General features: G+C 54.8%; 56 protein-coding genes (1 of these 56 only partly in view). 26 read left to right on the top strand and 30 right to left on the bottom strand.

Translation table 11 applies throughout. From position 1 onward, the window contains the following. The 6 genes from wecC to trxA form a co-directional block, all read right to left on the bottom strand. Positions 1-362, bottom strand: partial view of a UDP-N-acetyl-D-mannosamine dehydrogenase gene (gene wecC, locus ACOTX4_RS16335; protein ID WP_022650164.1) — the 5' portion only. It extends 901 nt beyond the left edge of the window; only the first 362 of its 1,263 coding nucleotides appear in the window; its start codon is at positions 360-362; the stop codon falls past the left edge of the window. Then, on the bottom strand, positions 359-1,489 hold the full coding sequence (wecB, locus tag ACOTX4_RS16330) for a non-hydrolyzing UDP-N-acetylglucosamine 2-epimerase (RefSeq protein ID WP_006812390.1): 1,131 nt from the start codon (positions 1,487-1,489) through the stop codon (positions 359-361). Before wecB ends, wecC begins: the two co-directional genes overlap by 4 nt. A gap of 56 nt (positions 1,490-1,545) precedes the next feature. Next, a complete protein-coding gene (gene wzzE / locus ACOTX4_RS16325) occupies positions 1,546-2,592 on the bottom strand; it encodes an ECA polysaccharide chain length modulation protein (protein ID WP_017383601.1) in 1,047 nt (348 codons plus the stop codon). 13 nt (positions 2,593-2,605) lie between these two features. Next, on the bottom strand, positions 2,606-3,709 hold the full coding sequence (gene wecA / locus ACOTX4_RS16320; RefSeq protein WP_001050933.1) for a UDP-N-acetylglucosamine--undecaprenyl-phosphate N-acetylglucosaminephosphotransferase: 1,104 nt from the start codon (positions 3,707-3,709) through the stop codon (positions 2,606-2,608). A 242-nt stretch (positions 3,710-3,951) separates the two neighbouring features. Then, a complete protein-coding gene (gene rho, locus ACOTX4_RS16315) occupies positions 3,952-5,211 on the bottom strand; it encodes a transcription termination factor Rho (protein ID WP_001054528.1) in 1,260 nt (419 codons plus the stop codon). Positions 5,212-5,552: 341 nt separating this feature from the next. Continuing rightward, positions 5,553-5,882: a thioredoxin TrxA gene (trxA, locus tag ACOTX4_RS16310; RefSeq protein ID WP_006812392.1), complete on the bottom strand. Its 330-nt coding sequence runs from the start codon at positions 5,880-5,882 to the stop codon at positions 5,553-5,555. Between the two features lie 144 nt (positions 5,883-6,026). On the opposite strand from trxA, the gene rhlB reads away from it, so the two are divergent. After that, positions 6,027-7,295 carry an ATP-dependent RNA helicase RhlB gene (gene rhlB / locus ACOTX4_RS16305; RefSeq protein ID WP_003860827.1) on the top strand — a complete coding sequence of 423 codons (1,269 nt, stop codon included), beginning with the start codon at positions 6,027-6,029 and terminating at the stop codon, positions 7,293-7,295. Between the two features lie 6 nt (positions 7,296-7,301). Beyond that, on the top strand, positions 7,302-8,786 hold the full coding sequence (gene gppA, locus ACOTX4_RS16300) for a guanosine-5'-triphosphate,3'-diphosphate diphosphatase (RefSeq protein WP_032661064.1): 1,485 nt from the start codon (positions 7,302-7,304) through the stop codon (positions 8,784-8,786). Positions 8,787-8,836: 50 nt separating this feature from the next. On the opposite strand, the gene rep is transcribed toward gppA, so the two are convergent. Continuing rightward, positions 8,837-10,861: a DNA helicase Rep gene (gene rep / locus ACOTX4_RS16295; protein ID WP_003860830.1), complete on the bottom strand. Its 2,025-nt coding sequence runs from the start codon at positions 10,859-10,861 to the stop codon at positions 8,837-8,839. 85 nt (positions 10,862-10,946) lie between these two features. Here rep and ppiC point away from each other — a divergent pair, with 85 nt between their 5' ends. Beyond that, positions 10,947-11,228, top strand: a complete 282-nt coding sequence (ppiC, locus tag ACOTX4_RS16290; RefSeq protein WP_006812396.1) for a peptidylprolyl isomerase PpiC — start codon at positions 10,947-10,949, stop codon at positions 11,226-11,228. A 54-nt stretch (positions 11,229-11,282) separates the two neighbouring features. Here the strand turns inward: ppiC and cysE are convergent, their stop codons facing one another. The 5 genes from cysE to ACOTX4_RS16265 all read right to left on the bottom strand — a co-directional run bounded on the left by cysE (position 11,283) and on the right by ACOTX4_RS16265 (position 14,392). Continuing rightward, positions 11,283-12,104: a serine O-acetyltransferase gene (gene cysE / locus ACOTX4_RS16285; RefSeq protein WP_022646641.1), complete on the bottom strand. Its 822-nt coding sequence runs from the start codon at positions 12,102-12,104 to the stop codon at positions 11,283-11,285. Between the two features lie 75 nt (positions 12,105-12,179). After that, on the bottom strand, positions 12,180-13,199 hold the full coding sequence (gene gpsA / locus ACOTX4_RS16280; protein WP_006812398.1) for an NAD(P)H-dependent glycerol-3-phosphate dehydrogenase: 1,020 nt from the start codon (positions 13,197-13,199) through the stop codon (positions 12,180-12,182). After that, positions 13,199-13,666 (bottom strand): protein-export chaperone SecB, encoded by a 468-nt coding sequence (gene secB / locus ACOTX4_RS16275; protein ID WP_003860835.1) that lies wholly within the window; start codon positions 13,664-13,666, stop codon positions 13,199-13,201. Before secB ends, gpsA begins: the two co-directional genes overlap by 1 nt. Before the next feature lie 31 nt (positions 13,667-13,697). Further along, positions 13,698-13,949, bottom strand: coding sequence for a glutaredoxin 3 (grxC, locus tag ACOTX4_RS16270; protein ID WP_045332955.1), 252 nt, complete (start codon positions 13,947-13,949; stop codon positions 13,698-13,700). An 11-nt stretch (positions 13,950-13,960) separates the two neighbouring features. Beyond that, positions 13,961-14,392 carry a rhodanese-like domain-containing protein gene (locus ACOTX4_RS16265; RefSeq protein WP_003860840.1) on the bottom strand — a complete coding sequence of 144 codons (432 nt, stop codon included), beginning with the start codon at positions 14,390-14,392 and terminating at the stop codon, positions 13,961-13,963. A gap of 248 nt (positions 14,393-14,640) precedes the next feature. Between ACOTX4_RS16265 and gpmM the strand changes: the two genes are divergently transcribed. The 3 genes from gpmM to ACOTX4_RS16250 are packed head-to-tail and all read left to right on the top strand — an operon-like array spanning position 14,641 to position 18,414. Continuing rightward, the gene (gene gpmM / locus ACOTX4_RS16260; protein WP_022650159.1) at positions 14,641-16,185 is read left to right on the top strand and encodes a 2,3-bisphosphoglycerate-independent phosphoglycerate mutase; all 1,545 of its coding nucleotides are present in this window, start codon (positions 14,641-14,643) and stop codon (positions 16,183-16,185) included. Between the two features lie 33 nt (positions 16,186-16,218). Further along, positions 16,219-17,478, top strand: coding sequence for a murein hydrolase activator EnvC (gene envC / locus ACOTX4_RS16255; RefSeq protein WP_026094345.1), 1,260 nt, complete (start codon positions 16,219-16,221; stop codon positions 17,476-17,478). 3 nt (positions 17,479-17,481) lie between these two features. Beyond that, the gene (locus ACOTX4_RS16250; protein WP_032634365.1) at positions 17,482-18,414 is read left to right on the top strand and encodes a divergent polysaccharide deacetylase family protein; all 933 of its coding nucleotides are present in this window, start codon (positions 17,482-17,484) and stop codon (positions 18,412-18,414) included. 11 nt (positions 18,415-18,425) lie between these two features. Here ACOTX4_RS16250 and ACOTX4_RS16245 read toward each other — a convergent pair whose 3' ends face one another. Then, positions 18,426-19,226 (bottom strand): glycosyltransferase family 2 protein, encoded by an 801-nt coding sequence (locus tag ACOTX4_RS16245; RefSeq protein WP_045332956.1) that lies wholly within the window; start codon positions 19,224-19,226, stop codon positions 18,426-18,428. Positions 19,227-19,431: 205 nt separating this feature from the next. Between ACOTX4_RS16245 and ACOTX4_RS16240 the strand changes: the two genes are divergently transcribed. Together ACOTX4_RS16240 and ACOTX4_RS16235 are read left to right on the top strand one after the other, a co-directional pair. After that, positions 19,432-20,637, top strand: a complete 1,206-nt coding sequence (locus ACOTX4_RS16240) for a glycosyltransferase (protein ID WP_045332957.1) — start codon at positions 19,432-19,434, stop codon at positions 20,635-20,637. 15 nt (positions 20,638-20,652) lie between these two features. Continuing rightward, on the top strand, positions 20,653-21,567 hold the full coding sequence (locus ACOTX4_RS16235; protein ID WP_045332958.1) for a hypothetical protein: 915 nt from the start codon (positions 20,653-20,655) through the stop codon (positions 21,565-21,567). 27 nt (positions 21,568-21,594) lie between these two features. Here ACOTX4_RS16235 and tdh read toward each other — a convergent pair whose 3' ends face one another. Both tdh and kbl read right to left on the bottom strand, forming a co-directional pair. Beyond that, positions 21,595-22,623, bottom strand: coding sequence for an L-threonine 3-dehydrogenase (gene tdh, locus ACOTX4_RS16230; protein WP_017383610.1), 1,029 nt, complete (start codon positions 22,621-22,623; stop codon positions 21,595-21,597). A gap of 9 nt (positions 22,624-22,632) precedes the next feature. Next, on the bottom strand, positions 22,633-23,829 hold the full coding sequence (gene kbl / locus ACOTX4_RS16225) for a glycine C-acetyltransferase (protein ID WP_045332959.1): 1,197 nt from the start codon (positions 23,827-23,829) through the stop codon (positions 22,633-22,635). 213 nt (positions 23,830-24,042) lie between these two features. On the opposite strand from kbl, the gene rfaD reads away from it, so the two are divergent. Genes rfaD through ACOTX4_RS16195 form a run of 6 tightly spaced genes read left to right on the top strand, consistent with a single transcriptional unit; the run spans position 24,043 to position 30,228 of the window. Continuing rightward, positions 24,043-24,975, top strand: coding sequence for an ADP-glyceromanno-heptose 6-epimerase (rfaD, locus tag ACOTX4_RS16220; RefSeq protein WP_045332960.1), 933 nt, complete (start codon positions 24,043-24,045; stop codon positions 24,973-24,975). A gap of 2 nt (positions 24,976-24,977) precedes the next feature. Then, positions 24,978-26,024: an ADP-heptose--LPS heptosyltransferase RfaF gene (rfaF, locus tag ACOTX4_RS16215; protein ID WP_003860863.1), complete on the top strand. Its 1,047-nt coding sequence runs from the start codon at positions 24,978-24,980 to the stop codon at positions 26,022-26,024. Between the two features lie 3 nt (positions 26,025-26,027). Then, a complete protein-coding gene (rfaC, locus tag ACOTX4_RS16210; protein ID WP_032608202.1) occupies positions 26,028-27,011 on the top strand; it encodes a lipopolysaccharide heptosyltransferase RfaC in 984 nt (327 codons plus the stop codon). Positions 27,012-27,014: 3 nt separating this feature from the next. Continuing rightward, on the top strand, positions 27,015-28,124 hold the full coding sequence (locus ACOTX4_RS16205; protein ID WP_032608201.1) for a glycosyltransferase family 9 protein: 1,110 nt from the start codon (positions 27,015-27,017) through the stop codon (positions 28,122-28,124). A gap of 5 nt (positions 28,125-28,129) precedes the next feature. Beyond that, positions 28,130-29,029: a glycosyltransferase family 2 protein gene (locus tag ACOTX4_RS16200; RefSeq protein WP_045332961.1), complete on the top strand. Its 900-nt coding sequence runs from the start codon at positions 28,130-28,132 to the stop codon at positions 29,027-29,029. Beyond that, on the top strand, positions 29,017-30,228 hold the full coding sequence (locus ACOTX4_RS16195; RefSeq protein WP_023315170.1) for an O-antigen ligase family protein: 1,212 nt from the start codon (positions 29,017-29,019) through the stop codon (positions 30,226-30,228). The genes ACOTX4_RS16200 and ACOTX4_RS16195 overlap by 13 nt, the downstream gene beginning before the upstream one ends. Before the next feature lie 26 nt (positions 30,229-30,254). On the opposite strand, the gene ACOTX4_RS16190 is transcribed toward ACOTX4_RS16195, so the two are convergent. Continuing rightward, a complete protein-coding gene (locus ACOTX4_RS16190; protein ID WP_022650150.1) occupies positions 30,255-31,208 on the bottom strand; it encodes a polysaccharide deacetylase family protein in 954 nt (317 codons plus the stop codon). 150 nt (positions 31,209-31,358) lie between these two features. Between ACOTX4_RS16190 and rfaQ the strand changes: the two genes are divergently transcribed. The 7 genes from rfaQ (at position 31,359) to coaD (ending at position 38,251) form a co-directional block, all read left to right on the top strand. Continuing rightward, positions 31,359-32,429 carry a putative lipopolysaccharide heptosyltransferase III gene (gene rfaQ / locus ACOTX4_RS16185; protein ID WP_072163321.1) on the top strand — a complete coding sequence of 357 codons (1,071 nt, stop codon included), beginning with the start codon at positions 31,359-31,361 and terminating at the stop codon, positions 32,427-32,429. Continuing rightward, positions 32,426-33,553, top strand: coding sequence for a glycosyltransferase family 4 protein (locus ACOTX4_RS16180; RefSeq protein ID WP_045332962.1), 1,128 nt, complete (start codon positions 32,426-32,428; stop codon positions 33,551-33,553). Before rfaQ ends, ACOTX4_RS16180 begins: the two co-directional genes overlap by 4 nt. A gap of 2 nt (positions 33,554-33,555) precedes the next feature. Continuing rightward, positions 33,556-34,656 (top strand): glycosyltransferase, encoded by a 1,101-nt coding sequence (locus ACOTX4_RS16175; protein ID WP_022650148.1) that lies wholly within the window; start codon positions 33,556-33,558, stop codon positions 34,654-34,656. A gap of 11 nt (positions 34,657-34,667) precedes the next feature. Beyond that, entirely contained in the window at positions 34,668-35,657 is a 990-nt protein-coding gene (locus tag ACOTX4_RS16170; protein WP_045332963.1) for a glycosyltransferase, read from the top strand. Positions 35,658-35,723: 66 nt separating this feature from the next. Continuing rightward, the gene (waaA, locus tag ACOTX4_RS16165) at positions 35,724-36,998 is read left to right on the top strand and encodes a lipid IV(A) 3-deoxy-D-manno-octulosonic acid transferase (protein ID WP_003860874.1); all 1,275 of its coding nucleotides are present in this window, start codon (positions 35,724-35,726) and stop codon (positions 36,996-36,998) included. Further along, complete coding sequence (locus tag ACOTX4_RS16160) at positions 36,998-37,768, top strand: glycosyltransferase family 2 protein (RefSeq protein ID WP_003860875.1); 771 nt, start codon at positions 36,998-37,000, stop codon at positions 37,766-37,768. Before waaA ends, ACOTX4_RS16160 begins: the two co-directional genes overlap by 1 nt. 3 nt (positions 37,769-37,771) lie before the next feature. Next, positions 37,772-38,251, top strand: a complete 480-nt coding sequence (gene coaD, locus ACOTX4_RS16155; protein ID WP_015570040.1) for a pantetheine-phosphate adenylyltransferase — start codon at positions 37,772-37,774, stop codon at positions 38,249-38,251. Between the two features lie 2 nt (positions 38,252-38,253). Here coaD and mutM read toward each other — a convergent pair whose 3' ends face one another. The 4 genes from mutM to radC form a co-directional block, all read right to left on the bottom strand. Next, positions 38,254-39,063 (bottom strand): bifunctional DNA-formamidopyrimidine glycosylase/DNA-(apurinic or apyrimidinic site) lyase, encoded by an 810-nt coding sequence (gene mutM, locus ACOTX4_RS16150; protein ID WP_003860879.1) that lies wholly within the window; start codon positions 39,061-39,063, stop codon positions 38,254-38,256. A 72-nt stretch (positions 39,064-39,135) separates the two neighbouring features. Next, positions 39,136-39,303: a 50S ribosomal protein L33 gene (gene rpmG, locus ACOTX4_RS16145; RefSeq protein ID WP_003024094.1), complete on the bottom strand. Its 168-nt coding sequence runs from the start codon at positions 39,301-39,303 to the stop codon at positions 39,136-39,138. Between the two features lie 22 nt (positions 39,304-39,325). Further along, positions 39,326-39,562, bottom strand: a complete 237-nt coding sequence (gene rpmB, locus ACOTX4_RS16140) for a 50S ribosomal protein L28 (RefSeq protein WP_002436699.1) — start codon at positions 39,560-39,562, stop codon at positions 39,326-39,328. 217 nt (positions 39,563-39,779) lie between these two features. Continuing rightward, a complete protein-coding gene (radC, locus tag ACOTX4_RS16135) occupies positions 39,780-40,445 on the bottom strand; it encodes a RadC family protein (protein WP_006812419.1) in 666 nt (221 codons plus the stop codon). A 173-nt stretch (positions 40,446-40,618) separates the two neighbouring features. Between radC and coaBC the strand changes: the two genes are divergently transcribed. The 3 genes from coaBC (at position 40,619) to slmA (ending at position 42,984) form a co-directional block, all read left to right on the top strand. Beyond that, positions 40,619-41,830 carry a bifunctional phosphopantothenoylcysteine decarboxylase/phosphopantothenate--cysteine ligase CoaBC gene (gene coaBC, locus ACOTX4_RS16130; RefSeq protein WP_168714451.1) on the top strand — a complete coding sequence of 404 codons (1,212 nt, stop codon included), beginning with the start codon at positions 40,619-40,621 and terminating at the stop codon, positions 41,828-41,830. Continuing rightward, complete coding sequence (gene dut, locus ACOTX4_RS16125) at positions 41,808-42,266, top strand: dUTP diphosphatase (protein ID WP_015570042.1); 459 nt, start codon at positions 41,808-41,810, stop codon at positions 42,264-42,266. Before coaBC ends, dut begins: the two co-directional genes overlap by 23 nt. A 121-nt stretch (positions 42,267-42,387) precedes the next feature. After that, positions 42,388-42,984: a nucleoid occlusion factor SlmA gene (gene slmA, locus ACOTX4_RS16120; protein ID WP_003860901.1), complete on the top strand. Its 597-nt coding sequence runs from the start codon at positions 42,388-42,390 to the stop codon at positions 42,982-42,984. A gap of 82 nt (positions 42,985-43,066) precedes the next feature. Here slmA and pyrE read toward each other — a convergent pair whose 3' ends face one another. Then, complete coding sequence (gene pyrE, locus ACOTX4_RS16115; RefSeq protein ID WP_003860903.1) at positions 43,067-43,708, bottom strand: orotate phosphoribosyltransferase; 642 nt, start codon at positions 43,706-43,708, stop codon at positions 43,067-43,069. Between the two features lie 66 nt (positions 43,709-43,774). Next, positions 43,775-44,491 carry a ribonuclease PH gene (gene rph / locus ACOTX4_RS16110; protein ID WP_015570044.1) on the bottom strand — a complete coding sequence of 239 codons (717 nt, stop codon included), beginning with the start codon at positions 44,489-44,491 and terminating at the stop codon, positions 43,775-43,777. 125 nt (positions 44,492-44,616) lie between these two features. Between rph and ACOTX4_RS16105 the strand changes: the two genes are divergently transcribed. Next, a complete protein-coding gene (locus ACOTX4_RS16105; protein WP_003860907.1) occupies positions 44,617-45,480 on the top strand; it encodes a YicC/YloC family endoribonuclease in 864 nt (287 codons plus the stop codon). A gap of 208 nt (positions 45,481-45,688) precedes the next feature. Beyond that, complete coding sequence (locus ACOTX4_RS16100) at positions 45,689-46,306, top strand: trimeric intracellular cation channel family protein (RefSeq protein ID WP_015570045.1); 618 nt, start codon at positions 45,689-45,691, stop codon at positions 46,304-46,306. Between the two features lie 26 nt (positions 46,307-46,332). On the opposite strand, the gene etk is transcribed toward ACOTX4_RS16100, so the two are convergent. The 8 genes from etk to ligB form a co-directional block, all read right to left on the bottom strand. Next, positions 46,333-48,510 (bottom strand): tyrosine-protein kinase, encoded by a 2,178-nt coding sequence (etk, locus tag ACOTX4_RS16095; protein WP_045332964.1) that lies wholly within the window; start codon positions 48,508-48,510, stop codon positions 46,333-46,335. 22 nt (positions 48,511-48,532) lie between these two features. Beyond that, on the bottom strand, positions 48,533-48,976 hold the full coding sequence (locus tag ACOTX4_RS16090; protein ID WP_015570047.1) for a protein-tyrosine-phosphatase: 444 nt from the start codon (positions 48,974-48,976) through the stop codon (positions 48,533-48,535). After that, on the bottom strand, positions 48,964-50,097 hold the full coding sequence (locus tag ACOTX4_RS16085; RefSeq protein WP_003860914.1) for a polysaccharide export protein: 1,134 nt from the start codon (positions 50,095-50,097) through the stop codon (positions 48,964-48,966). The genes ACOTX4_RS16090 and ACOTX4_RS16085 overlap by 13 nt, the downstream gene beginning before the upstream one ends. Positions 50,098-50,140: 43 nt before the next feature. Continuing rightward, a complete protein-coding gene (locus ACOTX4_RS16080) occupies positions 50,141-52,234 on the bottom strand; it encodes a YjbH domain-containing protein (protein ID WP_074167781.1) in 2,094 nt (697 codons plus the stop codon). After that, positions 52,234-52,971, bottom strand: coding sequence for a capsule biosynthesis GfcC family protein (locus ACOTX4_RS16075; RefSeq protein ID WP_045332966.1), 738 nt, complete (start codon positions 52,969-52,971; stop codon positions 52,234-52,236). The genes ACOTX4_RS16080 and ACOTX4_RS16075 overlap by 1 nt, the downstream gene beginning before the upstream one ends. Next, positions 52,968-53,612: a YjbF family lipoprotein gene (locus ACOTX4_RS16070; protein ID WP_023323966.1), complete on the bottom strand. Its 645-nt coding sequence runs from the start codon at positions 53,610-53,612 to the stop codon at positions 52,968-52,970. The genes ACOTX4_RS16075 and ACOTX4_RS16070 overlap by 4 nt, the downstream gene beginning before the upstream one ends. Positions 53,613-53,727: 115 nt before the next feature. Beyond that, positions 53,728-54,024: a hypothetical protein gene (locus ACOTX4_RS16065; RefSeq protein ID WP_022650140.1), complete on the bottom strand. Its 297-nt coding sequence runs from the start codon at positions 54,022-54,024 to the stop codon at positions 53,728-53,730. Between the two features lie 708 nt (positions 54,025-54,732). Next, positions 54,733-56,403 (bottom strand): NAD-dependent DNA ligase LigB, encoded by a 1,671-nt coding sequence (gene ligB, locus ACOTX4_RS16060; protein ID WP_045332967.1) that lies wholly within the window; start codon positions 56,401-56,403, stop codon positions 54,733-54,735. Positions 56,404-56,580: the final 177 nt, after the last annotated feature.

Raw genomic sequence — 56,580 nt, 5'->3', positions numbered from 1 at the left:
GAAGTGGACTCAAGGATAACCAGCGCCCCTTTCTTCAGCACAGGCGCAATGGATTTTGCCGCCGCCTCGACGTAAACCATGTCAGGCTCATGATCGCCTTTAAAGGGCGTTGGAACCGCAATCAGGTACGCATCGGCTTCTACCGGCGTGGTGCTGGCGCGCAGGAAGCCACCGTCCACCGCCTTTTTCACCACGCGATCGAGATCGGGCTCCACGATATGAATTTCGCCACGGTTGATGGTTTCCACCGCGTGCGCGTTGATATCTACGCCAACGACCTGCTTTTGACGAGAGGCAAAGGCCGCCGCAGTAGGCAGCCCGATATAGCCAAGACCAACAACAGAGATGGTAGTAAAACTCATAGCGTTACCCGATTGTGTTTAAGTGCGTGCAAAATACGACCACAAGCCTGCCCGTCACCGTACGGATTGTGGGCCCGGCTCATCGCCTGATACTCTTCATCGTCATGCAGTAAGCGCGTGACCTCTTCGACAATACGACGCGGATCCGTTCCCACCAGACGCACGGTACCGGCAGTAACCGCTTCCGGGCGTTCGGTGGTTTCACGCATCACCAGTACCGGCTTACCGAGGGAGGGCGCCTCTTCCTGAATGCCGCCAGAATCGGTCAGGATCAGCCAGGCGTGGTTCATCAGCCAGACAAATGGCAGATAGTCCTGCGGCTCGATCAGGAGCACGTTTTCCACGTGACCCAGGATACGGTTGACCGGTTCGCTGACGTTCGGGTTGAGGTGCACCGGATAGACAATCTGCACATCCTCGTTCTGCGCGGCGATTTCAGCCAGCGCGTGGCAGATTTGCTCAAAGCCACGGCCAAAGCTTTCGCGGCGGTGGCCCGTCACCAGAATCGTTTTCTTGCCGTTGTTCAGGAACGGATAGCGCGCAGCAAGTTCTGCCTGAAGCTCGCTGTTAGCCAGCACGCGGTCACGCACCCAAATCAGCGCATCAATGACCGTATTGCCGGTGACGAAGATCTTGCTGTCGCTGATATTTTCGCGCAGCAGGTTTTGGCGTGAGTTCTCGGTTGGCGCAAAATGGTACATCGCCAGGTGACCGGTGAGCGTACGGTTGGCCTCTTCCGGCCACGGGGAATAGAGATTGCCGGTACGCAGACCCGCTTCAATATGACCAACGGGGATACGCTGATAGAACGCGGCCAGGCTGGTTGCCACGGTAGTAGTGGTGTCGCCGTGCACCAGCACTACATCCGGCTTGAACGACTCCAGAATAGGCTTTAATTCTTGCAGAATACGGCAGGTTATTTCCGTCAGTCCCTGTCCCGGTTTCATTATATTGAGATCGTAATCCGGGACGATAGAAAAGAGGGTTAAGACCTGATCGAGCATCTCACGGTGCTGGGCAGTCACGCACACTTTCGCTTCAATATCAGGATCTCTGGCCAGCGCATGAACCAGAGGCGCCATCTTGATGGCCTCCGGCCTGGTGCCAAATACGGTTAGTACTTTCACATCGATTCTCTTCGATTAGACGATGAAGGTCACAGCCTTCATCGTAGACGGCGTTCTTAGTTTGTGCGGCGACGCAATAACGCTACGCCAGCGCCAGTCAGTGCGCCCACAATCCCCCACATGATCATCAGGAATGCGCGACGCGGACTATCGCGTTTTACAGGCTCTTCAGGCGTTCTTAAATAACGATAGGTCTGAAAACGCGGGTCCAGCGTTGGACCGACGTTGAGCGTATTGAGCATGGCGCGGTTTTGGTCGTAATCAAGGTCAAAGTCAGGGCCAACGGCCTGGATATTTTCCAGACGAGCCTGAAGCATTGGGCGACCAAGAAGGAACATTTCTGAATCCGGGAGTTCGTCCGCCGGAACATCCGTTTCGCTACGGGAAATATTGTGCTGTTCCGCAATCTTCAGCGCCTGCTCAAGATTATGCACGCGACGGGCGAAGATGGCCTTAGCGACCTCTTCCTGGCGTTTGACCTGCGCTTTCATCTGGATAGTGCGCGCAGCCCAGGCGCCTTTCAGCTCGTCATTCAAATGGCTGGCCGCGCGCTGGCTGGCAAAAGCAACGTACTGACGCAACAGGTTATTGGCGTCCGGCGCCGTTTCCGCAATCAGCTTCACGCTGTCGCTAACGTTACGAAGCACATCGCCAGGCATAAACTGAATGTTATTAATCAGATCATCCAGCAGCGCGGCATCCGCTTTGCTGTTACCGACCATGCGCTGCTTGTAGTAGTCCGTCTGGGACCAGAAATCGCGACGTGTATCCCACGACGCCAGCTGCATCACAAACTCTTTGTAGGATTCATCCATCACCGAGGCCTGATCCGGGGTCGCCAGATTGGCCTTGATATCAAGATTACGCAGGAATTGCTGCTGGGAGTAGTAGCCTCCAAGCATATTCACCGTTGGTCGGTCTGTGATCGCCGTGGCGCTCCACTCTTGTTTTGCAAAGAAGGTGTAAGCAAGCGCTAACAGCGCGAACCCCAGGGCAATCCCTACAATCCACAGTTTGCCCTGCCATAACACGCGAAACAAACCACGAATATCCAGCTCGTTCTCAGTGCCCACTGATTTCGCTCCCGCCAACGGTTGAGTCATCATAGTCCCGGTTTTACTTAGTTAATGTTGTGTTTTTGCCACTGTTCCGACGCATCCTGCGTTTTAAACGTTTAATAAAACGCGCGACTTTCCATGCACGCTTGATGCAGTAACCGTACATGAAAAATGCTAGCAAGAATAATACCAACATTACCCATTCAGGAATGAAATGTGCGTATTCTGCGGCAACGCCAATCGCAGCCAGAATAGCAGCCGCAAGCGTAATCAACACAAATGCCTGACGAGACGTGAAGCCGGCGCGCATAATCAGGTGGTGAATATGCTGCCGATCGGGAGAAAACGGGCTCATTCCTTTACGCAGACGGCGGTACATAATAGCGACCATGTCCATCAGCGGGATGGCGATAATCCAGAGAGCCGTTACCGGGCTGATAGGGTGCGTTTTACCCTGCGTGGTTTCCAGCAGGACCCAGATAACCGTAAAGCCAATCAGGGTACTGCCCGCATCGCCCATAAAGACTTTATAGCGACGCCCTAACACACCCAGGTTCAGGCAGATGTATGGCAGGATGGCGGCAATCATAGCAAAGCACCACATTGACAGGCTGTACTGGCCGTCAAACCATAAGATGATGCCGATCGCGCCAAACGAAACAGAGGACAGCCCACCAAGCAGACCGTCTATACCGTCAACCATGTTAAAGGCGTTGATAGCCGCCCACACGGCAAACAGCGTCAGGAAGAAGCCGAATGGCCCAAGCACCAGCTCCCAGGGACCAAACACGTAGCCCAGGCTTCTGAGATAGAGGCCGCCTACCACCATCATAATGATGCCAATGGCCGCCTGTACCGTCGCGCGGAACTTCACGCTGATATCAAAACGATCATCAAGGGCGCCGACCAGTACCAGCACACCGGCACATGCCAGATAGAGTGCGGCATGGGGGATATAATAATCCGCGATCCCGAATGTGAAACAGATGCCTGCGTATACCGAAATGCCGCCCACCAGCGGAATAAGCCCCTGATGACGTTTACGGAAGTTCGGTTTGTCCACTAACCCAATTCTTTTTGCTACCTTGCGCGCAATGAACAAAAAACAGGTTGTGAATAAAAAAATACTGATCAGCTCAGTTACTGCAGTGAGTAGATTCACAATGGATTGCTCTCAACAAATGTTAGTCCCGGAAGTATAACCATGAAGCCACTGCCTCAGAAGGATTAAAGATGGCTTCTCACAACTCCCTTTGTATGTTTTTCAATCAATTATTTCTTTGACTGTGCAAACATTCTTATTGTCGCACCGACAGGTCAAAATTGGGAGTGTGTGGTAATAGCGTATAGTCCATAAATAAAAAACGCCACGTAAAAACGTGGCGTTTACTGGGATTATTTGCGTTACGAGCGTTTCATCATGTCGAAGAAATCGTCGTTCGTTTTGGTCATCGCCAGTTTGTTGATGAGGAATTCCATTGCGTCGATTTCGCCCATTGGATGGATGATTTTGCGCAGGATCCACATTTTCTGAAGCTCTTCCTGAGTGGTAAGCAGCTCTTCTTTACGGGTACCGGAACGGTTGTAGTCGATCGCCGGGAAGACGCGTTTTTCTGCGATTTTACGAGAAAGGTGCAGTTCCATGTTGCCTGTACCTTTGAACTCTTCGTAGATAACTTCGTCCATTTTGGAGCCGGTATCGATCAGCGCCGTCGCGATAATGGTCAGGCTACCGCCCTCTTCCACGTTACGCGCCGCACCGAAGAAACGCTTCGGACGATGCAGGGCGTTGGCATCCACACCACCGGTCAGTACTTTACCGGAAGCCGGCACCACGGTGTTGTAGGCACGCGCCAGACGGGTGATGGAGTCGAGCAGGATGATCACATCTTTCTTGTGCTCAACCAGGCGTTTCGCCTTCTCGATAACCATTTCCGCAACCTGAACGTGGCGGGAAGCAGGCTCGTCGAAGGTAGACGCAACCACTTCCCCTTTCACCAGACGCTGCATCTCGGTCACTTCTTCCGGACGTTCGTCAATCAGCAGCACCATCAGCACACAGTCTGGGTGATTGTAAGCAATGCTCTGCGCGATGTTTTGCAGCAGCATGGTTTTACCGGCTTTTGGCGGCGCTACAATCAGACCACGCTGGCCACGACCAATTGGCGATGCCAGATCCAGCACACGCGCGGTTAAGTCTTCAGTAGACCCGTTACCACGCTCCATGCGCAGGCGAGAGTTCGCGTGCAGCGGCGTTAAGTTCTCGAACAGGATCTTATTGCGGGAGTTTTCCGGTTTGTCGTAGTTGACTTCGTTAACCTTCAACAGCGCAAAGTAGCGTTCACCCTCTTTTGGAGGACGAATCTTACCTGAAATGGTGTCACCAGTGCGGAGGTTGAAACGGCGGATTTGGCTAGGGGATACGTAGATGTCGTCAGGGCCGGCGAGGTAGGAGCTGTCTGCGGAGCGGAGGAAACCAAATCCGTCTTGCAGTATCTCCAGCACACCGTCGCCAAAGATATCTTCGCCACTCTTAGCGTGCTGCTTCAGGATGGCGAAAATGATGTCCTGCTTGCGCATACGAGCCTGGTTTTCCAGTCCCATATTTTCGCCGAGAGTGATCAGCTCAGAAACCGGCGTATTCTTTAATTCGGTAAGATTCATAATGGTGTGGGTTCTTAAACTCGGGGTGATTCTCGAACTTAATGTTGTGAATGGTATGGCAGGGTCATCCATGCCTGTTTAGCGGCCATCACCTCATGTCTGTTCGCTGTCTGGTCACAGGGAAAGAACGCAGAACTGAAACGACAAGACGGATTGAGTGACAAGCCCGGAATCTAGCAACTTCACGCACTGTTTATGTTAACAACGGGAAGTATCGGGTAAAACAAGATTCAAACAACAAGATATGTTTAAAACGTAGTCATAGCTAACTTAGCACGACTAAAGCCGGGCGTCCAGATCTCGCCGTTAATTAGGCGCTCTGGACGCTCAGCTGAGAAACCTTACGCCAGGTTAGCGTCCAGGAACTCTTTCAGTTGACCTTTGGACAGTGCGCCCACTTTGGTCGCTGCCACGTCACCGTTCTTGAACAGCAGCAGGGTCGGGATGCCACGGATACCGTATTTTGGCGCGGTGCCCGGGTTCTGGTCGATGTTCAGCTTGGCAACGGTCAGTTTGCCCTGATATTCGTCAGCGATTTCATCCAGAATCGGAGCGATCATTTTGCAAGGACCACACCATTCAGCCCAGAAATCAACGAGGATCAGCCCGTCAGCTTTAAGTACGTCCGTGTCAAAACTGTCGTCAGTCAGGTGAATAATTTTATCGCTCATATATAACTCCACAGGAATAAGCCTGGTACGTTGGTTTTGTCTCCACCAACGACGTGTTGATGTCGCATTAACCAACTAAAGGTTGACTTTATTTCACCGGATACGCTTTCGTAAAGCAATAGTAAGCTGATATTCTACCACACTATGAGCAAAACACATTTAACAGAACAGAAGTTTTCCGACTTCGCCCTGCACCCAAAGGTGATCGAAGCCCTTGAAACTAAAGGGTTTCATAACTGCACGCCCATTCAGGCTCTCGCCCTGCCGCTGACGCTGGCCGGTCGCGATGTTGCAGGGCAGGCGCAAACCGGTACTGGCAAAACGATGGCGTTTTTAACGTCAACGTTTCATTATTTACTTTCTCACCCAGCGATTGCAGACCGCAAAGTTAACCAGCCGCGCGCGCTAATTATGGCCCCGACGCGAGAACTGGCGGTACAGATCCACGCAGACGCTGAGCCCCTGGCGCAAGCCACCGGCCTGAAACTTGGCCTGGCCTACGGCGGCGACGGCTACGATAAACAGCTGAAAGTGCTGGAAAGCGGCGTCGATATCCTGATTGGGACCACCGGCCGTCTTATCGACTACGCCAAACAGAACCATATCAACCTCGGCGCAATCCAGGTCGTGGTGCTGGATGAAGCAGACCGCATGTACGATCTGGGCTTCATTAAAGACATCCGCTGGCTGTTCCGCCGTATGCCTGCGGCAAACCAGCGTCTGAACATGCTGTTTTCCGCAACCCTGTCATACCGCGTACGTGAACTCGCATTCGAGCAGATGAACAATGCGGAATATGTGGAAGTAGAACCGGAGCAGAAAACCGGGCACCGCATTAAAGAAGAGCTTTTTTATCCTTCTAATGAAGAGAAAATGCGCCTGTTGCAAACCCTGATCGAAGAAGAGTGGCCGGATCGCGCGATTATCTTCGCGAACACCAAACACCGCTGTGAAGATATCTGGGGACACCTGGCGGCAGATGGTCACCGTGTGGGTCTGCTGACCGGCGACGTGGCGCAGAAAAAACGCCTGCGCATTCTCGACGAATTTACTCGTGGCGACCTTGATATTCTGGTCGCGACCGACGTGGCGGCCCGTGGCCTGCACATTCCAGCCGTGACGCACGTCTTTAACTATGACCTGCCAGATGACTGTGAAGACTATGTACACCGTATCGGTCGTACTGGTCGTGCAGGCGCAAGCGGTCACTCCATCAGCCTTGCGTGTGAAGAGTATGCGCTGAACCTTCCGGCCATTGAGACCTACATCGGTCACTCTATTCCACAGAGCAAATACAATCCGGAAGCGCTGTTAAGCGAGTTGCCGCCACCTAAGCGCCTTACACGTCCACGCTCCGGCAATGGCCCGCGTCGTTCCGGCGGTGCACCGCGTAATCGTCGTCGTTCAGGTTAAGAAAATATGCTCAGCTCCACCTCGCTTTATGCGGCAATTGATCTCGGTTCGAATAGTTTTCATATGCTGGTTGTGCGCGAGGTGGCGGGAAGCATACAAACGCTGACGCGCATTAAGCGCAAGGTCCGCCTCGCGGCGGGCCTGAGCAGCGATAATCATCTCTCCCCGGAAGCCATGGAACGTGGCTGGCAGTGTCTGCGTCTGTTTGCAGAACGTTTACAGGATATCCCGCTCAGTCAAATTCGCGTTGTTGCCACGGCGACCCTTCGTCTGGCGGTTAACGCTGGCGATTTCATTGCCAGAGCACAGGAAATTCTGGGCTGTCCGGTGCAGGTCATCAGCGGTGAAGAAGAAGCGCGTCTGATTTATCAGGGTGTGGCGCATACGACCGGCGGCGACGATCGTCGTCTGGTGGTCGATATCGGTGGCGCCAGTACCGAACTGGTCACGGGCACAGGCGCGCAGGCGACGTCGCTCTTCAGCCTGTCAATGGGCTGTGTGACCTGGCTGGAACGCTACTTTACCGATCGAAACCTTGCCAAAGAGAATTTTGACGAGGCGGAAAACGCGGCGCGTGCGGTCCTGCGCCCGGTCATGGACGAACTGCGCTATCACGGCTGGAAAGTGTGTGTCGGCGCGTCCGGAACCGTGCAGGCGTTGCAGGAAATCATGATGGCACAGGGGATGGACGAGCGGATCACGCTTGCCAAACTCCAGCAGCTTAAACAGCGCGCCATCCAGTGTGGTCGTCTGGAAGAGCTTGAAATAGAAGGGCTGACGCTTGAACGCGCGCTGGTTTTCCCCAGTGGGCTCGCCATACTGATTGCCATTTTCACCGAGCTTAATATCCAGTGTATGACCCTGGCAGGCGGTGCGCTGCGTGAAGGTCTGGTCTACGGAATGCTGCACCAGTCGGTCGATCAGGACATCCGTAGCCGTACGCTGCGTAACGTTCAACGCCGCTTTATTGTGGATACCGACCAGGCGCAGAGAGTGAGTCAACTGGCGTCACAGTTTGCCGATCAGGTGAAAAAAAGCTGGGATATTGAACCGTTAAGCCGCGATCTGTTGCTAAGCGCCTGTGCGCTACATGAAATTGGTCTCAGCGTGGAGTACAAGCAGGCACCGCTGCACGCGGCCTGGCTGGTGCGTAATCTCGATTTGCCGGGTTATACGCCCGCCCAGAAGAAGCTGCTGGCCACCCTGCTGCTGAATCAGACTAACGCCGTCGATCTCTCTTCCCTTCACCAGCAGAACGCTGTGCCGCCGCGCGTGGCGGAGCATCTGTGTCGTCTGCTTCGGCTGGCGATCCTGTTTGCCAGTCGGCGTCGAGATGATTTGCTGCCAGCCATTACGCTGGCGGCAGACGAGGAGAAACTGACGCTGACGCTACCGGAAAACTGGCTTGAGGATCATCCCCTTGGGGCGGAACTGATTGAGCAGGAGTACCAGTGGCAGAGCTATGTGCACTGGGCGCTTGATGTGAAGTGACCCTTGAAGCGTGCCGGGTGGCGGCTTCGCCTTACCCGGCCTACAAATAGTTATCCCTTCTCTTTGGCTTTTGCCAGCATCGCGCGAATGTTTGCCACGTTTGCCTGCCCTTTATGCATACGCTCTTCAGCGGTAATGACTTTACGCTCCTGCTCCCAGATAAGATCGTCCTGAGGCAACTCCAGCAGAAAACGGCTCGGCTCCGGGCGCACCAGCTCACCATACTGACGGCGCTCTTTGCACAGCGTAAACGTCAGCTCTTTCTGCGCACGGGTGATCCCAACGTAGGCCAGACGGCGCTCTTCGTCGACGTTATCTTCATCAATGCTGCTCTGGTGCGGCAATAGGCCCTCTTCCATCCCCACCAGATAGACATAAGGGAACTCCAGCCCTTTCGAGGCATGTAACGTCATCAGCTGAACCTGATCGGCCTCTTCTTCGCTTTCCCCGCGCTCCATCATATCGCGCAGCGTGAAGCGGGTGACCACCTGCGTCAGGGTCATGGGCTCGTCAATCTCAGATCCTTCAAGCATTTCGGTCATCCAGCTGAAGAGCTGGTTAACGTTTTTCATGCGCATCTCTGCCGCTTTCGGGCTGGCGGAGGTTTCATACAACCAGGATTCGTAATCAATGCCGTGGATCAGATCGCGTACTGCCGCCACAGGCTCGCGCTCAGCCAGACGCTGCACCTCACCCAGCCAGTGGGTAAAGCGGGTTAAGGCCTCATAGCCGCGCCCGGTCAGGGTCTGGCTCAGCCCCATATCGAAGCTGGCGGTGAACAGGCTTTTGTTGCGGGTCATCGCCCATTCACCCAGCTTTTGCAGCGTCGCAGAGCCAATCTCGCGCTTCGGCGTATTTACAATGCGCAGGAAAGCGCTGTCGTCATCCGGGTTGGTCAGCACGCGCAGATAGGCCAGCAGATCCTTGATTTCCGGACGCGAAAAGAACGACGTACCGCCGGAGATTTTGTAGGGGATGCGGTTCTGCATCAGCATCTTTTCAAAGACGCGCGACTGGTGGTTACCGCGATAGAGGATCGCGTAATCCTTGTATTCAGTTTTGTTGACGAAGTGATGGGCAATCAGCTCGCCGGTTACGCGCTCCGCTTCGTGCTCTTCGTTATTGGCGCTAAGGACTTTCAGCTCGGTGCCGTAACCCAGTTCGGAGAACAGGCGCTTCTCAAAGACGTGCGGGTTATTGGCAATCAGGATGTTCGCCGCCTTCAGGATACGCCCGGAGGAACGGTAGTTCTGCTCCAGTTTAATCACCTGCAACGCCGGGAAGTCTTTGCTCAGCAGCACCAGGTTCTGCGGACGTGCGCCACGCCAGGAGTAAATCGACTGATCGTCATCGCCTACGACGGTAAAGCGCGCACGCTGCCCTACCAGCAGCTTTACCAGCTCGTACTGGCTGGTGTTGGTATCCTGGTATTCATCCACCAGCAGGTAACGAATTTTGTTCTGCCAGCGCTCGCGCACCTCTTCATTCCGCTGAAGCAGCAGCGTCGGCAGCAGGATCAGATCGTCGAAATCCAGGACGTTACAGGCTTTCATATGCGCGTCGTACAGACCGTAGCAGTGGGCAAAGATGCGGTCGCGCTCGCCTTTGGCACTTGCCGCTGCCTGGGCCGGCGTCATCAGATCGTTTTTCCAGTTCGAGATCGTCGAGATCAGCTGTTGCAACAGCACTTTGTCATCTTCGATCAGCCCTTCCGTTAGCTCTTTAAGCAGCGCCACCTGGTCGGTGTCATCAAAGAGAGAAAAGTTGGACTTCATGCCCAGCGCCGCGTATTCGCGCTTGATAATATCCAGACCCAGCGTGTGGAAGGTGGAGATCATCAGCCCGCGCGCCTCTTTACGGCCCAGCGTCTGGCCGACGCGCTCTTTCATCTCACGCGCCGCTTTGTTGGTAAAGGTGACCGCCGCGATATGGCGCGCCTGGTATCCACAACCCCGAATTAAGTGGGCGATTTTGTTGGTGATCACGCGTGTTTTACCGGATCCCGCTCCCGCCAGCACCAGGCAGGGTCCGGTGACGAATTCGACAGCTTGTTGTTGTCCGGGGTTTAAACGCATAAATGATCACTCAATGAAAGTCGGGAGAGGAGGAAAAACGCGTGGTAGTATACCGACCGTAAACTAGTCGACTCAAGGCACGATCATGGCAAAAACAGCAGCAGCACTGCATATCCTTGTTAAAGAAGAGAAACTGGCACAGGATCTGCTCGAACAGATTAAAAACGGCGCCGACTTCGGCAAACTGGCGAAGAAACACTCGATTTGCCCGTCAGGCAAACGCGGTGGTGACTTAGGCGAGTTCCGCCAGGGCCAGATGGTCCCGGCATTTGATAAAGTGGTTTTCTCCTGCCCGGTGCTGGAGCCAACCGGCCCACTGCATACGCAGTTCGGCTATCACATTATCAAAGTGTTATACCGCAACTAATCAAAAGCCCGGTGCATTGACTCACCGGGCTTTTTTATTTGGCTGTTCCGGCGTTCAGATGCCGTCGCCGTATTCGAAGGTGTGGTGAATACCGTTGAAGTGCTGATCCATATCCATCGACGGCTTATCGCTGTCTGGCTTACCGACGATGCGCGCCGGGACGCCAGCGGCGGTGGTGTGCGGCGGTACAGGCTGGAGCACAACCGACCCCGCGCCAATCTTCGCGCCGCGTCCGACTTCAATATTGCCGAGGATTTTAGCACCCGCGCCAATCATCACCCCTTCACGAATTTTCGGATGGCGATCGCCGCTGGTTTTACCGGTACCGCCCAGCGTAACGGATTGCAGGATCGACACGTCATCTTCGATCACCGCCGTTTCACCGACAACAATGCCGGTGGCGTGGTCGAGCATGATCCCGCGGCCAATTTTCGCCGCCGGATGAATATCGACCTGGAAGGTCACGGAAACCTGGTTTTGAAGAAAGATGGCCAGCGCGCGGCGTCCCTCATTCCATAACCAGTGGCCGATGCGGTACGCCTGTAAGGCGTGGAATCCTTTGAGATACAGTAGCGGCGTGGAGTATTTATCCACCGCCGGGTCACGCGTACGCACGGCCTGAATGTCGCAGGCGGCAGAAGCAATCATCTCCGGATCTGCGGCGTAGGCCTCTTCCACCACCTCGCGAATGGCAATAGCAGGCATGATAGGGGAAGCCAGTTTATTGGCGAGCATATAGCTCAGGGCGCTGCCGAGATTTTCGTGCTTAAGTAGCGTCGCGTGATAGAAACTGGCCAGCATGGGCTCACAGTCGGCCAAAGCTCGGGCTTCGGCTTTAATATTATTCCAGACGATATCCAGTTCTTCACACGGCATTGCTTGCTCCAGACGATAGTTAATGACCAGCCAGTTCTGCGCTGGCTGGGTCATTCAGGTGACGATACTTCCCGGCTAATTGCTGCTGCGCTCGTCCTTGCGCGCACGACCTAATAAGGTCAATGCTGCCTCGCGCGCATTTTTTCCGCAATACAATACCTGATAAATTTCCTCGGTTATTGGCATTTCGACACCGAAACGGTGCGCCAATTCGCGAACTTCTTTGGTATTGCGATAGCCTTCAACCACCTGACCAATCTTCTCCTGCGCGCTTTTTACATCGCTGCCCTGTCCGAGCATCATGCCAAAGCGGCGGTTACGCGACTGGTTATCGGTGCAGGTCAGCACCAGGTCGCCTAGCCCTGCCATTCCCATAAAGGTGGCCGGATCGGCACCCAGCGCTTCGCCCAGGCGGGACATTTCGGTCAGACCACGGGTGATCAGCGCCGTACGCGCATTCGCGCCGAAACCGATGCCGTCAGACATCCCGGCCCCGATGGCAATGACGTTCTTCACCGCACCGCCCAGCTGTACGCCGATAAAATCAGGGTTGCTGTACACGCGGAAGCTTTTGCCGCAGTGCAGCAGTTGCTGAAGATCGTCTGAAAATGCCTGGTCGGTGGACGCCAGCGAGATCGCCGTCGGCAAGCCCGCAGCCAGCTCTTTGGCAAAGGTCGGCCCCGAGATCACCGCCAGCGGGATCGCTGTTCCCAGCGCTTCGCGGGCAACGTCCTGCAACAGACGTCCGGTTTCCGCTTCCAGCCCCTTCGTCGCCCACACAATACGCGCATCCGCACGCATCAGCGGCTTAATCTGACGCAGGACTTCGCCAAACACGTGGCTTGGCACCACAATCAGAATATTGCGGCTGGCCGCCAGCGCGGTCGCGAGGTCGCTTTCCAGATAGAGAGAGTCAGGGAACGGAACGTCCGGGAGAAACGCCACGTTGCAGCGGTCGTGTTGCAACGTCGCGATATGTTTTGGATCGTGGCCCCACAGGACCACGTCGTGACCATTTCTTGCCAGCGTGATGGCAAGAGCGGTGCCGTAAGAGCCGGCACCGATCACAGTCATTGACGCATTAACAGTGCTCATCAGGCATCCTGATGTTGTTCGGCACCTTCGCCAGCCTGCTGCTGTAGATAGTTCATGAACAGCGCATCAAAGTTTACTGGCGCGAGGTTCAGTTGCGGGAATGTACCGCGAGAAACCAGGCTGGTGATGCATTCACGCGCATACGGGAACAGGATGTTCGGGCAGTATGCACCCAGGCAATGCGCCATCTGGTTGCCTTCGATGCCGCCGATGGAGAAGATACCGCCCTGCTGAACTTCGCACAGGAACGCAGTTTCTTCGCCCAGAGAGGCGGTCACGGTGACACGCAGTACGACTTCATACACATCATCCGCCAGCTGGGTGGATGCGGTATCCAGATCAAGTTTAACCTCTGGCTGCCAGTCTTTCTGGAAAACGTGCGGCGCATTTGGCGCTTCGAAAGAGACATCCTTGGTGTAGATGCGCTGGATCTGGAAAGTCATCTCGGTGTTATTTTGTTCTGACATGGAAAAACCCTTTTTAATTGTCCTAAAGTCTCTAGCTCAGCAGCGGATCGAGTCCACCACGGGCGTCGAGCGCATACAAGTCATCACAGCCGCCAATGTGCTGCGCATCAATAAAAATCTGTGGAACCGTTGTGCGACCACTGCGTTGGATCATCTCTTCGCGTTTAATCGCGTCACCATCGATCGGCAGTTCCTTGAACTTTACGCCTTTGCTGGACAGCAGCGCTTTCGCTCGGTGGCAGAACGGGCACGTTGCTTTGGTGTAGATCTCAATATTGGCCATCACTTAACTCCTTATTTACCGCGCACTAAAGGAAGATTCTCCCCGCTCCAGCCGGAGATGCCTTCTTTCAGCACCGTTACGTTTTCAAAGCCTGCTTTATGCAGTGCGTTGGCAGATTCCTGCGCCTGCATGCCAGTGCCGTCAACAACAATAATCGGCTGAGCTTTATGCTTCTCCAGCTCACCAATGTTGTTCGCTTTAATTTCCGCTGGCAGCAGGTTGATAGCACCTGCAATATGGCCCTTGCGGAAATCGTCGCGCTGACGCAGATCGACAACCACGGCGTCCTCTTTGTTGATCAGACGTGTCGCTTCACCGCGGGTGATCACCTTAATTTTAGACGTCAGTCCTTTAAATGTGGTGAACAGTACAGCGACCAGCAGGCCAATCCACGCGATGCTCAGAACCGGGTGGCGGCTAACGAATTGCATAATTTCTTGCATGGGGGGTAACAACTCCCGACTAAGTGATTAAAAAAACCAGGACAGGAGTATACCTGTGCGCTGTGGCAAATACAGCCAGCGACATAAAGCTAATCTATTTTCTGCGGCATGCCACGTAAAAAAAGCCTCAAAATGGCCTGAGAACAGCCTTGCCCCCGCGCTTTCTTTGATCTTCTGCGGCTATTTTATCGATTCAGCTGTAGTAAAATTACGCAAATTTTTTGTCTCTTGAGCATGAGGTTGTCGCAATGTCGGTTTCTAAAAAACCTATGGTACTGGTGATTCTGGATGGCTATGGCTACCGTGAAGATCAACAGGATAACGCCATTTTCAACGCCAAAACCCCGGTTATGGATGCGCTATGGGCAAAACGTCCCCACACCCTGATTGATGCGTCTGGCCTGGAAGTGGGTCTGCCGGATCGTCAGATGGGCAACTCAGAAGTGGGTCACGTTAACCTGGGTGCGGGCCGTATCGTTTATCAGGACCTGACACGCCTGGACGTTGAAATCAAAGAACGTACATTCTTTGCCAACCCAACGCTCACCGGAGCGGTTGATAAAGCCGTTGCCGCAGGCAAGGCCGTTCACATTATGGGTCTGCTCTCTGCGGGCGGTGTTCACAGCCACGAAGATCACATCATGGCGATGGTAGAACTGGCCGCTGAGCGCGGTGCGGAAAAAATCTATCTGCACGCCTTCCTGGATGGTCGCGATACGCCACCACGCAGCGCAAAAGGTTCTCTTGAAGCGTTTGAAGACAAATTTGCCGCACTGGGCAAAGGCCGCGTGGCGTCCATCATTGGTCGTTACTATGCCATGGACCGCGACAACCGCTGGGACCGCGTTGAGCAAGCCTATGATCTGCTGACCCTGGCAAAAGGCGAGTTCCAGTTCCCGACCGCCGTTGAAGGCCTGGAAGCGGCTTACGCGCGTGATGAAAACGACGAATTTGTGAAGGCAACCGTGATCCGCGCTGAAGGCCAGGCCGATGCCGCCATGGAAGATGGCGATGCGCTGATCTTCATGAACTTCCGTGCCGATCGCGCGCGCGAAATCACCCGCGCCTTCGTCAACAGCGATTTTGACGGTTTCGCCCGTAAGAAAGTGGCGAAAATTGATTTCATCCAGTTGACCGAATATGCAGCGGATATCAAAGCCCCATGCGCGTATCCGCCCGCCTCGCTGGCAAACACCTTCGGCGAGTGGATGGCGAAAAATGACAAAACGCAGCTGCGCATCTCCGAAACTGAGAAGTATGCGCACGTGACATTCTTCTTTAACGGCGGCGTAGAAGAGCCGTTTAAAGGCGAAGACCGCATCCTGATTAACTCACCGAAAGTCGCCACTTACGATCTCCAGCCAGAAATGAGCTCTGCGGAGCTGACCGAAAAACTGGTGGCCGCGATCCAAAGCGGTAAATACGACACCATCATCTGTAACTATCCGAATGGCGATATGGTGGGCCACACCGGCGTGATGGAAGCAGCCGTTAAAGCGGTTGAAGCGCTGGACCACTGCGTTGAGCAGGTTGCGAAAGCGGTTGAATCCGTAGGCGGCCAACTGCTGATTACCGCTGACCACGGTAACGCAGAACAGATGCGTGACCCGGCAACCGGTCAGGCACATACCGCCCATACCAACCTGCCTGTTCCACTGATTTATGTGGGTGATAAATCAGTGAAAGCAGTGGAAGGCGGCAAGCTTTCCGACATCGCGCCAACCATGTTGTCGCTGATGGGTATGGAAATCCCTGAAGAGATGACTGGCAAGCCGCTGTTCATCGTGGAATAATCGCTCCCCATGAGGGGAAAGGCGATTTTTTCAATCACATGGGTCGTGAAGCCGCTTCGGTTATCAGTCAGACCTCTGCTTTGCGCCAGCGCACTCAGCGCTGGCGTATTGCTGTGCGCCGCATCCGCCCACGCGGATGACCGCGATCAGCTTAAATCCATTCAGGCCGATATCGCCGCCAAAGAGCGTGCGGTACGTCAGCAGCAACAGCAGCGCGCCACCCTGCTCGCCCAGCTTAAAAAGCAGGAAGAGGCCATTTCCGCCGCCGCGCGTAAGCTGCGTGAAACACAAAACACCCTTGCCCAGCTCAATAAGCAAATCGATGAAATGAACGCGTCGATTGCGAAACTGGAGCGTCAGCGCGATGCCCAGGAGCGGAACCTTGCTGCACAGCTTGATGCTGCTTTCCGTCAGGGTGAACACACAGGTCTTCAGCTGATCCTCAGCGGTGAAGAGAGCCAGCGAGGCCAGCGTTTACAGGCCTATTTCGGCTATCTTAACCAGGCGCGTCAGGAGACCATTGCGCAGCTGAAACAGACGCGCGAAGAAGTCACCACGCAAAAAGCCGAGCTGGAAGAGAAGCAGAGCCAGCAGCAAACGCTGCTCTACGATCAGCAGGCGCAGCAGGAGAAGCTTGAGCAGGCGCGCAATGAGCGTAAGAAGACGCTCGCCGGGCTGGAGTCCTCTATCCAGGCAGGACAAAGCCAGCTGAGCGAAATGCGCGCCAACGAATCGAGACTGCGTAACAGCATTGCCCGGGCAGAAGCCGCGGCCAAAGCGCGCGCCGAAAAAGAAGCGCGCGAAGCGCAGGCGGTGCGTAACAAGCAGCAGGAAGCCTCCCGGAAAGGCACCACCTACAAACCGACTGAAAATGAACGTTCCCTGATGTCCCGTACCGGCGGCCTCGGCTCCCCGCGTGGTCAGGCTTACTGGCCCGTTCGCGGTACGATCCTGCATCGCTATGGCGAACAGTTGCAGGGTGAGCTACGTTGGAAGGGGATCGTTATCGGTGCGTCTGAAGGTAGCGAAGTGAAAGCCATCGCCGATGGCCGCGTGATCCTGGCCGACTGGCTACAGGGTTATGGGCTCGTGGTGGTGGTTGAACACGGTAAAGGCGACATGAGTCTTTACGGCTACAACCAGAGTGCGCTGGTCAGCGTTGGCACTCAGGTGCGCGCGGGTCAACCCATTGCCCTTGTGGGCAGCAGTGGCGGTCAGGGCCGCCCGTCACTCTATTTCGAAATTCGTCGTCAGGGTCAGGCGGTCAATCCACAGCCGTGGTTGGGAAGATAAGTTTTGCTTCAATTTCGTCGAATTGTTTTTTCCGTAGTCAGCGCACTGGCGCTGGCTGCACCGGTTTATGCAGGCAAACTCGCGATTGTGATTGATGACTTCGGTTATCGACCACACTATGAAAATCAGGTGCTGGCGATGCCGTCAGCCATCTCTGTCGCCGTCCTGCCTAATGCGCCTCACGCGCATGAAATGGCGACCAAAGCGCACAATGGCGGCCATCAGGTCCTTATCCATCTGCCGATGGCCCCCCTCAGCAAGCAGCCGCTGGAAAAAGATACCCTGCGCCCGGACATGAGCAGCGACGAGATCGATCGCATCATCCGCGATGCGTACAATAAAGTGCCGTATGCCGTGGGTCTGAATAACCATATGGGCAGCGCGATGACCTCCAGCCTGTACGGTATGCTGAAAGTGATGCAGGCGCTGGAGCGTTACAACCTCTATTTCCTCGACAGCATGACCATCGGCAACAGCCAGGCGATGCGTGCCGCTCAGGGAACGGGCGTGAAAGTCATCAAGCGCAAAGTATTCCTGGATGACTCCCAGAACGAAGCGGATATCCGCGTCCAGTTCAACCGCGCGGTACAGCTGGCGCGCCGTAACGGTTCGGCGATTGCCATTGGGCATCCGCATCCATCTACCGTTCGCGTTTTGCAGCAAATGTTGCCGGGCTTACCCGCCGATATCACGCTGGTGCGTCCGAGCGATCTGCTCAATGAACCTCAGGTGGATACTTCTCGTCCGGGTAGCGCGCAACCACCCGCAACGCGGCCACGTAATCCATTCCGCGGCGTGAAGAACTGCACGCTGAAACAGCCGCCTGAACCGGTCTATGCAACCCGCTTCTTCACGGTGATTGGCGAAAGCATCAGCAGCAGTACGCTGGTTAAATACGTCCAGCAACAGTGGCAGGGTTGGGGAAAAAAAGCCTGATCGGCTAACGCCTATTCTGCCAGATAAGAGTCCGACTGCTCTTTTGCAACGGACTCTTTCTTTTCCCGATTCTGATACCAGGCCTTGAAATACTTCAAAAAACTGTACGCCGTGGCATAAAACCCTGTCACCACACCCACTTTGCCCTGACGCCAGGCACCACTAAACAGATACCATTTGAAAAATGCGCCGATAGCGCTGATCGCGCCGCGACCAAGAGAGGGACGTATCGTCTGATATTGAACCAGGCGAGTGGTATATCCGTTTAATTTATTGAAAAGTTCATGCAGTGAATAAAACGTATCATGTCTGACATAGCCAGGAATACGTTCAGAACGGAGAAAACCTTCGACCTGATCGTCTACTGGCCGGTTATTAAATCGCGACTGCGTACGGTTAAAAAGACGCACCGGATAATCCGGTGATGAGACGGGATAAATCGTTCGGACATTTTCTCCCAGAACAAACCAGTGACGACATATCCGCCACGCCATATCCGATTCGGGTTCATCGCCCATTTTTAATTTTAAAATAGCATCAACGGTTTCTTGATCGAGTATTTCGTCGCTGTCCATGCACAGCACCCAGTCGTTGTGTGCATGGGATACGGCATGGTTCATCTGCTCGCCGTGCCAGCTATATTTTTTGAATATGGCCGACAATCCATAACTCTGGCAAATATATATCGTTGCGTCTGTACTTCCGGAATCAACTACAACGAATTCATCCGCTATTTTTAAAAGAGGAGGAATAACATCGTGCAACGTTCTTTCGGAGTTAAACGTTAATAAGCAGACCGTTATTTTAAACATTTTCTCACTCTCTCAATAACAACATAAATACTTTCGCTAATAGTATCTAATTGAGAAGAGGCGATTAAAGTCTTAAATCACACTTTTAAAATAAGCGCGTTTAAAACGTTTTCTTATAAAAAGACAAAGAAATACAAAAAATCTATTTTATTTCAACAAATTCTTTATAATGCGGTCAGATGAAGGGTAGCATACGGATTCAGACATGCCGCAAAAACGTAAAATCCTCCTCCTGGACACGGGCAAAGAATGGGGGGGAGGTACCAACAGTATGCTTGAGCTTCTGAAGCGAATCAACCGCGAAAAATTCGACATTACTTGTTGTTTTTACAGTGATTATAGTCGTGCTGAAGGTGAAACGATAGGCCAGGTGCTCAATAGCATTGGGATACCTCTACTCGTTATCCCTCAACGTAAGCAACCGGCATGGGCAAAACTCCTGAAAGAAGCGGGACGTGGTCTGCTGTTTTTCTCGCGTTCGGCGCGCAAAGCATTTACGCGACATATCGATACCCTGTGGCGCATTCGCCCCAACGTCAGCAAGATCGAGACCATTTTCAGGGAAGGTGGTTTCGATACGCTGTATATGAACAACCAGCCAGGCTCTAACGAAGAAGGGTATCTGGCGGGCGCAAACCTGCATGCGCGGATAATCCAGCACTGCCGGATTGAACCGGTGCTGACCCCGCCGCTGGTGAAGCTGGTGAATGCCCATGCCACAAAAATCATCGCCGTCTCGCACGGCGTTGAACGTGTGCTACTTCAGCATGGCGTCCGGCCAGCGCTGTGTACCACGGTCAACAATGCTATCGACATCCACCAGCCTTTGCCCGACCGACGCGCGATGCGCCAGCGCCTGAACATTGATGACGACACGTTTGTGTTCGGCAGCATTGGCTCGCTAATCCCTCGCAAAGCCAACCACCATACGCTGGAGGCGCTGGCACAGTTCAGCCAGAGGCACCCGCAGGCAAAATGGAAGATGGTGCTGGTCGGTGAAGGGGCGGAGCGCGGCGCGCTGACGGCACAGGCTGACGCGCTGGGTATTGCTGAGCACGTCATTTTTACCGGTTTCCAGAACACGCCTTTTGACTATCTCGCCACCTTTGACGCATTTATTCTGGCCTCGAAGAGCGAAGGCCTGCCGCGCGTCGTGCTGGAGGCAATGCTGCTGAATATTCCCGTGATTGGTTCAAAGGTGACCGGCACGGCAGAATTGATCGATCATGAGTCGACCGGCCTGCTGTTTCCCTGGAGCGACGTGTCGCAACTTGCTCAACATCTGGATAATATCTGGCAGGATCCTGCTCTGCGCGCCCGGCTCGCCGCTGCCGCACACCAGAATGTCTGCAACATGTATGCCATTGAAAGCTATGTTAACGGTGTCGAGGCCGTTCTTGGCGCGCAATAACCAAACGAGAAGAACATGTTTAAATTCCTGAATGCTCGCTACCGCCACATTACCGGGCGTCATAACATTCCCTACGCTTCCCTTCCGGTCACGCGCGATCTCGTTGCGGTTGATTCCATCGTGATCCCGTGTACGGGCGCGGATTTCGTCGAAGAGGCGTTATTATCAGCGACCTTTGCAGAGCGTTACGCCACCGACGTCAGCGAGATTGTTATCGTCAGCGATCAGCCTGAATCCGCTTTCGGCGAGCTGCCGCTAAAAACCCGCGTTGTGACCCTCACGCTTCCAAAACGTGAAGAAGACTACCGCTATAAGCAAATCTACCTCAGTCGTCTGGTGAAGCTTAATGCTCCGTTGCAGGCGCGCGGTGAAGGGGTGCTGATGATCGACTCCGATCTCAACCTGCTTAAAATGCCAGAGATCAACATGGCGGATATGCACATCTACTCCAGCTTCCGTCAGGGCAAAATGATTGCCAAGCTGGACGGTGCGCCAGCGGAGAAAGTGCCGGCATATTACAAAGAAACGGTGCGCCCGTATCTGGTCGATCACGTTAACGGCGCGTTTCTTGCGGCCACCAAAAAGACCTGGCGCCGTATCTGCCCGCTGTGGCTGACGCTGTTCCAGGATACCTGGGAGCTGATGGACGATACGCAGCCGCCGACCGATCAGCTGCCGCTCGCTGCGCTGCTGGACATGCTGGATGTAAAAACGGTTAACCTGGGCGACTGGATGAACTGGCCGGTCTCCAAGAAGATCGGCGGTCAGGAAGCCGTTGTGCCGAAAGAAGTGATTGGCGCGCACGGTGGTTTCCCGCTTTCCGAGTGGCAGAATTATCTGGAATCGCCGGATAACAAACTGCTGTTCAAAGGTCAGGACTACACCCGCAAGGTGCGTTACCTGACGGACGAAGAGAAAAAGAATCAGTAAAAAAAGGGGCCGCTGGCCCCTTTTTCATTATTTATCCCAGCTCAGGATCACTTTCCCTGACTGGCCGGAACGCATCGCGTCAAAGCCCTGCTGGAACTCATCGATGGAGAAACGGTGAGTGATAATCGGGGACAGATCCAGACCAGACTGGATCAGCGCGGCCATCTTGTACCAGGTCTCAAACATCTCGCGGCCATAGATGCCCTTAATGAATAGCCCCTTGAAGATGACTTTGTTCCAGTCGATGGACATATCTGACGGCGGAATACCCAGCATCGCGATACGACCACCGTGGTTCATGGTGTCGAGCATGGTGCGGAACGCGGGTGGCGCGCCGGACATCTCCAGACCCACGTCAAAGCCTTCGGTCATGCCCAGCTCTTCCATCACGTCGGTCAGGCTCTCTTTCGAGACATCCACCGCGCGGGTGACGCCCATTTTGCGCGCCAGCGACAGGCGGTATTCGTTCACGTCGGTGATCACCACGTTGCGCGCACCCACATGCTTCGCCACGGCTGCCGCCATAATACCGATGGGGCCTGCGCCGGAGACCAGCACGTCTTCCCCCACCAGGTCGAAGGAGAGCGCCGTATGTACCGCGTTGCCGAACGGGTCGAAGATGGAGGCCAGATCGTCAGAGATATTGTCCGGGATTTTGAACGCGTTAAACGCCGGGATCACCAGGTATTCCGCGAAGCAGCCCGGACGGTTCACGCCCACGCCGACGGTGTTGCGGCACAGGTGGGTACGCCCACCGCGACAGTTGCGGCAGTGACCACAGGTAATGTGGCCTTCACCGGAGACGCGGTCGCCAATGTTGAAGCCTTTCACTTCCTGGCCGATGCCGACTACTTCGCCGACATATTCGTGGCCGACTACCATTGGCACGGGAATAGTTTTTTGCGACCACTGGTCCCAGTTGTAGATGTGAACGTCAGTACCGCAGATGGCGGTTTTACGAATTTTGATCAGCAGATCGTTATGACCGACTTCCGGCTCCGGTACGTCGGTCATCCAAATCCCTTCTTCCGCTTTCAGTTTGGATAACGCTTTCATCACACGTCCTCAGGCAATTACGCCCAGCTGTTTGCCGATGCGGGTAAAGGCTTCCACCGCACGTTCAATTTGTTCAGGCGAGTGCGCCGCAGACATCTGGGTGCGGATACGCGCCTGACCTTTTGGTACCACCGGGAAGAAGAACCCGGTCACGTAAATCCCTTCTTTCTGAAGCTCACGAGCAAATTGCTGCGCGACAACCGCGTCGCCCAGCATCACCGGAATGATCGCGTGGTCAGCACCGGCCAGGGTGAATCCTGCGGCACTCATTTTTTCACGGAACAGGCGGGCGTTAGCCCACAGGCGGTCGCGCAGCTCAGCGCCGGATTCCACCATCTCCAGCACTTTAATAGAGGCAGCCACAATCGCCGGCGCCAGGGAGTTGGAGAACAGGTACGGGCGGGAGCGCTGACGCAGCCACTCAACCACCTCTTTACGCGCAGCGGTATAACCGCCAGACGCGCCGCCGAGCGCTTTGCCCAGCGTACCGGTGATGATGTCCACGCGGCCCATTACGTCACAGTATTCGTGGGAGCCGCGACCGTTTTCGCCGACAAAGCCAACCGCGTGAGAGTCATCCACCATCACCAGCGCGTCGTATTTATCCGCCAGATCGCACACGCCCTTCAGGTTGGCGATCACGCCATCCATGGAGAACACGCCGTCGGTGGCGATCAGCACGTGGCGGGCACCGGCTTCACGGGCCTCTTTCAGGCGGGCTTCCAGCTCAACCATGTCGTTGTTGGCGTAGCGGAAACGCTTCGCTTTACACAGGCGAACACCGTCGATGATGGAGGCGTGGTTCAGGGCGTCGGAGATAATCGCATCTTCTGCGCCGAGCAGGGTTTCAAACAGACCGCCGTTGGCGTCGAAGCAGGATGAGTACAGAATCGCGTCTTCCATTCCGAGGAAGTTCGCCAGCTTTTGCTCAAGCTGCTTGTGGCTGTCCTGGGTACCGCAGATAAAGCGAACGGAGGCCATACCGAAACCGTGGGTGTCCATGCCGCTTTTCGCCGCGGCAATCAGCTCAGGGTGATTCGCAAGACCTAAGTAGTTGTTCGCGCAAAAGTTGATCACATGGCTGCCGTCGGCAACGGTGATGTCCGCCTGCTGGGCAGACGTGATAATACGCTCTTCTTTGAACAACCCTTCCGCACGTGCGGTCTCGAGGTCGCTGTTTAACTGTTTGTAAAAATCACCACGCATTGCAATTCTCCAGACTCGGCAAATTTTGGCACATATTACCCAAACCAATAGTTCATGACGAGATGACGCAGTATCTCTTCTCGTTTTTGCAGCATAAATCACGCGTACCCCTGCTGCATATCGGTGAATGGCTGAAGCCTGAGCATTGTGATGATATGATAAAGAGATTAGCGTTCGGGATACTCCCCGACTCATACTTCAAAGGTTACAGTTATGATCATCGTTACTGGCGGCGCGGGCTTTATCGGCAGCAATATTGTTAAGGCCCTCAATGACAAAGGCATCACCGACATTCTGGTGGTGGACAACCTGAAAGACGGCACCAAGTTCGTGAACCTGGTGGATCTGAACATCGCTGACTACATGGATAAAGAAGACTTCCTTATCCAGATTATGGCGGGTGAAGAGTTCGGCGAGATCGAAGCCATCTTCCACGAAGGTGCGTGCTCCTCCACCACCGAGTGGGACGGCAAGTACATGATGGATAACAACTATCAGTACTCCAAAGAGCTCCTGCACTACTGCCTGGAGCGTGAAATTCCGTTCCTGTATGCCTCTTCCGCGGCAACCTACGGTGGGCGCACTTCAGATTTCATCGAATCCCGCGAATATGAGCAGCCGCTGAACGTCTACGGTTACTCCAAATTCCTGTTTGATGAGTACGTGCGTCAGATCCTGCCAGAAGCGAACTCGCAAATTGTCGGCTTCCGCTACTTCAACGTCTACGGGCCGCGCGAAGGCCACAAAGGCAGCATGGCGAGCGTGGCGTTCCACCTGAACACCCAGTTAAATAACGGCGAAAGCCCGAAACTGTTCGAAGGCAGCGACGGCTTCAAGCGTGACTTCGTCTACGTGGGCGACGTGGCGGCAGTGAACCTGTGGTTCCTGGAAAATGGCGTGTCCGGCATTTTCAACCTGGGCACCGGCCGCGCGGAATCCTTCCAGGCGGTGGCAGACGCGACGCTGGCGTACCATAGGAAAGGCAGCATCGAGTACATTCCGTTCCCGGATAAGCTGAAAGGCCGCTACCAGGCATTCACTCAGGCGGACCTGACTAACCTGCGCGCCGCAGGCTACGACAAGCCGTTCAAGACCGTTGCCGAAGGCGTAACGGAATATATGGCCTGGCTGAACCGCGACGCATAAGTATGAAAATTCTGGTGATCGGCCCGTCATGGGTGGGCGACATGATGATGTCGCAAAGTCTCTATCGCACGCTCAAGGCGCGTTATCCCCAGGCGATAATCGACGTGATGGCACCCGCATGGTGCCGTCCGCTGTTATCGCGTATGCCGGAAGTGAACGAGGCGATCCCGATGCCGCTCGGCCACGGGGCGCTGGAAATCGGTGAACGCCGCAAACTCGGCCACAGCCTGCGCGAGAAACGCTATGACCGCGCCTACGTGCTACCTAACTCCTTCAAATCTGCCCTTGTGCCCTTCTTTGCGGGCATCCCGCATCGTACCGGCTGGCGCGGTGAAATGCGCTACGGCCTGCTGAACGATGCTCGTGTGCTGGATAAAGAGGCCTGGCCACTGATGGTCGAGCGCTACGTGGCGCTGGCCTACGACAAAGGCGTGATGCGCAGCGCGAAAGATCTGCCGCAGCCGCTGCTGTGGCCGCAGCTCCAGGTAAGCGATGGGGAGAAATCCCACACCTGCAACGCATTTGGCATTTCGTCCGAACGCCCGATGATTGGGTTCTGCCCTGGCGCGGAGTTTGGTCCGGCAAAACGCTGGCCGCACTATCACTATGCAGAGCTGGCGAAACAGCTTATCGATGAAGGCTATCAGATTGTGCTGTTTGGCTCGGCGAAAGATCATGAGGCGGGCAATGAAATTCTCGCCACGCTCAGTACCGAGCAACAGGCCTGGTGCCGAAACCTGGCCGGGGAAACGCAGCTCGAGCAGGCGGTTATTTTGATTGCCGCCTGTAAAGCCGTGGTGACGAACGACTCCGGTTTAATGCACGTCGCCGCCGCGCTGGATCGTCCCCTGGTTGCGCTGTATGGCCCAAGCAGCCCGGACTTCACGCCGCCGCTGTCGCACAAGGCGCGCGTGATCCGTTTAATCACCGGCTACCACAAGGTGCGTAAAGGCGATGCCGCAGAAGGCTATCATCAGAGCCTGATCGACATCACGCCGCAGCGCGTCCTTGAAGAACTCAACGCATTGCTGTTGAGCGAAGAAGGATAACGGATGCGGGTATTGATCGTTAAAACCTCCTCAATGGGTGATGTTCTGCATACGCTGCCGTCGCTGACGGACGCCATGCGGGCCATTCCCGGCATCCGTTTTGACTGGGTGGTGGAAGAAGGCTTCGCGCAGATCCCCACCTGGCATGAAGCGGTTGATCGCGTGATCCCGGTGGCCATTCGCCGCTGGCGCAAAGCGTGGTTCTCCGCACCGATTAAAGCCGAACGCAAAGCCTTCCGCGAAGCGGTGCAGGCCCGGCGTTACGACGCGATCGTCGACGCCCAGGGGCTGGTGAAAAGCGCCGCGCTGGTCACGCGTCTGGCGCATGGCGTAAAGCACGGCATGGACTGGCAAACCGCCCGCGAACCGCTGGCGAGCCTGTTCTATAACCGTCGACACCATATTGCGAAACAACAGCACGCCGTGGAGCGCACCCGCGAGCTGTTCGCGAAAAGCCTGGGCTATGCAAAACCTGAAGCCCAGGGTGACTACGCTATTGCACAGCATTTTTTGCGCGAGACGGAGGAGCATGCCGCGCCGTATCTGGTGTTCCTGCATGCCACAACGCGCGACGATAAGCACTGGCCGGAAACGCACTGGCGAAGGCTGATTGAACTAATGCAACCTTGCGGTATCCATATTAAACTCCCGTGGGGCGCTGAACATGAGCGTCAGCGTGCGGAGCGTCTGGCAGCCGGTTTTTCCCATGTCGAGGTGTTACCCAAACTCACGCTGGCGCAAGTTGCCGCACAGCTGGCGGGCGCAAACGCCGTCGTTTCTGTGGATACAGGGTTAAGCCATTTAACCGCCGCACTGGATCGACCTAATATCACGATTTTCGGCCCGACCGATCCGGGGTTGATCGGGGGTTACGGTAAAAACCAGCATCAGATGGTCAGCCCTACGCAACAAACGAAGGATATTAGCGCAGATGCTATTTTTTCATTTTTACAGGGCAGCCATCGGCTTTCCAACAGGGATATTTAACCCATGAGTTATGTATTTCTGCTGATTTTACTCTTTCCGGTGAAACTCATCCGGAAGCTGTTTCGAAAGGACACGGGCAAGAACCTTGTCATTCAAACAGCCAAAATCGGTGACTTTATTAATGCGACGCCTCTTCTGGCCTGGCTGCAAAAAAGCGATGTGTTGATCAGTCGCAGCGTTGGTGCGCTGGCGAAGCATGATGAGACTATCGAGCAGATCTATTTTATTGAGCAGCATAAGCGCAACCTGTGGCGTAAACTGTGCTTCGCGTGCAGGATCATGAACCGCTACGACAACGTCTACCTGCTACAGCCCAACAGCGTGAACCTCTTTTTTGCCGCCGTCTGCAATGCCAAAAACAAACAATTTTTAAGCATTTACACGCGCAGGTGGTATCACGGGATTTTCTATCTCGCGGCCGACGGTACCGTTGAGCATGGCAAAAAAACGCTTTCGGTGACGAACTACCTGAAACTGGCCGACCGCTCGCTCACATGGCAAGACTCTCCCAAGCACGCCACAAAGCCGCTCTTCAAGCCGACGACCTGGCCGGCTATTCTTGATAAACCTGACGTTATCCGCATCGGCATCAGTATTGCGGCAGGCAATAAAGCCAAAACCGTCCCTCCGGGTATCTGGAAGCGGATTGTTGATCAACTCGCTGATTTACCCTGCGAGTTTTATGTCTTCGGCGCGCCAAACGAACAGTCGTGGATGGATGATATCACCCGCCTTTACGGTGAAATCCCTAATTTTATTAATCTTATTGGCAAAATTTCGCTAGAAGAGCTTCCCTGGGCCATTTCAAAGATGGACTGCTATATCGCGTCTGACTCGGGGAATGTCTATATCGCAGACGCCGTCGGCGTGCCGGTGGTCCTGCTGTTTGGACCGTGTTGTCATTACGAACAGCGTCCGCTTGGCAATGTGATGCTGATCGGGAATGACGACAACATTTGTTCTTATGTGTTTGAAACGCGCTATTACTTCCCGCAAGAACGGGAAGCGCTATTCTCTGTCACTGACTCCGCGTTACACGATCTTCAGCAGTTTGTCCGTACATTACCCAAAGCCCGCTCACTGGCTAGCGCTACCGACGCTCAAGGAAACTAATTTTTATGGCTTTTTTAAGCGTCATTATTGCTGCGCATAACGCTGAAGCTACGCTGCACGCCACGCTTTCAAGCCTGCTGGCAGCAATCGGTCAGGACACTGAAGTCATTATTTTCAATGACAGTTCTGAGGATGCCACGCAGGCAATAATTGAAGAGTGGTCGCCGAAATTTCCTCAGATCATCACGCGCACCGTGAACTTTCGTAACGTAGGCCGGGTACGAAACAGCGCTGTCGCGCTGGCATCGGGAGAGTATATTACGATGCTCGACAGTGACGATTGCTTAAAGCCGGGCAGCCTCGGGGACGCAATAGCCTTCCTGAAAGCGCAACGTCCGGATATGTTACTGACACGTTTGCTTGAGATTCGCGATCCCCGGAAAATGACTTCAGACTGGCAGGGATTTAATCCTGTGCCATTGCCACAACATGAAGCAGTCGCTCGTTTCTTGCGCCATAAAGACTTTCAGGCGCATCTCATTGGCCAGTTTATTCATCGTAGCCTGTACGAGAGTAACCCTATTCCTCCGATGTTATGTTATGAGGATTTCGCTGTCTTCCCTGGAATGCTGATGCTATCGAACAAAATAGTCTATCAACGCCAGGGGCATTATTATTACATCAAGCGTCGCGACAGTTTGTCGAGCACTCTGGACGCCAGCAAAATTTCAACGCTTGTCGAATGCACGTTACAGATGGAAAGAACATTTCCGTCACGCTACAAACATCTCGTCAATTGCCACTGGTTTGATATTTACAGCAACCATCGGTCCTGTCTGACAGACCAACAATTGCAGCTCGTGAAACAACGCGTAAAGGCCATGTATACATTGTCTTTTTTCCTCTCCACCGATGTTCGTTTTAGCTATAAAAAAAGGGTTATTGAGGCATTATGGAAAAAATAAAACCACGGCTCTATCAACTGACGATCGCTTTGAGCCTCATCTCTTTGATACTGGCTTTAGTCAGTTCAGGGAAGCAAAGAGAGTTTTTCTATATTGCTATTTACGTCAGTATTATTGGCCTGGCTTTCGAATATAAAAAAATCACTCTGCGACCTTTTACTATAGCGCTGCCCATTCTGCTGATTGGATTACTTAACCTCGGCTGGTATTTACTCTATGAGTATCATAACGAGGGACTCAACCTTTACAGCGACTATCTCGGTGCCAGCAAAAAATTAATTTTAGCGAGTGTCCTGATTTTCTATATTGACCGCTTTAAGTTTTATATCGATAAGGACACCTTCAGGAAATTTTTCTTCTTCGCAACGGCCTTAGGGTTTGTGCTCGCCACAGGGTATGGCTTGTGGCAGGCCTCACAAGGTATGACTCGCGTTGAGATGGCAATTAACCGTGCCACCGTTTCAGCCTATGTTTATTCTGTCCTGTCACTGGCTTTCGTATACAGTCTTTACCTTCAACAGAACGTGAAGCTGTATGTTGTTGCGGGCTTCACTATATTAATCTCTTACTTCGTCATACTGTTGACGGGGACCCGTGCTGCGATGGGTTTATATCTGCTTCTGGCAATTGTGCTCACGCTTTATCATTTCAGAAAGATTCATCTTAAATCCGCCCTCATCTTTCTATGCATTGTTGCAGGCGTTGTAATCGTTAGCTACAAGCCATTGATTTCGCCGAAAATTAAACAAACCCAACGTGAGGTTGAACGTTATCAACAAGGTTTTGACCGCACGTCATTGGGCGCACGTTTTTCGATGTGGACTGTCGGGATCGAGAATGGTCTTGCGCATCCGTTAGGGCAATCGCTGGAACAGCGTGAAGCGTGGACGCGGCAGTATATTAAAGACGGACATCCGCACCTTGGCAGTGCACTCGAATACATCAAAGTTCATCTGCATAATGAATTTATTGAGAAATACTCTTTGCAGGGGATCCCCGGCGTAGCGGTAATGCTCTTTTTCTTCGTTTCGATGATTGCGTATGCCCTACGAAACAGAAACGCGCTGCTGCTAACGTCAATGCTTCTTTTGCTTTTGTATGGACTGACGGATGTCATACTGCTCAGTTCAGAAGCCTTAATCTTCTTTATGATTTTGTTTGCGTTAAGTACACCTTTCTCACAAACAAAGCAGCAATAATAAATATGCCCGCCTGGCGGGCATAACTATTTTTTGTACTGGTAAAACTCCGCAAGCGTCATCCCCACGGTCTTATCTGATAACCAGGTAAAGAGCTGCTCCAGATCCTGATACAGTCCCTCAATCGCGGCCTGGTCTTTAAAAGTAGGGCTGCCGCCAGGCATAAATTCCGACGAATGCAGCATGAACTCTACGTAGTCATTCCCCTGAGCCAGGCACTGCTGCGCAACCTTAATCATCTCCTGCGCGTTACCGCCGGACGGGCGTAACCAGTTAACTGACGGAGAACGGTATTTACCGCGCAGACGATCGTAACCCTGCTTCAGGGAATTCAGCCATGCCGGGTGTTTATACTGGATACTCATCGGCACTTCGAGGAGAGGGCTGTTTCCCGGCCGGGAAATGTCGTCTACGTCCAAAAAATAGGCGCGATCGGGAAAATGCTGGTAATTCGTTCCGCCATTACCCTGCGGGGCACCTTTCGCGTTGCGCCAGTTCACGCGCGGCGTAACGGAACAATCTACCTGATACCCCAGCTCAATCAGCAACCGGGCGTAACGGCTGTCGAATGCCCAGCGCCCGGCGCGATGGCTGAGCATTTTTGTCTGGAAAGTCTCTTCCAGTAAGCGGGTCATGAACAGCACTTTCTCACGCATGACCTCGTCTGAAAACTCAATCAGATAAGGCTGCCAGCGCCAGTCATCACCGGTCAGATCGTGCTCCGGAGGGCTATTCCAGGCATGGAGATGCATTCCCACCTCACCCTGGCCGCGGGCTATGACCTCTTTCGCGAACTCAATGAATACCGGTTCGACGGCCATCTCGTAGTTGGTCAGCCAGACGGGCTTAAAGCCGAAGCGTTCACAAAGCGCCTGAAACCGCGCCAGGTAGCGCGCGTTTTCCGTTTTGATCACCCGGTGGTTCTGCCAGAGATTATCCCCTTCGGTATCGATCGTGATGATAAACGCTGGTTTTTTCATAATAAGTCCGCAAGACAAAATAGTTAGCGCTATGTTACGCACGCCCGAAAGCAGGAGTAAACCCTTCCAGGGAAATTCCTGACATTATGGAGAAAGAGTGCAAGTCGTTACCAGGTCTATTAGAATTGCCAATAGTACAACGCCGATAAGATGATGATGAATAACTTACCTGACACGCCTGATTTGCGCATTTTACTGATCAAACTTCGCCATCATGGCGACATGTTACTCACCACCCCCGTCATCAATTCATTACGCCAGAAATGGCCTGAAGCCCAAATCGACGTGCTTCTCTATGAAGAGACGCGAGACATGCTCGCCGCGCATCCGGCAATCGGGACGATCTATGGTATCGATCGTAAATGGAAGCAGCTGGGGACGCTGAAGCACCTGCAAAAAGAGTGGCAGTTGCTTCGTGCTTTACGCGCTCAGCATTATCATCTGGTGATCAATCTTGCCGATCAGTGGCGCAGCGCGATTGTTACCCGCTTCACCGGCGCACCGGTTCGGCTCGGGTTCGCTTTTAACAAGCGCAAGAATGCCTTCTGGCGTTTTTGTCACAGTGAACTGGTCTCGGTCGCCAGCCATCAGTCGCTGCACACCGTTGAACAAAATCTCTCCATACTGTCAGCGCTGCCGGTAATGGCCAACCCTACCGTCACCATGGCTTACAGCGCGGATGACTGGCGCCATGCTCACCAAAAGCTGACACAAAAGGGCGTGGGAGACCGCTACATCGTTATTCAACCCACGTCACGCTGGTTCTTTAAGTGCTGGGACGAAGGCAAAATGGCGCAAACTATCGCCACGTTGCAGCAGGACGGCCACACTATCGTCCTTACGGCGGGACCGGATAAGAAAGAGCTGGCGATGATTGACCGCATTCTTGCCGCCTCCCCGCAGACGGGTGTTGTATCGCTGGCAGGGCAGTTAACCCTGCGCCAGCTGGCCTCGCTAATCGATCACGCGATCCTGTTCATTGGCGTTGACTCCGTACCCATGCACATGGCCGCCGCCCTTCAGACGCCCTGCGTGGCGCTGTTTGGCCCGTCAAAATTGACGTTCTGGTCGCCATGGCAGGTTAACGGCGAGGTCATCTGGGCAGGTAACTACGGCCCGCTTCCCAACCCTGACGCCATTGATACAAAAACGACGGAACGTTATCTCGACGCCATCCCCGTTGATGCTGTCGTCTCCGCCGCAAGGAGATACCTGCAATGAAGCTTCATCGTCTGGCCATTGTGCGCCAAAAATATCGTCCGGATGGAGGAGCAGAACGTTTTGTCTCCAGGGCACTTACCGCGCTGAGCAATCAAAATCTTGAGCTCAACGTCATCACCCGCGAGTGGCAGGGCGAAAAGCAGGACGACTGGCATATTCATATTTGCGATCCACGAAAGTGGGGCCGCATCAGCCGTGAGCGCGGCTTTGCACACGCCGCACGCGCGCTGTGGCAGCAACAGCAGTTTGATATTGTCCAGAGCCACGAACGTATTCCGGGCTGCGATATTTACCGCGCCGGGGATGGTGTACATCGACGCTGGCTGCTACAGCGTACGCGTATTCTTCCCGCCTGGCGTGCGAAGCTGCTTATGAACGATCGTTATCACCGCTACGTGATGAACGCAGAACGTGAAATGTACCAGGCTCCCGAGTTGAAAGCCGTTATCTGTAATGCGGAGATGATCAAACGCGAAATCGTCGAAGACTTTGATATTGACGCAAAAAAGATACATGTGATTTATAATTCAATAGATTCCAGCCGCTTCGTTCCGGCAGAAGAGAGACAACGCGCTGTACTGCGTCAGCAATTTGGCTTACCCGCTGATGCCGTCATTTTCTGCTTCGTGGGTTCAGGGTTTGAACGCAAGGGGCTGGCAAGCGCTATTCGGGCTATAGCAGGAACATCGGCGTGGCTGGTTGTGGTCGGTCAGGATAAAGCGGAAAGCCGTTATCGCGACCTCGCCCGTTCATTAGGCTGTGAAAGGCAAATCCGTTTTCTGGGGATGCAAAAAGAGACGCTGCCATTTTATCAGCTTTCTGATGGTTTACTGCTGCCGACGCTGTATGATCCTTTCCCTAACGTCATACTTGAAGCAATGGCATGTGGATTGCCCGTCATTACGTCAGAGAGTTGCGGTGGTTCAGAATTTATTGAGCAAGGCCAGAACGGGTTTTACTGTGATGCACTTGATATCCACACATTGAAGGAGGCCGTCATGTCCATCCCTTCACTGGAAAAAAATAATAATATGGGGCTTGCGGCGCGTGAACGCGTCAGAGAAGCAACCCCTGAAAAACTATCAAGTCAGCTTATTTCGCTTTATCAAAAATTACTGGATTAATAATGCGCATCCTAATGATTATTGATGGTTTACCCGGTGGAGGAGCCGAAAAAACGGTTCTCACCCTCTCCAGCGGACTGACAGAACTGGGGCATCAGGTCACCCTTTTCTCCTTACGGAAGGTGTGCGACTACGCCATTCCGGAAGGCATCGATTTTCAGATTGTGCAGGATACCTGTAAAAAACCCTGGCGGAAGCTGACCGAGATCCCGCGTCGCGCCCGTTTGCTGGATCGCGCCATCGAGAAGGCAGAACGCAGCGGTAAATTTGACGTCGTGTTCTCGCATCTGCATAAAACCGACCGTATCGTGGCGCACAGCCGCGTGCTGGATCGGGATAAGGTCTGGTTCTGCGTTCACGGGATGTTCTCCTTCTCCTATTTGCGCCATCGCAGCGGGCTTTCTCGCTGGTTTAAGCATTATAAAATTCGGCATACCTATGAAAACCGCAACGTGGTGGCGGTTTCCGGCGCCGTGCTGCACGACCTCTCTGAAGTACTCGCGATCCCCCTGCGGCGCAAAGCGGTTATCCATAACCCCTTTGATATCCCTGAAATTCAGCGTCTGGCGGAAGCGCCCTTTGAGATGCAGGGGCAGGATTACATTATCCACGTTGGCCGTTTTCATGAACACAAACGTCACGACCGGCTGCTGCGGGCGTTTGCGCTGAGCAAGATCGACGCATCGCTGGTGTTGATGGGCAAAGGTTCTGACGCGAAAATAAACCAGCTCAAACAGCTTGCCGCTAAGCTGGGAATTGAAAACAAGATCGTCTTCCGCCCGTTCGAAACCAACCCCTACCCGTGGATCAAAGGGGCACGCCTTTTAGTGTTAAGTTCCGACTGCGAAGGTTTTGGTAATGTACTGGTAGAGTCCATTATCTGTCAGACCCCACCGGTGAGTACAAACTGCCCTGGCGGTCCTGCTGAGATCCTTACTGGCCCCCTGGCGCGAGGTCTGACAGCGTTAACCGACGAATCACTGGCGAAAACACTGGCAGAATTGTATGCCTCTCCGCCAGTTGTTGATCGCGAAACGATCGCATCGTTCGGTATTAACGCCATTTGCCAGCAATACATTGCTTTGGTCGACAACCAAAAATAATCAGGTTTCATATGCAAAATTCAGCGCCTTTATTAAGCGTGGTGGTTGCCGTTTATAACGGTGAAGCTTTTCTCGATCAGTTCTTTACCTGCCTTGTAAATCAACACATCGACAGTATGGAAGTCATCATCGTGAATGACGGCTCCACTGACCGCTCGATGCAAATTGTCGAAAAATGGCGCGAAAAGCTGCCACAGATGCAGGTTATTGAACAACCTAATCAGGGCGTGTCCATCGCGCGTAATACCGGCCTGGCGGTTGCGACCGGGCAGTATCTCTCTTTCCCGGATATTGATGATGTCTTCAAACCCGGCATGTACCAGCGTCTGCTGGATATGGCCGTCAAGCAGAACCTGGATGTCGCCACCTGCAATGGCAACTACGTCTGGGAAAATAACAAAAAACCGTCTCGCCCTATCTTCCCTGAAGATAAGCTCGCCTCAACGGGCGTCATGAATGGTGCGGCATGGTTAAAAAAGGCGCTGGATTCACGTAAGTTCCTGCATGTGACCTGGCTGAATATCTATCGTCACGATTTTATTCGTCAGCACGGCTTCCGTTTCGAGCCTGGCCTGCGCCATCAGGATATTCCGTGGACGACTGAGGTGCTGCTTGCCGCGGAACGCGTTCAGTACACCAGCGAACGCTTTTACGACTACTACATTCACTCCGCCTCGGTATCGCACACCCCGGATAATGACGACACGCTGATTCGCTCTGCGCGCCATTACATGAAGATACTGAAGATGCTTGATGCCATTAACCAGCGCTACCCGGATAAAGTGAAAAATATCCCGGCCTGCCACTGGCAAATCGCCAAAGAGGGTCTGGGAATTATTCATACCTTCGACAACATGAAGGATGAGGCGAAGAAAGCAATGATAATCAAAGAGTTCTTCGACACCGGGATCTGGAAGCTCATCTGGAAAAGTGCCAAAAGCCCGCGTTTGCGCTGGCGCCTGGGCCGACGCTACTTCCGTTTAAAACGGTATCTGGCATAAGAGATAGCTTTAGCACGCTTAAATGCTTAGAATTTCCCGGCCGAAACTAAAAAAACGGATAATCGCTTGGAATTGTTGTATACCGCCCTGCTCTACATCATTCAGCCACTGGTTTGGCTGCGACTGTTGCTTCGTAGCCGTAAAGCGCCTGCGTACCGTAAACGCTGGGCCGAACGCTATGGCTACTGCCGCAATAAAGTGGCGCCGGACGGTATTCTGCTGCATTCCGTGTCAGTCGGGGAAACGCTGGCCGCCATTCCACTGGTGCGTGCCCTGCGCCACCGTTATCCGTCACTGCCCATCACCGTCACCACGATGACGCCAACCGGCTCAGAGCGCGTGATGTCTGCCTTCGGTAAAGACGTGCATCACGTCTACCTGCCGTACGATCTCCCCTGCGCCATGAACCGTTTCCTGAATACCGTGCGCCCTAAACTGGTGATCGTCATGGAAACCGAACTGTGGCCGAATATGATTTCCGCCCTGCATGCCCGTAAAATTCCTTTGGTTATCGCCAACGCGCGTCTGTCGGAACGCTCGGCTAAAGGGTACGGCAAGCTGGGTAAATTTATGCGTCGCCTGCTCAGCAAAATCACGCTGATCGCCGCGCAGAACGAAGAAGATGCCGCGCGCTTTATCGCCCTCGGCCTGAAGCGCAACCAGCTTGCGGTCACGGGTAGCCTGAAGTTCGATATTTCCGTCACCCCTGAACTCGCCGCCCGTGCGGTAACGCTGCGTCGTCAGTGGGCGCCGCGTCGCCAGGTCTGGATTGCCACCAGCACCCATGATGGCGAAGAAGCCATTATTCTTCAGGCTCACCGCCAGCTGCTGGAAAAATTCCCTGATTTACTGCTGATTCTGGTTCCTCGCCATCCTGAGCGTTTTAAAGATGCCCGCGAGATGGTGCAAAAAGGCGGTTTCAGCTTTACCCTGCGCAGCAGCGGCGAAATCCCCTCTGGCAGCACGCAGGTGGTGATTGGCGATACGATGGGCGAACTGATGCTGCTGTACGGCATTGCAGACCTCGCCTTTGTTGGAGGTAGCCTGGTGGAGCGAGGTGGTCATAACCCGCTGGAGCCGGCAGCCCACGCCATTCCCGTGCTGATGGGTCCACACACGTTTAACTTCAAAGATATCTGCGCGAAATTGCAGCAAGCCGATGGCTTAATCACCGTGACCGATGCGGACTCGGTGGTCAAAGAGGTCTCAACCCTTCTGACTGACGAAGATTACCGCCTGTGGTACGGTCGTCACGCCGTTGAAGTCCTGCATCAGAACCAGGGCGCACTGACCCGTCTGCTGCAACTTCTGCAACCTTATCTGCCGCAGCGGAGCCACTAATGTCAACGCGTCTGTCGGTCGTGATGATCGCCAAAAACGCCGCCGACCTGCTTCCGGATTGCCTGGCCTCTGTTGCCTGGGCTGACGAAATCGTCATTCTCGACTCCGGAAGTACGGACAATACGGCGGACGTTGCCCGTGCAGCCGGGGCAAAAGTCTTTACCGACACCGACTGGCAGGGCTACGGTATTCAGCGTCAGCGTGCGCAGGGTTACGCCACGGGCGATTACGTGTTGATGATCGATACCGATGAGCGCGTCACCCCGGAACTCCGACAGGCCATTCAAACGGTGCTTGCCGCGCCACAGCCTGGCGCGGTCTACAGTATCGCGCGTCGTAACTATTTCCTGGGCCGCTTTATGCGCCACAGCGGCTGGTACCCCGACCGCGTGATGCGCCTCTATGCCCGCGAGCGTTATCAGTACAACGATAACCTGGTCCATGAGTCTCTGGCCTGCGATAACGCTCAGGTCATCCCCCTGACGGGCGATCTGCTTCATCTGACCTGCCGCGATTTCGCCAGCTTCCAGCGTAAACAGCTGAACTATGCCACCGCCTGGGCACAGGAGCGGCATGCGCGCGGCAAGAAGGCCACGCTGACCGGCATCTTCACCCACACGCTGGGCGCGTTTCTGAAAACGCTGCTGCTGCGTGGCGGCGTGCTGGACGGCAAACAGGGCTGGTTACTGGCCGTAGTGAATGCCCAGTATACTTTTAACAAATACACCGAGCTGTGGGCGCTGAACCGCGGCTACTCAGAGAAAACGTGAGCCATGAGCACAAAAGCGATTTATCCGGGTACCTTCGATCCGATCACTAACGGTCATCTTGATATCATCACCCGTGCGGCGTGTATGTTCGACAAGGTGATTCTGGCCATTGCCGCCAGCCCGAGCAAAAAGCCGATGTTCGACCTGAACGAACGCGTGCAGCTTGCCACCGATGCGATTTCGCATCTGTCGAATGTTGAGGTCGTCGGATTCAGCGACTTGATGGCAAACTTTGCCCGTGACCGGCAGGCCAATATCCTGATCCGCGGTCTTCGCGCGGTAGCAGACTTCGAATATGAGATGCAGCTGGCACACATGAACCGCCATCTGATGCCGGAGCTGGAGAGCGTATTCCTGATGCCCTCCAAAGAGTGGTCCTTCATCTCTTCTTCGCTGGTGAAAGAGGTGGCGCGCCATCACGGGGACGTTACCCACTTCCTGCCGGTTAACGTCCACCAGGCGTTGATGGAAAAGCTAAAGTAACCCTACTTCTGGCACTGACGGCAGTAAAACGTGGCGCGCTGAGCGTGCTTCGTGGCAATAATCGGCGTCCCGCAGGCTCTGCACGGCTCACCCTTACGGCCATAAACCTGCAACTCCTGCGCAAAATAACCCGGCTTCCCGTCGCTTTGCAGGAAATCCTTCAGCGTCGTCCCGCCCTGCTCAATTGAGCGCAGCAGTACCGCTTTAATAACTCTGACCAGCAGCTCGCACTCCTGCGCCGACAGCGAGGAGGCCAGCCGATCGGGATGGATCCCGGCGGCAAACAACGATTCGCTGGCGTAGATATTCCCCACGCCCACCACCAGCTTGTTATCCATCAGCCAGGGTTTAATCGGGGTTTTCTTTTTCGCGCACTTCTCTTTGAGATAATCCGCGTTAAACGCCTCTGAGAGCGGCTCAGGTCCGAGATGCGCCAGCACGTTGTGTCCTTCCAGCTCTTTGGTCCACAGCCATGCGCCAAAGCGACGCGGGTCGGTGTAACGCAGCACTTTGCCGTTACTCATCACCAGATCAACGTGGTCGTGCTTTTCCGCAGGCAACTCTTCGGTAAGAATACGCAGGCTTCCCGACATGCCCAGATGGATAATGATCCAGCCGTCAGGCAGCTCCAGCAGCAGGTATTTCGCGCGGCGCTGCACGCTCAGGACGGGTTTGTCACTTAACGCGTGGATCTCATCGGACACCGGCCAGCGCAGACGCCCGTTGCGAACGACAGCATGAAGAATAGTCGCGCCAACCAGATGGGGCTCAATGCCGCGGCGGCTGGTCTCTACCTCAGGTAATTCAGGCATGGTTCCTCCGTTGAGATGCAGAATGCAAAAAACCCCGCAGTTGCGGGGTTTTTCAATACAAGGAGACTAAAATTATTTGATTTTAGCTTCTTTGTACAGTACGTGCTGGCGTACAACTGGATCGAATTTTTTCAGTTCCAGTTTTTCCGGCTTAGTACGTTTGTTCTTCGTGGTGGTGTAGAAGTGACCTGTACCAGCAGAAGAAACCAGCTTGATTTTCTCGCGAATACCTTTAGCCATGATTTATTTCCTCTTTAAGTACTTAGTACTTTTCGCCACGGGCACGCAGTTCGGACAGAACTGTATCGATGCCTTTCTTATCGATTACACGCATACCTTTAGCAGATACGCGCAGGGTGACAAAACGCTTCTCGCTCTCAACCCAGAAACGGTGAGAGTGCAGGTTCGGCAGGAAACGGCGTTTAGTCGCGTTCAGTGCGTGGGAACGGTTGTTACCGGTCACCGGACGCTTGCCAGTAACTTGGCAGACTCGGGACATGTCTATTCTCCAAAAATCAAATTAGCTCGAGCTTCGTATGGGGTATCGGCGCCTCGTCAGGCTTTACAGCCCGGTCATCGCATAGTTCTATTGAACTCTCGATTGCCAGGCCCAAATGCCAAACCCGAGATTCTCAAAGGTGGCGTAGTATACGCTGACTCGGCGGTGTGCTCAAGTCCCGAACAGACAAAGATCCCGATGGATCGCGAGAAAAGGCCTAAATCCAGCCACGTTCGGCAAAAGAAATGTACTCTCCGCGGCCAATTATCAGATGGTCCAGCACACGAATGTCCATGAATTGACAGCATTTGATAATACGTTCGGTAATTGCTTTGTCAGCTCTGCTTGGTTCTGCACAGCCAGAGGGGTGATTATGCGCGAGGATCACGCCGGCTGCATTCACTTTTATCGCTTCCCGCACAATTTCACGCGGATGCACCTCAACATGGCTCAATGTTCCCGAAAAAAGGCGGGTATGTTTCAGTACCCGGTTTTTGTTGTCGAGAAAGATCACCATAAAGATCTCCCGCTCCAGATCGGAGAGCTGGCTTTGCAGAAATTCGCGGGTCATGTCGGGGGTGAGGATCGGGTCTTCTTCCTCCATACGCACGTTGTAAAATCGCCGGGCCAGCTCGGCAATGCCCCGCAACTGGGCATATTTCGCCACGCCAATGCCCTCAACGTGCGTAAACGCCTCCAGCTCAGCGGTCAGCAATCCATACAGTGAACCGAAATGGTCTATCAGTTCTTTCGCCAGCGTAAATACCGTTTTCCCCGGCGTGCCTGTGCGTAAAAAGAGCGCCAGCAGCTCGTCGTCCTTTAACAACGTGACGCCATGACGCAGCATTTTTTCACGCGGTAGCAGCAGTTCAGTCTCTTCCATGCCTGGCCTCCTTCTGTTTGCCATTATGCTGCCACAGGCAAATTCGGGGTTCGATGCTGGCATTTCGTTCTTGCGTAACGCCTCGCAAAGTGAATTAAGGACATCATCACCCCGTTTTAGGGATTGTGATAAAATGCCCGCTCTCTGGTGAAACCCAACAGGAAAGAATCATGATGAGCCTGGCCGGTAAAAAAATCGTTCTTGGCGTCAGCGGCGGTATTGCTGCCTATAAAACGCCAGACCTGGTGCGCCGTTTGCGCGAGCGCGGGGCCGACGTACGGGTCGCGATCACCGAAGGCGGCAAAGCCTTTATCACTCCGCTGAGCCTGCAAGCCGTCTCGGGATACCCGGTATCCGACAGCCTTCTCGACCCGGCGGCCGAAGCCGCAATGGGCCACATTGAGCTGGGGAAATGGGCCGATCTGGTTATCCTTGCCCCCGCCACGGCAGATTTAATTGCCCGCCTGGCAGCCGGTATGGCGAACGATCTGGTAACGACCATTTGCCTCGCCACGCCTGCGCCCGTCGCGGTTGTGCCCGCAATGAACCAGCAGATGTACCGCAACGCCGCTACCCAGCACAATCTGGACACGCTGGCCTCGCGCGGCCTGCTGATTTGGGGACCGGACAGCGGCAGCCAGGCCTGCGGCGACGTGGGGCCAGGGCGTATGCTCGACCCATTAACGATTGTTGATATGGCCGCCGCCCATTTCTCGCCTGTCAACGATCTGCAACATCTCAACATCATGATTACCGCGGGCCCCACGCGCGAGCCGCTGGATCCGGTGCGTTACATCACCAACCACAGCTCCGGCAAAATGGGCTTTGCGATTGCTGCCGCGGCAGCCAAACGCGGCGCGAACGTCACGCTGGTGAGCGGCCCGGTGTCGCTTACCACCCCTGCGTTTGTGCAGCGTATTGATGTGACGACCGCGCTGGAAATGAACGCCGCCGTACAGGCACATGCTCAACAGCAGCATATTTTTATCGGCTGTGCGGCCGTCGCTGATTACCGCGCCGAAACTATTGCTGACGCCAAAATTAAAAAGCAAGGCGATGAATTAACAATAAAAATGGTGAAGAACCCGGATATCGTTGCCGGTGTCGCCGCATTGAAAACTCATCGTCCTTACGTTGTTGGGTTTGCCGCAGAAACGAATAATGTGGAAGAATATGCCCGGCAAAAACGTACCCGCAAAAACCTCGATTTAATTTGCGCGAACGACGTATCGCTGTCCACGCAAGGATTTAACAGCGACAGCAACGCATTGCACCTTTTCTGGCAGGATGGAGATAAAGTCTTACCGCTTGAGCGCAAAGAACTCCTGGGCCAACACTTACTGGACGAGATCGTTACCCGTTATGATGAAAAAAATCGACGTTAAGATTCTGGACCCGCGCGTTGGCGAGCAATTTCCGCTGCCAACGTATGCCACCTCCGGCTCTGCCGGTCTTGACCTGCGCGCCTGTCTCGATGACGCCGTAGAACTGGCGCCGGGTGCAACGACCCTGATCCCGACCGGGCTGGCGATTCACATTGCTGACCCGTCACTGGCAGCGGTGATCCTGCCGCGCTCTGGCCTGGGCCATAAGCATGGCGTCGTGCTGGGTAACCTGGTCGGCCTGATCGACTCTGACTATCAGGGTCAGCTGATGGTATCCGTATGGAACCGTGGCCAGGACAGCTTCACCATTGAGCCGGGCGAGCGTATCGCGCAGATGGTGTTTGTACCGGTGGTGCAGGCAGAATTTAACCTGGTGGCAGACTTCGACGCTACCGACCGTGGCGAAGGCGGCTTCGGCCATTCCGGGCGCAAATAACCGCCCGACAAACACGCATCTCACAGCGCCATAATGCAATAACAAACCGCAAACGTCAGTTTGCGGGTCGCTGTGTGGTTGCCAGCCTGACAAGTGCTTATTTTCAGGGGTATTTTGTAACATGGCAGAAAAACAAACCGCGAAAAGGAATCGTCGCGAAGAAATACTTCAATCTCTGGCTCTGATGCTTGAATCCAGCGACGGCAGTCAACGCATCACCACCGCAAAACTGGCGGCCTCTGTGGGCGTGTCAGAGGCGGCGCTGTATCGTCATTTCCCGAGCAAAACCCGGATGTTTGACAGCCTGATCGAGTTTATCGAAGACAGCCTGATCACGCGCATCAACCTGATTCTGAAGGATGAAAAAGACACCAGCACGCGTCTGCGTCTGATTGTGCTGCTGATTCTGGGCTTTGGTGAACGTAACCCGGGTCTGACCCGTATTCTGACCGGCCACGCGCTGATGTTTGAACAGGATCGTCTGCAAGGCCGTATAAACCAGCTTTTTGAGCGTATCGAAGCCCAGCTGCGTCAGGTTCTGCGCGAGAAGAAAATGCGGGAAGGCGAGGGATATAATACGGATGAGACCCTGCTGGCAAGCCAGATCCTGGCATTTTGCGAAGGGATGCTCTCCCGGTTTGTGCGCAGCGAGTTTAAATATCGACCAACGGACGATTTTGACGCCCGCTGGCCGTTAGTGGCTGCTCAGTTACAGTAACGCCATCGCCGGATGGCGGCTTCGCCTTATCCGGCCTACGAACGGGTAGGCCCGGTAAGCGCAGCGCCACCGGGCAATTGAATTAAACGCCAAACTCTTCGCGGTATTGACGCACCGCCGCCAGATGATCAGCCATCTCAGGCTTCTCTTCCAGATACGCAATCAGATCTTTCAGAGTGATAATCGACGTCACTTTGCAGTTGTAGTCGCGCTCCACTTCCTGAATAGCAGAGATGTCGCCGCGCCCACGCTCCTGACGATCGAGCGAAATCAGCACGCCCGCAAGCGTTGCACCGTTAGCCTGGATTATCTCCATCGATTCACGGATCGCGGTACCTGCGGTGATCACGTCATCCACCAGCATCACGCGGCCCTGCAACGCACTGCCTACCAGATTGCCGCCTTCACCGTGGGTTTTGGCTTCTTTACGGTTAAAGCAGTACGGTACGTCGCGGTCATGGTGCTCCGCCAGCGCCACTGCCGTGGTGGTTGCGATTGGAATGCCTTTGTACGCGGGGCCAAACAGCAGGTCGAAATCAATCCCGGAATCCACCAGCGCTTCGGCATAGAAGCGGCCTAACAGTGCCAGGTCGCGCCCGGTATTAAACAGCCCGGCGTTGAAGAAATACGGGCTTTTACGCCCGGATTTCAGCGTGAACTCGCCAAACTTAAGTACCTGCTTGTTAAGCGCAAACTCAATAAACTGGCGCTGATACGATTTCATGGATTTGCTCCTTTGTCTTTTCAGTCTTACAGGCAAAAAAAAGGCGACTCATTGGTCGCCTTAAAATCAATTTTCTAACGCCGCTTTCTGCGTCGCTACAATAGATTCGATTCCCCCTCGGGCCAACGCCAGCAAGGTGAGCAGTTCTTCGTGGGTGAATGGCTCGCCTTCTGCCGTACCCTGCACTTCAATGATGCGACCATCTTCGGTCATCACCACGTTCATGTCGGTTTCTGCGGCAGAATCTTCAACGTATTCCAGATCGCAAAGCGCTTCGCCGTTAACGATACCAACGGAGACAGCAGCAACCATCCCTTTCATTGGGTTGGTTTTCAGCTTACCGGCGGCAACCAGCTTGTTCAGGGCGTCTGCCAGCGCCACACAGGCACCGGTAATAGAGGCCGTACGCGTGCCACCATCGGCCTGGATCACGTCGCAGTCCAGCGTGATGGTGAACTCACCCAACGTTTTCAGGTCAACCGCGGCGCGGAGCGCACGCGCGATCAGGCGCTGAATCTCCATAGTACGGCCGCCCTGCTTACCTTTTGCCGCTTCACGGGCATTACGGGTATGGGTTGCGCGCGGCAACATACCGTATTCGGCGGTGATCCACCCCTGGCCCTGACCTTTCAGGAAGCGAGGCACCCCCTCTTCAATGGACGCGGTGCAAAGCACCTTGGTGTCACCAAACTCAACCAGCACGGAGCCTTCAGCGTGTTTTGTATAGTTACGGGTCAGGGTGACGGGACGCACCTGGTTGGCGCTACGACCTGCTGGACGCATGATGGATTCTCCGGCTTGAAACGAATGTGGCTGCGCATTATACGGATAAAGGACGCTTATTCCTATCCTGAGAAGCCCCTGAAAGCTATAATCCCCCCATCTCTCCTTTAAAAACGGGAATGTCTATGATTCGCAGTATGACCGCCTACGCCCGGCGTGAAATCAAGGGTAGCTGGGGTAGCGCTACCTGGGAAATGCGCTCGGTAAACCAGCGCTATCTGGAAACGTATTTCCGTATGCCGGAACAGTTCCGCAGCCTGGAGCCTGTGGTGCGTGAGCGTATCCGTACGCGTCTGACCCGCGGGAAAGTGGAATGTAACCTGCGTTTTGAGCCCGATGCCAGTGCACAGGGCGAACTGATCCTGAACGAAAAGTTGGCAAAACAGCTGGTTAATGCGGCGAACTGGGTCAAAATGCAAAGCGATGAAGGCGAGATCAACCCGGTTGATATTCTGCGCTGGCCTGGCGTGATGGCCGCCGGAGAGCAGGATCTGGACGCGATTACCGCTGAGATCCTGGCTGCACTCGACGGCACGCTGGACGACTTTATCGTTGCCCGCGAAACCGAAGGCCAGGCGCTGAAAGCGATGATTGAGCAACGCCTTGAGGGCGTGAGCGCCGAAGTCGCTAAAGTGCGCGCTCATATGCCAGAAGTGCTGCAATGGCAGCGTGAGCGTCTTGTCGCCAAACTGGAAGAGGCGGAAGTCCAGCTGGAAAACAACCGTCTGGAACAAGAGCTGGTGCTGATGGCGCAGCGTGTGGACGTGGCTGAAGAGCTGGATCGTCTGGAAGCGCACGTTAAAGAGACCTACAACATTCTGAAGAAGAAAGAAGCGGTAGGCCGCCGTCTCGACTTTATGATGCAGGAGTTCAATCGCGAGTCGAACACGCTGGCGTCTAAGTCTATCAATGCAGAGGTAACCAATTCAGCGATTGAACTGAAGGTCCTGATTGAGCAGATGCGCGAGCAGATCCAGAATATCGAGTAATTCCTTTCAGGGTGGTATTGCCTCGCATACCACCCATTACTTTTTCTAATCCTTTCTTAGCCCTACTTCCTTTCTATCCCGCCTTATATCAAGCCTGCCTGGCATGCGTTGATAATTTTCTGTAGGGCAAACTCCCTCACCTTAGAAAATCTCAATCGTGATCTTCCGCACAAATCGCTAATCTCCTTCTCTTCATTCCGGAGGGTTTATGCTGCTTCACATTCTTTATCTTATTGGCATTACCGCAGAAGCCATGACCGGCGCGCTCGCTGCCGGACGTCGCCGTATGGACACCTTCGGCGTGATTATCATTGCCACAGCCACCGCGCTCGGCGGCGGGTCCGTACGCGATATCCTGCTTGGCCATTATCCGCTCGGCTGGGTAAAAAACCCTGAGTACGTCATTATCGTGGCAACGGCAGCCGTGCTAACCACGATTGTGGCCCCGGTGATGCCTCATCTGCGCCGCGTGTTCCTGGTGCTGGATGCGCTTGGGCTGATTGTTTTTTCCATCATTGGCGCACAAATCGCTCTCGATATGGGTGAAGGCCCGGTTATCGCCACCATTGCTGCCGTGATCACGGGCGTGTTTGGCGGGGTGCTGCGGGATATGTTCTGCAAACGTATCCCGCTGGTTTTCCAGAAGGAACTGTATGCCGGCATCTCCTTTGCCGCGGCAGTTCTTTATGTCGCCTTGCAGCACTATGTCACCAGCCACGATGTGGTGGTTATCTCCACCCTGCTGTTTGGCTTCACCGCGCGTATGCTGGCATTGCGCCTGAAGCTGGGCCTGCCCGTTTTTCATTACAAACACAATGCGCATTAATGTCAGAACGGGCAGGCGCCGGATAATCAGTTACTCGAGTAGTTGTAACCGTAGTGATGATAGCCGTAGCCGTAAGCGTTGCTTGCCCGCTTAACGACGCCGTTGAGAATCACCCCTTTGGTATTGACGCCACTCTGCTCCAGACGCTGTACACAGACCAGCATCTCCTTCACGCTGTTCATCCCGAAGCGGGCGACCAGCAGCGTGGTGCCTGCGCGACGGCCGACAACCGCCGCGTCGGTGACCGCCAGGATCGGTGGCGTATCGATAATCACCAGATCGTAGCGTTCATTCGCCCAGTCCAGCAGCTGCTGGAAACGCGTATGCATCAGAAGCTCCGCCGGATTAGGAGGGATCTGCCCGCGCACGATGGTATCGAACCCGCCTTTATCGAAGGTCTGAACGCCCTGGGTATACTCCGCCTTACCGGACAACATCTCCGACAAGCCGCAGGTATTGTCGAGCTTAAACAGATCATGGGCATACCCGCGACGCATATCCGCATCAATATAGAGCACTTTCTGGCCCGCCTGCGCCACGACGGCCGCCAGGGTACTGCTGACAAAGGTTTTACCGCTGTCAGGCGTGGCGCCAGAGATCATCAGTATATTGTTCGCTGACTCCATCATCGCGAAATGCAGGCTGGTGCGCAGGCCGCGAATCGCCTCCACGGAGAGATCGACCGGATTATCCGCCGCCAGGAAGGGGATATGTTTGGTCTTATGGCGCAGCCCCGGGGACATAAAGTCTTTTTTACGCAAACGCATCTTTTTAGCCAGCCATTCTGACAGCGGTACGGTGGCATAGACGTTAATCCCGTGCTCCTCCAGCTGCTCCGGCGTTTCAATGCCCATACGCAGCATACTGCGCGCCAGGATCCAGCCCGCAGAGACGAACAGACCCAGGAGAACCCCCAGAACGACGACCAGCGCTTTTTTCGGCTTGACTGGCTGCGGCCGGGTCACGGCCGGATCGATAATGCGGACGTTACCAATTGCGCTCGACCGGGCGATGCTCAGCTCCTGTTCGCGGTTAAGCAGCTGCTGGTAGATAACGCGTCCCGACTCCACATCACGGCTCAGGCGCAACACCTCCTGCTGGGTTGACGGCATGGACGATACCCGTTTATTCAGGCGGTTTTTTTCCTGCTCCAGCGTCTGGCGTTTCTCAATCAGCGCCCGGTAGGTGGGGTGATCTTTTTTGTAGAGCTGCGAAATTTCCGCTTCCCGGAAGGTCAGTTCATTGAGCTGATTGTCCGCATTCACAATCTGCTCCAGCACCGCTTTTGCCTCCAGGTTCAGGTCAACGGAGTCGTTTTGCTGGCGATAGCGGTTGAGCTTCTCCTCGGCCTGGTCCAGCTCGCTGCGTACCTGCGGAAGCTGCTGCTTCAAAAATTGCAGGCTTTTCGCATCCTGCGCCGCCTGGCGAGCCACGTTCTGTTGTAAATAGTTGTCGGCGATGCAGTTAAGCACGCGGGCCATCTCATCGGGATCTTCTCCCGTGATGGTCAGGCCAAGCATCCCGCTGTCCTTGCTGCGCTCGCTCACGGAAAAACGCAGCTGTAGCGCGTCAATGGCCTCCAGCTCACTCTGCTGCGTAATCGTAAATTGCGTACCCGGCTTCGCCTGGATATCGGCAATGGTAATGGCGATATTCGCCGCGCTCAGGGGTTGTCCCACAACGCCCTGTAACGTCACATTATCGCCTTCCAGCTGATAGTGGCCCTTCTCGCCGACGGTCAGCGTCAGCTTTTGCGCCCGGCCCGCAACAGGGGGAAGATTGAGCATACGGATATCGACGATGCCAGGCTGTTGGCCGGTGAGCCGCGCCCAGCCGCGTCCGACAAGGGGAAAATAGTTTTCACTTACCTGCGTGCGCAGGTTCAGGTCATCAATCGTTTTACCGAGGATCATGCGCGACTGGAGAAGCTGAAGCTCCGGTGCCGACTCCGGCGAGGAGTCAGGGATGAACTCGCTAAGGTTACTGAGTAGCGCGTTGCCCTGCTTCTGTTCCACCTGTATCAGCGCATCGGCCTGATAAACCGGTGTGGCAAAGAGCGCATAAAGCAGGGCCACCAGCGTGAACAGCGCGGTAAGGATGAGAATAAATTTTCGGTGGTCGAGCAGCTCACCCAACAGGCGCACAAGATCGATCTCGTTATTCGCGGCAGACGCATCATGGGCGTGAAGGTTATTTGTTGACATAAAACGTAACTATCCCGTGTGATTAACTGAGCCGTTTCGCCCATTCCAGACTGGCCTGCTCCAGCAGCCCATAAACATATTCAAATGCGTCCCGGTTTTTACGGTAGGGGTCCGGGATCTCTTTTCTGCCCGTCCAGTGACCAAAGAGCATCATTTTGCCGCGCGCCTCCGGTGCGATAGCCGTGACCTGCTCGATATGTTCCAGCTCCATCGCCAGAATCAGATCGTAGTCGCGCACCATGGCGGGGGTGAGCCTGCGCGCCACGTGGCCCTCAAGCAGGGTGCCGCGTTCGGCGGCGATCTCTGTCGCCTGTGAATCGGCGGTGCGCCCTTCCAGGCCACACGTTCCCGCTGAATCGACCCGGGCAGCGGGAAGCAGCCGGCGCAGCAGCCGTTCCCCAATGGGGGAGCGGCAGATATTGCCGGTACAGATCACCAGGATGGCGTTAAACGTTAGTTTGGCCATGTTCTGATATATCTCCCTGTTTCAGTCAGGTCATGTACGCCGGTAATGGTCGGCACAAGCTGAGAGATCACGCGGTTCCAGCGCACCAGCGGCGCGGTGGTGACATAGACGATGTCGTAAGGCTCAAGCTGAAATTCGGTGCTCAACACCATCGCGGTGGCATCCCGGGCGTTAAGCTGGTAGACGTTGGCGATTTTGCCGTTCTGCTTGCCCTGCAACGGACGAATCACAAAGATTCCGGTGGCGTCGGCCATATCCTGATTCACGCCCTGTGCATTACCCAGCGCTTCCGCCAGCGTCATGCCGCTACGGTCCATCTTCAGGGTGCTCTGTTTACCCACCTCGCCCATGACAAACACTTTCAGGTCGTCATTACGGGGAATGAAGAGAATATCGCCCGGATAGAGGAGTTTGTTCTGGGTGAGATCGCCGCGCTGCATCAGCGCGTAGAGCGAAATGTGCGTGTCCTGGCCGTTGTGGGTCAGCACCACATGGCGCCAGTCCGCCTCAGATGTCAGGCCGCCAGCCGCATTGATCGCATCCATTATCGTCAGCGGAATGTTGGTGATGGGCTGCTGGCCCGACTTAGCCACTTCGCCCGTCACGTAGGCTTTTTGCGAGCGGAATGCCGCGACGCTGACATCCACCTGCGGGCTCTCAATCACCGAATCCAGCCGGGCGGCGATCTCATCGCGCACCTGGGCCAGCGTTTTGCCGACGACGCGGATTTTGCCGATATAGGGGTAGAAGATCGTGCCATCGGCATTCACCCAGTTGCCCGTATCGCTGGCGCTGCGGTACTGACCTGCGGGGGTGGTCAGCTCCGGGTGGTCCCAGACGGTAACCATCAGCACGTCGCCGACGCCGATGCAATATTGGTAGTTCTGAAGCTGGCGATCCAGTTCAGGATTCGCGCGGGAGTCGACTTTGCCAGGCAGCAACTGCTCCACCAGCCCCGGCGTGAGGGGATAGACGTTGACCATCTTATTCAGATCGTAATTGCTGTCAGGCAGATCGATAATATCTTTGCCCTGGGTGCTAAGTCCCTGGCCCGGTACGATAGTACAACCGCTTAACGCCATCATAGCCAACGCCAGCACGGAAAATTTAACGTTTTTCATTCAGGAAAATCATCTGGTTAAGTAATGCCTGTTTCATCCGGTACTACTGCCCTACCGGGGTTTCGCGTTCTGACGTCATGTCATAGAGCTGATATTTACGGCCTAACATCTGGCCGCCATCACGCGTGAGAGGCGTCCACGAGACTACCGCCCGGTTGCGATTTGGGCCGATCGTCATCAGATCAAGCGGGATCGAGATGTAGAAGCCTTTGCTAAAGCCACCTTCGCCATAATCCTCTTTCGAGACGTTGGTCAGCGCCGCCCAGACGCCTACCGTCACGCCGCTGTCGAATCGCTTCGCGACGTCGAGGGTGGCGCCTTTATCCTTCGCCAGGTACTGCCCGACGCTCAGCTTCATTAGCACACTGTTGAGCTTCGCCGGGTTCCAGTAGGCGGTGATAAATCCGGTTGGCACGCTGTAGTCGGTGAAGCGCATCATGTCGTCCCAGTCGCGCTGCTTGACGTAATTCGCATCCACGCCCAGCGCCCAGCTGCTATCCAGCGGGCGCCAGAGCGCCTCTGCTCCCACGCCGCCGTACATGGTTTCGAGGTAGCCGCCATAAATCTGGGCATAGAAGCCGTTCCCCAGCGCATCGACATAGTTGGCTTGTAAGTTGTTGATGTAGACGTCATTGCTGACATAATCGCGAATATGGGTTCTGACGCGCGGCAGGCTGGAGTCAGCGGGAAGTAGCGAGGATTTGAACTTGTCGTAGTTGTTATAGAGGTTGGCGAACACGCCGCCGTCGAGCAGCAGACGATCGGTCAGCCAGTAGCTGGCGCTGGCCATCACCCCCACCTGGAACATATAGAAATCTTCCGGACCGCCCAGCGACTGCGCCAGCGTCGGTTTAACGCTGTAGCTGAAGCGATCGGCGCGAATACGGTAGCCACGCCCGAATGCTGTGGTATCCACAGGCTCGACGCGCTGCTGCCTGAGCGCCTCCTCCTGGCCGAGCGGCTGCCCCGCCAACTGTTTGCGCAGGCTGGCGACATCGGTTTGCGTCGTGACGAGCGGCAGATGATCACGCTGCTGGGTGATAGCGATCGTGTCGACCCCGTCGGGCAGGTTATTGATCAGAATACGGTTGGCACGATCCACCGCTTCGCGCGGATCGCGATAGCGATACTGTTCGCCGGTCATGTATAAGGTATTGCCGTGCTGAAGGATCTCCGGCGCATCGAAGCCTGCGTTGTACTTAAGCGCGGTGAGCTGGTTCGCCGCAGAGGTATAGTCCAGCGTCTCGCCTGCCGGTGCCGGTTGCCAGGCCGGTTTCGGGTTATCACGCAGCGCGGGGCGCAGGTCGTTAAAGTTGGTCCGCAGGGTGAAGCCAAACATCAGCGTATTGCCGCGCTCGTAGCTGAGGTTGAGATCGGCCCAGTCGGCAACGCGATAGACCGCCCCCACGTTAATATGGCTCGACTGCTTAATGGAGCCGGCAAAATCATCGGCATAATTGTTGCCGTCATACTCAAGCTTCAGGCGCAGGGGCTGCCAGGGCGTCTGATACTGGAGGCCGCCAAACAGAGACGCCGGACCACGAAACATATCGCTAAAGCTGATATCTCCGGCATCATGCGACTCGCCGCGGGTGCAATACTTATTGTTGTCATGGCAAAGCGGGTTACCCACGTTGTCGCTATTACCGGGATATCCCCAGGCTATTCCAAAGGTAAAATCGACCGGTCCGGCCATTTTACTGGCAACCAGATATTCACCATCGAACAGGCCGGTGCCTGCAATATCACGCTTGCCGAGCGCCACCTGCGGCAGGCTATAGTCCTCTTCCCACAGACGAACTTTAAAGTCGAACGACTTATCCTTGTAGCTTTGATCGCCGCTGAAATCCTCGTCGCTGCTGTATTTACGGGTGCGGACGTCGGTATAGCGAATTGTCCCTTCCAGCCACGGGAAGAGCACGACCGAAGAGGAGTAAAAACGGTACTGGTTGTTATCGCGGTAGTTGACGCTGAATTCCCCTTCCCGGCCAAAGCGCGCGTCGGGCATTTGCATCAGGCCGGTGCCGCCAAAATCGGACTGTGACGGTCCGGTCGGATCGGGCCAGGTACGCAGCTCCGCGTGGCAGGCAGAAGAGATCGCCAGAGCAAGGCCGCTCAGTAAAAAAAGTTTGTTCATCAGTCAGGTATCCGCCGCGTCAGGAGCGCAATGATTTGCTCATTCAGACCGGTAAAATCGTCCGGTACCGCCCGGGGATCAAACCCCACCCACAGAACAGCGCCCGGCTCTGCTTCAATATGGCGTGCGTTCCAGTACGCCACCGGCGCAACAACCGTACTGCCGTCAGGATCGATAACGGTTACGTTATTCCTGTCGGCGCCGGCCAGCCGCAACTGCCCCTGTAAGTAGTCCCGGATGCTTGCGCCCGGTCGCCAGGCCCGTTTCCCCGGCGTGACGACCGCCCCCATCAGCGTGACGGTACGGGGCGCAGGAGAGAGCCACAGATCGTAACGGCCCTCAAGGGAGCGATCGCCGCGGGCGTCGGTACGCACGGCATCTGGGTCGAGGCTGACAAACTGCCGCCCGACGATCCGCAGGGAGCGGATCTGTGCAGCGACAGCGCGAATGGTCGCGATCCGCTCGTCATCGGCGCGATTCTGCCAGGCTGAAAGCGACGCCAGCACCTGCTGTTGCGTCTGTTGCGCGCGCAGCGTGGCGGAAGGGGTTGCGATGACAGCCCCCTGCCACCAGACGTTGTTCAGCTGCGGCTGGGTGACCAGCCGGGAGAGCGTATCAGCCGGTTCAGCAGACCACGTTTTGCCCGGCTGATGCACGGTAACGACGCTTGCGCATAAGGCGGACAGGCTGAAGAGAGATAGCCCTACGCCAGGTAACCATTTTCTGAGTCTGTTCATGGGGCGGGCTTCAACATCGTCATGGCGACAGGGAATACGCCCGCGCCGAGCATCTGTTCGCTCTGGCGTACCTGGCCGGTAGCGGAATCAATCCAGAAGGTGTTATGCCAGCGACGATCGAGGCCGTCGGCCTGCACCGCCTCCTGCCAGACCTGACAACGTAGCGTGTTTCCGGCAAGGGTCAGGTTTTCCGTCCCGCTCAGGGAGAAGCGCGAGGTCAGGTGTGCGGAGCGATACCGCCCCTCTTCCTGCCAGCGCACATCACGCGACCACTGGCTGCCGTCGCGGAGCTGCGGCGTGTGGCGCAGCGGATCGTGCTCAAGATTGGTTACCTCAAGCAGGTTATAAGGAAGCTTGAGCGTGTGGATAAGGCGACCGTTATGCGTGACGATCATCGCATTATCCTGCGATAACCATTTACTGTTTCCCTGTTCGATGTATCCGAGAACCACCAGGATCCTCGGGCCATTATCCAGTCGCAGGTACATGGTTGAGTATGGGAGCGCCTGAATCTGCCCGTCCGTTACCGTCACATCCTGGCGCCCGTCCAGACTGGCGTTAAAGGTCTCAATAATGCTCTGCTGGCTCGGCGTACACCCCTGGATCAGCAGAGTCACGATGAGCAGAATAAACAGTCTCACCAGAAATCCTTGATTAAATAACATTGAAATCAATCAAATACCCGGCTTTGATATCGACGCCGGGTCAAGTCGTTGCGCTGTTCAGCGCAAGGCTATATCGCCTTGCGCACCAGCCTTAGCGGGTAACTGTCGTCGTGGAAGTACCATTGCTTGAGTCATCGCCACTGTCGCTTGCCGCGACAACGGCTAACGTCGCTACGCCGGCAATCGCAGCGGTGGTGACAACAGCGGTTGTCCCAATCGCCCCTGCCGCCAGTCCCCCCGTAGTGCCAGCGGTAGTTCCCACCGTTGCTCCGGTTGTTGTTCCGGTTGTTGCTGCGCTGGTGCTACCTGCTTCGGTGGTAGCGCCTATAGCAGGCAAGGCAGTCGCCAGCGTGAGTGCCGTCAGCACTGTACAAAGCGTCCTTTTCATTTTTGGTCCTCATTCAAATGAAGGAAAATATGAGCACCTGGAAACCAGGTCCCGGTTAACGGGCATAAAGCCCGGGGCTGAATTCCGGCCCGACAGGGACGGAAAATCATCCATGTAAAAGCCCTGGGCTCTGAACACCAGCGCATATAAACCGCCAGGATATATTTCGGTACCCTTAATTGCTTCAATTGGAGTTCAGATAGTTAACTCCCTCACGGGGTGCAAAAAGAAAGGAAAACGCAGAAGTGATGCAAAATGCACCCCAGCGGTAACTACCTTAAAAATTTTGGATAAGATAATTCTTATAATAATTTGACGCAATGATTTCCGGCAGAATAAATATGACCAATTGTTAACCAGAAAAAACTCAATATATTATTAATTAAACATTTAACCAACTGAAATTAAAAGCAAAACCACGTCAAGCAAACAGACTACATCACCTATAACGCCTTCATTACCGGCTAGTGTTCTCGATTAATAATGATTGAGATCAATTAAACCAACCTCTCGAGAAAAATAAAAACACAAGCAGAGTAAACCCTGAAATCAGGATCGGGAATAATATTTCCTCAAAATATATTTATCATGAATAATTCATTTATATTCATAATTACTGCGTATATAAACCGCGTCTCATAAATACGCTATTTCACGGCAGCGAAAATGTTTTCCTCCCTCGCCAGTCTGTTCAGGAGCGCATGCAGATTAAAATCCACCGATGTGCTCTGCGGCCAGCCACTTTGCCAGGGCATCAATCTGAGGCTGATGCAGCCAGTTTACGATCTGGCGGGCTTTCTCCTGCCCGACACCCGGTAGCAGCCGCCACTCCGCTTCGCTTCGCTGAATCAGCGCCTGCCAGGTGCGATCCCCTGCCGCCTTGAGCGTCGACCGGGCCAGCGGTATTCCCATCGCGGTGATCCAGCGGATAAAAGGACGCTCCCGCGCCAGGTTAAACTGATGCCACAGCGCAGCGCCATGCGATGCCGATATCCCCGGCGTCGCGGTGAGCTGCGCCTGCGTGAGCTGTAGCCAGGAGAAGAGGTGCTCAAACCGATGCGCCTGATAGAGGGTCCGCCATCCTGATTCGCCCATACCTTCAATATCTAACGCCTGCCTGGAACTTAGCCACGTCAGCCGGGCAAAAAATTGCTCCATGCACTCCGGTGAGGCATAGAAACAGGTTAAGCCGTTATAGCGCGATGAGGGCGGCTGTGGTTTACGGCGATCCACATTGCGCCACACCACGTTATCCAGCCGGGGAATACCTTGTCCCGCCAGGCTTACCAGCACCTGATCGCCGGGGGCAATATCCAGCCTCTGCCAGCGGTTAACTGACCCTAAGCTGACGCGCTGTACGCGTTTATCGTCGAGCATCAGCGGCTCAAGCTGCGCAATCGCGGTGATCCGCCCGGTACGGCCAACGGTAAAGTGAATCGCTTTGACTTCCGTCACCTGGGCCACAGGAAGGTATTTCCATGCGACGACCCAACTTCCTTCCCCCGGCAGCCACTCCTCGCCCGGCGGCTCTGCCGAGGCGCGGACCACGATGCCATCCGTGGCGAAGGGCAACGAAGCCTTAAACCAGGCCGTCCGCTGCGCTTCCACGTCAGCCGCGTTTTTAACCGGCAGGGTATAGCGCGCCGTCAGGGTAAAACCAGCCTCCGCCAGCGCGGAAAGGCGTGCTTTCATCACTTTTGGGCCGTTCGGCCAGGCCCAGATAAAAATACCTGTCTGCTTCAGCGCTGCGCGATCGGTCGCGCGCATCATCGCCCCCGCTACCTTCGCACGCGCGTTCATCCCCCCCATCCGCTGCTGGATATGCCCCTCGCGCAGCAGAAAAAGTTCCCCCTGCAACACGCTGTTGGCAAGCGGCCCGGCCAGTGTTTGCGGAATAGCGGGGATCATTCGCGCCTGTGCCGTCCACTCTTCCCCCTGAAAGCCGTCGCCCCGGCTGATCGCCTGCGCCAGCTTGCCGTTTTTGTAGACCAGGGTGACCGCAACACCATCCACCTTTGGCTGTACCCAGAGATCCTGCTGCGTCGCCATCCAGCGGCTAAGCGCCTGCTTGCTTTCTACCTTATGCACGCCGGTATGGGCGAAGGGATGCTTCACCGTCCCACTGGCGGCTGGAAGATCGTCGTGCAGCGGTTCATCGTGAAAACAGCGCTGCCACTGTTTTAAGCGGGCGTTAAGCCTGTCGTAAACGTCGTCGCTCACCTCGCTGCTGCCCTGTTTCCAGTAATCATCATTCCAGCGGGTCAGCTGCGCCTTCAGGGCCGCGATCTCCTGCCCGGCTTTAGCCGGTGACCAGACCGGGCAGATAGCCATCGCCCCGCTGCTTAAGAAGATCATCAGTATGCTTATCCATTTCACCATTATTACCCCTCCCTGTTTTGCGAAGGGTATACCCTGCCCGGGAGCCGCAGACCAGCTGCAAAATTGCATTTTACGAGCGCGCTTCAGCGCATTGTTTTTATTGCAGCAAAAAGAAGGTAAAAGCTGAAAACGGCACGCAAAATTTAATCATCCACGGGAAAAAGTGTGACAAAGGCT

Origin of the sequence: Enterobacter cloacae complex sp. IR5459, from assembly GCF_049238005.1 — a bacterium.
Taxonomy (GTDB): Bacteria; Pseudomonadota; Gammaproteobacteria; order Enterobacterales; family Enterobacteriaceae; genus Enterobacter; species Enterobacter hormaechei_C.
This window is presented reverse-complemented; position numbering and strand designations above follow the sequence as displayed.

Bases quoted from the DNA above. Each gene is read 5' to 3' on its own strand.
- mutM (WP_003860879.1), bottom strand. From the start codon at position 39,063: ATGCCTGAATTACCTGAGGTAGAGACCAGCCGCCGCGGCATTGAGCCC.
- radC (WP_006812419.1), bottom strand. From the start codon at position 40,445: ATGGAAGAGACTGAACTGCTGCTACCGCGTGAAAAAATGCTGCGTCAT.
- ACOTX4_RS16080 (WP_074167781.1), bottom strand. From the start codon at position 52,234: ATGAACAAACTTTTTTTACTGAGCGGCCTTGCTCTGGCGATCTCTTCT.
- secB (WP_003860835.1), bottom strand. From the start codon at position 13,666: ATGTCAGAACAAAATAACACCGAGATGACTTTCCAGATCCAGCGCATC.
- ACOTX4_RS16100 (WP_015570045.1), top strand. From the start codon at position 45,689: ATGCTGCTTCACATTCTTTATCTTATTGGCATTACCGCAGAAGCCATG.
- ACOTX4_RS16180 (WP_045332962.1), top strand. From the start codon at position 32,426: ATGAAGCTTCATCGTCTGGCCATTGTGCGCCAAAAATATCGTCCGGAT.
- rfaQ (WP_072163321.1), top strand. From the start codon at position 31,359: ATGATGATGAATAACTTACCTGACACGCCTGATTTGCGCATTTTACTG.
- ACOTX4_RS16195 (WP_023315170.1), top strand. From the start codon at position 29,017: ATGGAAAAAATAAAACCACGGCTCTATCAACTGACGATCGCTTTGAGC.
- rfaD (WP_045332960.1), top strand. From the start codon at position 24,043: ATGATCATCGTTACTGGCGGCGCGGGCTTTATCGGCAGCAATATTGTT.
- ACOTX4_RS16190 (WP_022650150.1), bottom strand. From the start codon at position 31,208: ATGAAAAAACCAGCGTTTATCATCACGATCGATACCGAAGGGGATAAT.
- rpmG (WP_003024094.1), bottom strand. From the start codon at position 39,303: ATGGCTAAAGGTATTCGCGAGAAAATCAAGCTGGTTTCTTCTGCTGGT.
- etk (WP_045332964.1), bottom strand. From the start codon at position 48,510: ATGTCAACAAATAACCTTCACGCCCATGATGCGTCTGCCGCGAATAAC.
- pyrE (WP_003860903.1), bottom strand. From the start codon at position 43,708: ATGAAATCGTATCAGCGCCAGTTTATTGAGTTTGCGCTTAACAAGCAG.
- ACOTX4_RS16085 (WP_003860914.1), bottom strand. From the start codon at position 50,097: ATGAAAAACGTTAAATTTTCCGTGCTGGCGTTGGCTATGATGGCGTTA.
- ACOTX4_RS16160 (WP_003860875.1), top strand. From the start codon at position 36,998: ATGTCAACGCGTCTGTCGGTCGTGATGATCGCCAAAAACGCCGCCGAC.
- ACOTX4_RS16245 (WP_045332956.1), bottom strand. From the start codon at position 19,226: ATGTTTAAAATAACGGTCTGCTTATTAACGTTTAACTCCGAAAGAACG.
- gpmM (WP_022650159.1), top strand. From the start codon at position 14,641: ATGTCGGTTTCTAAAAAACCTATGGTACTGGTGATTCTGGATGGCTAT.
- ACOTX4_RS16090 (WP_015570047.1), bottom strand. From the start codon at position 48,976: ATGGCCAAACTAACGTTTAACGCCATCCTGGTGATCTGTACCGGCAAT.
- ACOTX4_RS16240 (WP_045332957.1), top strand. From the start codon at position 19,432: ATGCCGCAAAAACGTAAAATCCTCCTCCTGGACACGGGCAAAGAATGG.
- wzzE (WP_017383601.1), bottom strand. From the start codon at position 2,592: ATGACTCAACCGTTGGCGGGAGCGAAATCAGTGGGCACTGAGAACGAG.
- ACOTX4_RS16205 (WP_032608201.1), top strand. From the start codon at position 27,015: ATGAGTTATGTATTTCTGCTGATTTTACTCTTTCCGGTGAAACTCATC.
- slmA (WP_003860901.1), top strand. From the start codon at position 42,388: ATGGCAGAAAAACAAACCGCGAAAAGGAATCGTCGCGAAGAAATACTT.
- ACOTX4_RS16200 (WP_045332961.1), top strand. From the start codon at position 28,130: ATGGCTTTTTTAAGCGTCATTATTGCTGCGCATAACGCTGAAGCTACG.
- rfaC (WP_032608202.1), top strand. From the start codon at position 26,028: ATGCGGGTATTGATCGTTAAAACCTCCTCAATGGGTGATGTTCTGCAT.
- coaBC (WP_168714451.1), top strand. From the start codon at position 40,619: ATGAGCCTGGCCGGTAAAAAAATCGTTCTTGGCGTCAGCGGCGGTATT.
- ACOTX4_RS16235 (WP_045332958.1), top strand. From the start codon at position 20,653: ATGTTTAAATTCCTGAATGCTCGCTACCGCCACATTACCGGGCGTCAT.
- coaD (WP_015570040.1), top strand. From the start codon at position 37,772: ATGAGCACAAAAGCGATTTATCCGGGTACCTTCGATCCGATCACTAAC.
- rfaF (WP_003860863.1), top strand. From the start codon at position 24,978: ATGAAAATTCTGGTGATCGGCCCGTCATGGGTGGGCGACATGATGATG.
- cysE (WP_022646641.1), bottom strand. From the start codon at position 12,104: ATGCCGTGTGAAGAACTGGATATCGTCTGGAATAATATTAAAGCCGAA.
- ACOTX4_RS16175 (WP_022650148.1), top strand. From the start codon at position 33,556: ATGCGCATCCTAATGATTATTGATGGTTTACCCGGTGGAGGAGCCGAA.
- rhlB (WP_003860827.1), top strand. From the start codon at position 6,027: ATGAGCAAAACACATTTAACAGAACAGAAGTTTTCCGACTTCGCCCTG.
- ACOTX4_RS16265 (WP_003860840.1), bottom strand. From the start codon at position 14,392: ATGCAAGAAATTATGCAATTCGTTAGCCGCCACCCGGTTCTGAGCATC.
- gpsA (WP_006812398.1), bottom strand. From the start codon at position 13,199: ATGAGCACTGTTAATGCGTCAATGACTGTGATCGGTGCCGGCTCTTAC.
- ppiC (WP_006812396.1), top strand. From the start codon at position 10,947: ATGGCAAAAACAGCAGCAGCACTGCATATCCTTGTTAAAGAAGAGAAA.
- rho (WP_001054528.1), bottom strand. From the start codon at position 5,211: ATGAATCTTACCGAATTAAAGAATACGCCGGTTTCTGAGCTGATCACT.
- tdh (WP_017383610.1), bottom strand. From the start codon at position 22,623: ATGAAAGCGTTATCCAAACTGAAAGCGGAAGAAGGGATTTGGATGACC.
- ACOTX4_RS16075 (WP_045332966.1), bottom strand. From the start codon at position 52,971: ATGAACAGACTCAGAAAATGGTTACCTGGCGTAGGGCTATCTCTCTTC.
- rpmB (WP_002436699.1), bottom strand. From the start codon at position 39,562: ATGTCCCGAGTCTGCCAAGTTACTGGCAAGCGTCCGGTGACCGGTAAC.
- dut (WP_015570042.1), top strand. From the start codon at position 41,808: ATGATGAAAAAAATCGACGTTAAGATTCTGGACCCGCGCGTTGGCGAG.
- rph (WP_015570044.1), bottom strand. From the start codon at position 44,491: ATGCGTCCAGCAGGTCGTAGCGCCAACCAGGTGCGTCCCGTCACCCTG.
- grxC (WP_045332955.1), bottom strand. From the start codon at position 13,949: ATGGCCAATATTGAGATCTACACCAAAGCAACGTGCCCGTTCTGCCAC.
- kbl (WP_045332959.1), bottom strand. From the start codon at position 23,829: ATGCGTGGTGATTTTTACAAACAGTTAAACAGCGACCTCGAGACCGCA.
- trxA (WP_006812392.1), bottom strand. From the start codon at position 5,882: ATGAGCGATAAAATTATTCACCTGACTGACGACAGTTTTGACACGGAC.
- ACOTX4_RS16105 (WP_003860907.1), top strand. From the start codon at position 44,617: ATGATTCGCAGTATGACCGCCTACGCCCGGCGTGAAATCAAGGGTAGC.
- ACOTX4_RS16065 (WP_022650140.1), bottom strand. From the start codon at position 54,024: ATGAAAAGGACGCTTTGTACAGTGCTGACGGCACTCACGCTGGCGACT.
- ACOTX4_RS16170 (WP_045332963.1), top strand. From the start codon at position 34,668: ATGCAAAATTCAGCGCCTTTATTAAGCGTGGTGGTTGCCGTTTATAAC.
- rep (WP_003860830.1), bottom strand. From the start codon at position 10,861: ATGCGTTTAAACCCCGGACAACAACAAGCTGTCGAATTCGTCACCGGA.
- ligB (WP_045332967.1), bottom strand. From the start codon at position 56,403: ATGGTGAAATGGATAAGCATACTGATGATCTTCTTAAGCAGCGGGGCG.
- gppA (WP_032661064.1), top strand. From the start codon at position 7,302: ATGCTCAGCTCCACCTCGCTTTATGCGGCAATTGATCTCGGTTCGAAT.